Source organism: Arthrobacter sp. PvP023, from assembly GCF_017832975.1.
GTDB lineage: Bacteria > Actinomycetota > Actinomycetes > Actinomycetales > Micrococcaceae > Arthrobacter.
In genome coordinates this window covers 513,197-570,867 of record NZ_JAFIBI010000001.1, presented here as the reverse complement: position 1 = coordinate 570,867, position 57,671 = coordinate 513,197, and the positions used below count along the sequence as shown (strand labels likewise).

Below are 57,671 nucleotides of genomic sequence, written 5' to 3'. Positions count from 1 at the left end.
TACTCCAGCCCCAGGATGCGACGAGCCGACATCGAGGTGCCAAACCATGCCGTCGATATGGACTCTTGGGCAAGATCAGCCTGTTATCCCCGAGGTACCTTTTATCCGTTGAGCGACGGCCATTCCACAATGTACCGCCGGATCACTAGTCCCGACTTTCGTCCCTGCTCGAGATGTCTCTCTCACAGTCAAGCTCCCTTGTGCACTTACACTCGACACCTGATTGCCAACCAGGCTGAGGGAACCTTTGGGCGCCTCCGTTACTTTTTAGGAGGCAACCGCCCCAGTTAAACTACCCATCAGGCACTGTCCCTGACCCGGATTACGGGCCGAAGTTAGATGTCCAAAGTGACCAGAGTGGTATTTCAACGATGACTCCACCCGAACTGGCGTCCGGGCTTCAACGTCTCCCACCTATCCTACACAAGCCACTCCGAACACCAATACCAAACTATAGTAAAGGTCTCGGGGTCTTTCCGTCCTGCTGCGCGTAACGAGCATCTTTACTCGTACTGCAATTTCGCCGAGTTTATGGTTGAGACAGCGGGGAAGTCGTTACTCCATTCGTGCAGGTCGGAACTTACCCGACAAGGAATTTCGCTACCTTAGGATGGTTATAGTTACCACCGCCGTTTACTGGGGCTTAAATTCTCAGCTTCGCCTTGCGGCTAACCGGTCCTCTTAACCTTCCAGCACCGGGCAGGAGTCAGTCCGTATACATCGTCTTGCGACTTCGCACGGACCTGTGTTTTTAGTAAACAGTCGCTTCCCCCTGGTCTCTGCGGCCCCGATCCCCTCCGGACAGCGTGTGTCCATCAAGGTTGGGGCCCCCCTTCTCCCGAAGTTACGGGGGCATTTTGCCGAGTTCCTTAACCATAATTCTCTCGATCGCCTTAGTATTCTCTACCTGATCACCTGTGTCGGTTTGGGGTACGGGCGGCTAAAACCTCGCGTCGATGCTTTTCTAGGCAGCATAGGATCACCGAATCCCCCCTAAAGGGGTCCCGTCAGGTCTCAGGCATCATGAACGGCGGATTTGCCTACCGTTCGCCCTACATCCTTGGACCGGGACAACCATCGCCCGGCTCGGCTACCTTCCTGCGTCACACCTGTTAATACGCTTACCTCCCAGGATCAGGTCCCGCGCTCCACCAAAACCCTCACACCACAAGGGTGATCGGGCAGGTCTCGGGCGGTTAGTATCCCCTGTTCAGCATGGGCGGTTTTTCGCCGGTACGGGAATATCAACCCGTTGTCCATCGACTACGCCTGTCGGCCTCGCCTTAGGTCCCGACTTACCCAGGGCAGATTAGCTTGACCCTGGAACCCTTGATCATTCGGCGGACGGGTTTCTCACCCGTCTTTCGCTACTCATGCCTGCATTCTCACTCGTGTAGGCTCCACCGCTGGTTTACACCGCGACTTCACTGCCCACACGACGCTCCCCTACCCATCCACACTCCTGAACCAACCCCACAAGGAGGCGGCTTGGATAAAATGTGAATGCCACAACTTCGGCGGTGTACTTGAGCCCCGCTACATTGTCGGCGCGGAATCACTTGACCAGTGAGCTATTACGCACTCTTTTAAGGATGGCTGCTTCTAAGCCAACCTCCTGGTTGTCTTCGCAACTCCACATCCTTTCCCACTTAGCACACGCTTAGGGGCCTTAGTTGGTGGTCTGGGCTGTTTCCCTCTCGACTATGAAGCTTATCCCCCACAGTCTCACTGCTGCGCTCTCACTTACCGGCATTCGGAGTTTGGCTGACGTCAGTAACCTTGTAGGGCCCATTAGCCATCCAGTAGCTCTACCTCCGGTAAGAAACACGCAACGCTGCACCTAAATGCATTTCGGGGAGAACCAGCTATCACGAAGTTTGATTGGCCTTTCACCCCTACCCACAGCTCATCCCCTCCATTTTCAACTGAAGTGGGTTCGGTCCTCCACGACGTCTTACCGTCGCTTCAACCTGGCCATGGGTAGATCACTTCGCTTCGGGTCTAGATCACGCCACTGCAACGCCCTATTCAGACTCGCTTTCGCTACGGCTGCCCCACACGGGTTAACCTCGCGACGTAACACTAACTCGCAGGCTCATTCTTCAAAAGGCACGCCGTCACCAGAATCAGACTGGCTCCGACGGATTGTAAGCACACGGTTTCAGGTACTGTTTCACTCCCCTCCCGGGGTACTTTTCACCTTTCCCTCACGGTACTGGTCCGCTATCGGTCATTAGGGAGTATTTAGGCTTATCAGGTGGTCCTGACAGATTCGCACGGGATTTCTCGGGCCCCGTGCTACTTGGGATACTTCCCAGGCGGTACACAACATTACGGTTACGGGGCTCACACCCTCTCTGGCCGGCCTTTCAAGACCGTTCACCTATGCCTGCACATCACACCTCGCTGTCCCGGCAGAGACAGCACGGAAAGTCCCGCAACCCCGACCATGCAACGCCCGCCGGCTATCACACATGGAACGGTTTAGCCTGATCCGCGTTCGCTCGCCACTACTAACGGAATCACTATTGTTTTCTCTTCCTGCGGGTACTGAGATGTTTCACTTCCCCGCGTTCCCTCCACGCACCCTATGTGTTCAGATGCGGGTCACCAGGCAACTCGCGTCCCTGGCGGGGTTTCCCCATTCGGACACCCTGGGATCACAGTCCGGTTATCGACTCCCCCAGGCTTATCGCAGATTCCTACGTCCTTCTTCGGCTCCTAATGCCAAGGCATCCACCGTGTGCTCTTAAAAACTTGACCACAAAAGATCAAAAACGCTAATTTTCGAGAGAACCACAGAAACCAATCCCCCACCCCGAAAGGCGAAGAACCAGATCCAGGTTCATATTCTTGGAAATTGCTTCTTATAAAAGATGCTCGCGTCCACTATGTAGTTCTCAAACAACAACCCCGTACCACACACCCCACACACGCACCCCCGCAAAGGGACAACAACCGTGTGATCGGTGCAGCCAGGAAACCAGAAACAAACAAAACCCGGGAAGAAACCCTCCCGGTCCTGTTGCCTCAGGACCCAACAGTGTGCCAAACACTAAACCGCCTGCGCCCCGCCCCCGCCGTTCCAGGACACTCAAGAGCATCCGTACTGGGCAAGGACAAAACCATGCGGCCGCTATTTGCTGATATTCCACCCGTGAGCACCCGCCGCAGAACTATCGTCTGCGCAACGGGCGTACTCCTGACAACACCACCACACCCGCATACACGGGGCAGGGTTGCTGTAGGTGCTCCTTAGAAAGGAGGTGATCCAGCCGCACCTTCCGGTACGGCTACCTTGTTACGACTTAGTCCCAATCGCCAGTCCCACCTTCGACAGCTCCCTCCCACAAGGGGTTAGGCCACCGGCTTCGGGTGTTACCAACTTTCGTGACTTGACGGGCGGTGTGTACAAGGCCCGGGAACGTATTCACCGCAGCGTTGCTGATCTGCGATTACTAGCGACTCCGACTTCATGGGGTCGAGTTGCAGACCCCAATCCGAACTGAGACCGGCTTTTTGGGATTAGCTCCACCTCACAGTATCGCAACCCTTTGTACCGGCCATTGTAGCATGCGTGAAGCCCAAGACATAAGGGGCATGATGATTTGACGTCGTCCCCACCTTCCTCCGAGTTGACCCCGGCAGTCTCCCATGAGTCCCCGCCATTACGCGCTGGCAACATGGAACGAGGGTTGCGCTCGTTGCGGGACTTAACCCAACATCTCACGACACGAGCTGACGACAACCATGCACCACCTGTGAACCGGCCCCAAAGGGGAAGGACTGTTTCCAGCCCGGTCCGGCCCATGTCAAGCCTTGGTAAGGTTCTTCGCGTTGCATCGAATTAATCCGCATGCTCCGCCGCTTGTGCGGGCCCCCGTCAATTCCTTTGAGTTTTAGCCTTGCGGCCGTACTCCCCAGGCGGGGCACTTAATGCGTTAGCTACGGCGCGGAAAACGTGGAATGTCCCCCACACCTAGTGCCCAACGTTTACGGCATGGACTACCAGGGTATCTAATCCTGTTCGCTCCCCATGCTTTCGCTCCTCAGCGTCAGTTAATGCCCAGAGACCTGCCTTCGCCATCGGTGTTCCTCCTGATATCTGCGCATTTCACCGCTACACCAGGAATTCCAGTCTCCCCTACATCACTCTAGTCTGCCCGTACCCACCGCAGATCCGGAGTTGAGCCCCGGACTTTCACGGCAGACGCGACAAACCGCCTACGAGCTCTTTACGCCCAATAATTCCGGATAACGCTTGCGCCCTACGTATTACCGCGGCTGCTGGCACGTAGTTAGCCGGCGCTTCTTCTGCAGGTACCGTCACTTTCGCTTCTTCCCTACTGAAAGAGGTTTACAACCCGAAGGCCGTCATCCCTCACGCGGCGTCGCTGCATCAGGCTTTCGCCCATTGTGCAATATTCCCCACTGCTGCCTCCCGTAGGAGTCTGGGCCGTGTCTCAGTCCCAGTGTGGCCGGTCACCCTCTCAGGCCGGCTACCCGTCGTCGCCTTGGTGAGCCATTACCTCACCAACAAGCTGATAGGCCGCGAGTCCATCCAAAACCACAAAAAGCTTTCCACCCCCCACCATGCGATGAGGAGTCATATCCGGTATTAGACCCAGTTTCCCAGGCTTATCCCAGAGTTAAGGGCAGGTTACTCACGTGTTACTCACCCGTTCGCCACTAATCCCCCCACAAGTGAGGTTCATCGTTCGACTTGCATGTGTTAAGCACGCCGCCAGCGTTCATCCTGAGCCAGGATCAAACTCTCCGTTGAAGTAAAACAAAAACAGACACAACCAGGAACCACGGGAAAACGCGGAACCAGACTGCACAAAATTTGAAACCAGCTGTAAAAACCAGACCACACCACGGGGTGGCGGATCCAGTCAATTCAACCAATCCATAAAATAAATTGGTATCAACAAACTTGGCACACTATTGAGTTCTCAAACAACAGACACACCCGGCACCACCACAACATCCCAGCCGTGGATCGCTCCGGAGCAACTTCCCAAACTTACCCGATCCCGCCACACTATGCAAACCGGCGTTCCGCCAGCCACAAGCACCACAGGAAGGGTCCCCACCCGGTTACCGCACGCCATAACAGCGCCGTTTTCCAGGCCATTCAGAAGGGGGTCGGTCGCAATCTCTCCGCATCAGCGGCGGCGACTCAAATTACTTTACACGCCCACCGCACCCCACACAAATCCACCCCCAAACACGCAGACAAGACCGAAAATCCCCGGAATCCCGCGAATTTCCGGCCTCTTCCGCCGCTTATTGGCGCTCCCCGGCGCCTGACAACTTTATGTGGACTGAGTCACACCAAAGATGAAGGAGAACTCGGCCTCCCGCGGCGCGAGCCGATAGCCTTCCAGCACCCCCGGACCGCAGGCCGCAGTGCCGACTCCGTGTACCGCGTGATCGAGGTACACGTAGCTGCGGCCATCCGGAACAAGATCGGGCCGATGGGTGGCAGCTTCCAGTGCCGCCAGGCTGTAGGGGCGCACGGTGAGTGCGAACGGTTCACCGCCGATGGTGAGCCGGCTGGCGTCGAGCTCCAACGCTGCCGAGTACACGCCGGAACGGGCACCCGATTCCTGGGGCCGGACGTACTCCACGTCCAGGTCCTTCAAGGGCAGGCCGTACCAGCCAAGCTTGGTGCCTTGACCTGTGTCCGGGTAGCTGTGGTGCGGTCCCTGGCCGAACCACTCCACGGACGTGGTCGCCGAACCCATCACGAGTTCCACTCCTAGGCGCGCCCACGGCACTGGCCAGCCTGCGTTGACCCACGCGCCGTCCGGCGTGACCGTTGTCCGCACGCTGACGCTGGAGCCGTCACTGGTCCAGGCGTATTCGGCCAGCACACCGAACTGCTTGCCGGCGGCGGCAACCCGCGTCCGCACCACCAGTTCATCCCCGCCGCCTGCCGCGGGCCGGGAGGAAATGCCGACAAGCCGGCCGTGCATCCGGTTGAGTCCCGCGTCCAGCCACTGTGTGGCGACGGGGCGGGGATCCGGGCTTCCCCACTCCGCACCGAGATCGTTGTCTGTGGGTGCACGCCACAGCAGGAGCCGGAGCCCCTCGATGGCGGTGTCGCCCAGCCGGACAAGCGAACCCGTCGCGCGATCGAAGACGGCCGGCCCCAGGCGAAGAAGATCACCGTCCACCTGTACAGCGGAAGTGGCCGCCGGCATCGGGACCACGTGCACATTGGCAGACTCCTGGCCCCACGCAACTTCGTGGCCTGCCTCCGCCCATGCGGCGTCTTCCGTGAGGACTGCCCTGACCGTCAGCACAGCAGGAGCCAGCCCCGCGCGTTCCAGCAGCCCGGCCGGCAACCGGACGTCGGCCGATCCCTGCGGCGCCACAGGCGCGACGTCAACCGAACCGCCGTCGACCGTCACGCCGTCGGCCTCCACCGAGTAGCGGAACTCCAGCCCCGATGTGTCAGCGAAATCGAATCGGTTGGTGAGCGAGAAACCGGACCAGTCCGCTGCCACGTCAATGGTTAGCGGTTCGATGACCTTCTTGAAATCCAGCAGGCCCGGGCGCGGCACGCGGTTGGCGTCCACCAGGCCGTCAGTGACGAAGTTTCCGTCGTGGACCTCCTCACCGAAGTCACCGCCGTAGACGAAGTATTCCTGCCCGTCAGGAGCCGTTCGGGTAATGCCGTGCTCCAGCCACTCCCACACAAAGCCGCCCATCAGCCGCGGGTGGCGGTGGAATAATTCCTGGTATTCGGACATGCCCCCCGGGCCGTTGCCCATGGCGTGGACATACTCGCACAGGACGAACGGCATGGCACGCCGCCGGGCGTCAAGGTCCGCATCATCCAGCGGAGGTTCCACGCCACGGCCGATCAGCTCCGTTTCCGCCTGGCTTGCGTACATCCGGGAGTACACGTCCACGTAGGCGGAGCTCCAGTCACCCTCGTAGTGGATGGGCCTGGAGGGGTCGCGGAGTTTGGTCCAGCGGGACATCGCCGCAAGGTTTTCGCCCGTGCCGGCCTCGTTGCCCAGGGACCACATGACCACCGACGCGTGATTTTTGTCGCGCTCCACAGTCCGGGACATCCGGTCCACGAGGGCCTGCTGCCACTGCGGGTCGGCACTGGGATTCTGCTGCCAGCCGCCCTGTTCGAAACCGTGCGTCTCAAGGTCGCATTCAAGGACCACGTAGAAGCCAAGCTGGTCCGCCAGTGCCAGGAAGTCCGGGTGCGGCGGATAGTGCGAGGTCCGGATGGCGTTGATGTTGTGCTGCTTCATCAGCCGCAGCTCACTCTCCATGACCTCCCTGGGCACCACGCGGCCGAGCTTGGGATGGTGTTCGTGGCGGTTGACGCCTCGGAGCAGGATCCGCTGGCCGTTCACCTTGAACTGGGCATCCTCGATCGTGATGGTGCGGAAGCCGAATTGCACCGAGGCTATCTCCCCCGGGGTGCTGATCGTGGCGTCGTACAGCCGCGGCAACTCTGCCGACCACGGTTCGATGCCCGGGAGCCGATACTCGTCCCCGGCGGGCACTTCCAGCCCCAGCTCAGGGATGCGTACGACGGCGACAGCCGGCTGCCCTGCCCGGCTCGCCTCTACGCGGAGGATGCCTTCGCCGCTGCGATGGTCATAGTCCGCGTGGACGAAGACGTCGTCGAGTCCCTCCGACGGCCGCGCCTGCAGCGTCACATCCCGGAAGATGCCGGGCAGCCACCACATGTCCTGGTCTTCCACATAGCTGGCTGCCGAGAACTGCGCCACCTGGACTGCAAGCACGTTCCGTCCCGGTACCAGCACACCCGTGGCATCGAATTCGTGGGCGAGCCGGCTGCCGCGCGTGGTGCCAAGCAAGGTGCCGTTCAGCCACACAGTTCCCGCCGACTCTATGCCGTCGAAGCGGACCACGGCTGACGGGAAGTACTCCGGGCCGGCCTCAAACTCGACGAAGAGATCACCGACGGGATTGGCGTCCGGAACATGCGGCGGTTCCACGGCAAAGGGGAACTGAACGTTCGTATACCAGGGTGTTCCGTAGCCGTGCATGGGCCAGCTGGACGGTACCGGAAGGTCGCCGAAATCCGGACGATCCCCGCCCGACTGCCAGCCGTCCTGTGGCGCCTGCCTGATTCCGGCGTGAAGCCTAAACTTCCACACACCGTTCAGCGGCAAGCGCGGGGCATCGCTGACAAGGTAGGCACGTGCCGGCATCGTGCCCAGCGGCGGGGCTACGGAAGCGAGTGCGGCCACCTGCTCGGCGGCGACGTCGAGGACCCGCTCCGGGCCGTGTACCGCCTGCCTGACCGCTGTCCCGGAGCCGGGTCCAGCGCCGCTGCCTGCTGCGGAGGAGAGGCAGGATGTTGTGGGCTCAACGGGCATGATGGTCCTCGGGTCTGGGTTGGCTGCGGAAATCGCACAGGGTGTACGACTACGACCGGCTGGCATTCGTGAACGTTCACGGTCTTATCGATCGTACGCGAATGCAGCGTGGTTGAAAAGGGTCCACAGGCCCCGGGCCGGCGTGGTCAGCCCGGGGAGCCTCCGGCGTCCTCGGGCGCCACGGTCCCGGCGGTTTCACCGCCGTCGATCACAAACTCCGAACCTGTCACAAAGGAGGACTCCTCGGAAGCCAGGTACACAACCAGGTCGGCCACCTCCCGCGGTTGGCCGATCCGATGCAACGGAACGTGGACGGTGTCGAACGTCATGCCCGCTGTCATGGGGGTTTCAATGACACCCGGATGCACTGAGTTCACCCGCGTTCCGGTTCCTCCCAGGTCGAGGGCCGCGCTCTTTGTCAGCCCGCGGACACCCCATTTGGACGCTGTATAGCCCGCGAGGCTTTCGTATCCGCGGACGCCCGCAATTGACGAGATGTTGATGATGGACGCGGCACCGTTCAACGCGAGGGACGGGGCCGCAGCCTTGATGCCGTTGAACACGCCGGTGAGGTTGACGTCGATGATCCTGCTCCATTCCTCAAGGGGATACTCATCGATCCGGCCAAAATTCACAATGCCGGCGTTGTTGACCAGCACGCTGAGACTGCCAAATTCGGCGACGGCGGCGTGTACCGCCTGCTGCCAGTCGGCTGGGCTCGTCACATCGAGGTGTACGAAACGCGCATCGTCTCCCAGCTCCGCTGCCAGGGCGGCGCCTTCCTGGTCCAGGACATCACCGACGACCACCTTTGCGCCTTCTTCAACCATCCGGCGGGCTATCGCAGCACCGATCCCGCGCGATCCGCCGCTGATGAGGCCTACTTTGCTTTCCAGCCGTCCCATCCCTGCTCCTGTCCAAGAGTTGGCCTCGAGCCGCCGGGGTGCGACTCGCGCGGCAGGGCTGCGGCAGCCCGGGCAGCTGTGCCTAAGTCCCGTTCCAGCTTGACGGTTGCGACGGGCAGCCGGAAGGGCACTTTGGCACATAGTGGCGGGCGCATTCCCGCCACTGCGGCGGCAGTAGTGTGCCGTCAGGTGGTTTCCCGGACGACCAGCCGATGTTTCAAGGTCTTCCGGGATGATTGTGATCCTGGGTTGACTGCCCCCGAGAGCAACCCATCAAGAAGTTCGACGGCGGTCCTTCCGACCTCGCGGAGGTCCAGCGCCATTGTGCTGAGCTGAGGACTTAGAAGCTCGCCGAGCGGGATACCGTCCATGCCGATAACCGCACAGTCCGCGGGCACCCTGCGCCCTGAAGCGGAAAGTGCCTTCAAGACCCCGGCGGCCATCAGATCATTGAATGCCAGAAATCCGTCGGTCTCCGGATGGTCCTGAAGAAATTCAGCTGCTGCCTTCCTGGCGGCCTCTGCTGTCTCTTCGGCAACGATGAGTGACCATGACGCACCAAGTTCGTCCAGGCGACCAGCCACAGCTTTCCCGCGGACAGTGCACGGGGCAGGTTCGCCACTTTCAGAGGCTGACCGCGCCTCAAGGTAGGCGATGTGCTGACGCTTGGAATCCGTCAGTTGATCCACAGCCACCCTCGCCGCATGCTGGTAGTCGAAGTTGATGCTACCGGCCGCGCCTCCGGGCGTTTCGTCCAGGACAATCAGCGGACGACGGCCCAGAACGGACTGCGCCTGGTTGGCGTAACCGCCAAGGTAGCCGATCACCGCGTCCACTTGTGGCGCCAGATGCTCGACGGCGTCCAGACCGCTGCGACCGCCGTGACCGTAGTCGTCCACCACCACGTGCCATCCTCGGAGCGTGGCCAATTCCACGACGCTTGAGGCAAACGCCGGGAAATAGGGGTTGGTGAGATCAGGGATTGCCAGGCCGACTGAGGTCCTTGCTCCCTGGACGAGTCCCTTAGCAAAACGGCTTGGGGTGTAACCGAGCTCCTGCGCCAACTTCTGCACCCGCTGGCGGGTGGCTTCCTTGATCCCGGGCATGTCATTCATCGCCCGGGTAACTGTCTGGCGCGAAACCCCGGCAGCCGCGGCCACGTCAAGGATTGTGGCCGGCTTGGCCGGGTATCCGGACGGTGTGTGGCTCATGAACTGTAAGTCTAGGGCGGCAGTGCGAGAGCGGCCCACAAAGCACGGCGACGCTCTCTCAGTTCTGGCCGGTTATTTCCGGACGCTCTCTCAGTTCTGGCCGGTTGTTTCCGGATGCTCTCTCGGTTGTGGCGGGTTGTTTCCGGATGCTCTCGCGGTGGTGGCGGGGGTTCGAGGGCGGTGCCTGGTTCGGGTGCCCGGGCGGGCGGCCGCCGGATGTGGGAGAGGGGCCGGCAGAAGGGGTGCCGGATCTGAGAGAGGGTGTGTCGGGAGGGGTGCCGGATCTGAGAGAGGGTCCGGTAGGAGGGGTGCCGGATGTGAGAGAGGGTCCGGTAGGAGGGGTGCCGGATCTGAGAGAGGGTGTGGGTGTGGGTGTGGGGTGTGGGTTTTGGTGGTTAACGTGGGAGAGCCCCAACCAGTTGCCTGGTTGGGGCTCTCGACCTGAATGATGTTCCGGCGGTGACCTACTCTCCCACACCCTCCCGGGTGCAGTACCATCGGCGCTGTGGGTCTTAGCTTCCGGGTTCGGAATGGGACCGGGCGTTTCCCCCACGCTATGACCGCCGTAACCCTTCTACCCGTCACACGCCCCGGGGGGTGTGTGTGGGAAATCTGTGGTTACAACATGCTCCTGCCGGTCAGGGCAGGTGTGGTGTTGTTATTTTGTTGTGGTTTTGTTCCTGCAACGCAACGGGTTTGTTGGTTGGGAACCACATAGTGGACGCAAGCAGTCTTGTTTTCTTTTACCCCTTTCATGGTGTGAACGTCTTTTGAATCCGTTCACGAAAGGGGTGTGTGGTGTAAGTTATCGGCCTATTAGTACCGGTCAGCTTCACGAGTCGTTAGTCCTCGCTTCCACATCCGGCCTATCAACCCAGTGGTCTGGCTGGGGGCCTCTCACACACAAGGTGTATGGAAATCTCATCTCGAAGCGAGCTTCCCGCTTAGATGCTTTCAGCGGTTATCCCATCCGAACGTAGCTAATCAGCGGTGCACTTGGCAGTACAACTGACACACCAGAGGTTCGTCCGTCCCGGTCCTCTCGTACTAAGGACAGCCCTTCTCAAATTTCCTGCGCGCGCAGCGGATAGGGACCGAACTGTCTCACGACGTTCTAAACCCAGCTCGCGTACCGCTTTAATGGGCGAACAGCCCAACCCTTGGGACCTACTCCAGCCCCAGGATGCGACGAGCCGACATCGAGGTGCCAAACCATGCCGTCGATATGGACTCTTGGGCAAGATCAGCCTGTTATCCCCGAGGTACCTTTTATCCGTTGAGCGACGGCCATTCCACAATGTACCGCCGGATCACTAGTCCCGACTTTCGTCCCTGCTCGAGATGTCTCTCTCACAGTCAAGCTCCCTTGTGCACTTACACTCGACACCTGATTGCCAACCAGGCTGAGGGAACCTTTGGGCGCCTCCGTTACTTTTTAGGAGGCAACCGCCCCAGTTAAACTACCCATCAGGCACTGTCCCTGACCCGGATTACGGGCCGAAGTTAGATGTCCAAAGTGACCAGAGTGGTATTTCAACGATGACTCCACCCGAACTGGCGTCCGGGCTTCAACGTCTCCCACCTATCCTACACAAGCCACTCCGAACACCAATACCAAACTATAGTAAAGGTCTCGGGGTCTTTCCGTCCTGCTGCGCGTAACGAGCATCTTTACTCGTACTGCAATTTCGCCGAGTTTATGGTTGAGACAGCGGGGAAGTCGTTACTCCATTCGTGCAGGTCGGAACTTACCCGACAAGGAATTTCGCTACCTTAGGATGGTTATAGTTACCACCGCCGTTTACTGGGGCTTAAATTCTCAGCTTCGCCTTGCGGCTAACCGGTCCTCTTAACCTTCCAGCACCGGGCAGGAGTCAGTCCGTATACATCGTCTTGCGACTTCGCACGGACCTGTGTTTTTAGTAAACAGTCGCTTCCCCCTGGTCTCTGCGGCCCCGATCCCCTCCGGACAGCGTGTGTCCATCAAGGTTGGGGCCCCCCTTCTCCCGAAGTTACGGGGGCATTTTGCCGAGTTCCTTAACCATAATTCTCTCGATCGCCTTAGTATTCTCTACCTGATCACCTGTGTCGGTTTGGGGTACGGGCGGCTAAAACCTCGCGTCGATGCTTTTCTAGGCAGCATAGGATCACCGAATCCCCCCCTAAAGGGGTCCCGTCAGGTCTCAGGCATCATGAACGGCGGATTTGCCTACCGTTCGCCCTACATCCTTGGACCGGGACAACCATCGCCCGGCTCGGCTACCTTCCTGCGTCACACCTGTTAATACGCTTACCTCCCAGGATCAGGTCCCGCGCTCCACCAAAACCCTCACACCACAAGGGTGATCGGGCAGGTCTCGGGCGGTTAGTATCCCCTGTTCAGCATGGGCGGTTTTTCGCCGGTACGGGAATATCAACCCGTTGTCCATCGACTACGCCTGTCGGCCTCGCCTTAGGTCCCGACTTACCCAGGGCAGATTAGCTTGACCCTGGAACCCTTGATCATTCGGCGGACGGGTTTCTCACCCGTCTTTCGCTACTCATGCCTGCATTCTCACTCGTGTAGGCTCCACCGCTGGTTTACACCGCGACTTCACTGCCCACACGACGCTCCCCTACCCATCCACACTCCTGAACCAACCCCACAAAGGAGGCGGCTTGGATAAAATGTGAATGCCACAACTTCGGCGGTGTACTTGAGCCCCGCTACATTGTCGGCGCGGAATCACTTGACCAGTGAGCTATTACGCACTCTTTTAAGGATGGCTGCTTCTAAGCCAACCTCCTGGTTGTCTTCGCAACTCCACATCCTTTCCCACTTAGCACACGCTTAGGGGCCTTAGTTGGTGGTCTGGGCTGTTTCCCTCTCGACTATGAAGCTTATCCCCCACAGTCTCACTGCTGCGCTCTCACTTACCGGCATTCGGAGTTTGGCTGACGTCAGTAACCTTGTAGGGCCCATTAGCCATCCAGTAGCTCTACCTCCGGTAAGAAACACGCAACGCTGCACCTAAATGCATTTCGGGGAGAACCAGCTATCACGAAGTTTGATTGGCCTTTCACCCCTACCCACAGCTCATCCCCTCCATTTTCAACTGAAGTGGGTTCGGTCCTCCACGACGTCTTACCGTCGCTTCAACCTGGCCATGGGTAGATCACTTCGCTTCGGGTCTAGATCACGCCACTGCAACGCCCTATTCAGACTCGCTTTCGCTACGGCTGCCCCACACGGGTTAACCTCGCGACGTAACACTAACTCGCAGGCTCATTCTTCAAAAGGCACGCCGTCACCAGAATCAGACTGGCTCCGACGGATTGTAAGCACACGGTTTCAGGTACTGTTTCACTCCCCTCCCGGGGTACTTTTCACCTTTCCCTCACGGTACTGGTCCGCTATCGGTCATTAGGGAGTATTTAGGCTTATCAGGTGGTCCTGACAGATTCGCACGGGATTTCTCGGGCCCCGTGCTACTTGGGATACTTCCCAGGCGGTACACAACATTACGGTTACGGGGCTCACACCCTCTCTGGCCGGCCTTTCAAGACCGTTCACCTATGCCTGCACATCACACCTCGCTGTCCCGGCAGAGACAGCACGGAAAGTCCCGCAACCCCGACCATGCAACGCCCGCCGGCTATCACACATGGAACGGTTTAGCCTGATCCGCGTTCGCTCGCCACTACTAACGGAATCACTATTGTTTTCTCTTCCTGCGGGTACTGAGATGTTTCACTTCCCCGCGTTCCCTCCACGCACCCTATGTGTTCAGATGCGGGTCACCAGGCAACTCGCGTCCCTGGCGGGGTTTCCCCATTCGGACACCCTGGGATCACAGTCCGGTTATCGACTCCCCCAGGCTTATCGCAGATTCCTACGTCCTTCTTCGGCTCCTAATGCCAAGGCATCCACCGTGTGCTCTTAAAAACTTGACCACAAAAGATCAAAAACGCTAATTTTCGAGAGAACCACAGAAACCAATCCCCCACCCCGAAAGGCGAAGAACCAGATCCAGGTTCATATTCTTGGAAATTGCTTCTTATAAAAGATGCTCGCGTCCACTATGTAGTTCTCAAACAACAACCCCGTACCACACACCCCACACACGCACCCCCGCAAAGGGACAACAACCGTGTGATCGGTGCAGCCAGGAAACCAGAAACAAACAAAACCCGGGAAGAAACCCTCCCGGTCCTGTTGCCTCAGGACCCAACAGTGTGCCAAACACTAAACCGCCTGCGCCCCGCCCCCGCCGTTCCAGGACACTCAAGAGCATCCGTACTGGGCAAGGACAAAACCATGCGGCCGCTATTTGCTGATATTCCACCCGTGAGCACCCGCCGCAGAACTAGCGTCTGCGCAACGGGCGTACTCCTGACAACACCACCACACCCGCATACACGGGGTGAGGTTGCTGTAGGTGCTCCTTAGAAAGGAGGTGATCCAGCCGCACCTTCCGGTACGGCTACCTTGTTACGACTTAGTCCCAATCGCCAGTCCCACCTTCGACAGCTCCCTCCCACAAGGGGTTAGGCCACCGGCTTCGGGTGTTACCAACTTTCGTGACTTGACGGGCGGTGTGTACAAGGCCCGGGAACGTATTCACCGCAGCGTTGCTGATCTGCGATTACTAGCGACTCCGACTTCATGGGGTCGAGTTGCAGACCCCAATCCGAACTGAGACCGGCTTTTTGGGATTAGCTCCACCTCACAGTATCGCAACCCTTTGTACCGGCCATTGTAGCATGCGTGAAGCCCAAGACATAAGGGGCATGATGATTTGACGTCGTCCCCACCTTCCTCCGAGTTGACCCCGGCAGTCTCCCATGAGTCCCCGCCATTACGCGCTGGCAACATGGAACGAGGGTTGCGCTCGTTGCGGGACTTAACCCAACATCTCACGACACGAGCTGACGACAACCATGCACCACCTGTGAACCGGCCCCAAAGGGGAAGGACTGTTTCCAGCCCGGTCCGGCCCATGTCAAGCCTTGGTAAGGTTCTTCGCGTTGCATCGAATTAATCCGCATGCTCCGCCGCTTGTGCGGGCCCCCGTCAATTCCTTTGAGTTTTAGCCTTGCGGCCGTACTCCCCAGGCGGGGCACTTAATGCGTTAGCTACGGCGCGGAAAACGTGGAATGTCCCCCACACCTAGTGCCCAACGTTTACGGCATGGACTACCAGGGTATCTAATCCTGTTCGCTCCCCATGCTTTCGCTCCTCAGCGTCAGTTAATGCCCAGAGACCTGCCTTCGCCATCGGTGTTCCTCCTGATATCTGCGCATTTCACCGCTACACCAGGAATTCCAGTCTCCCCTACATCACTCTAGTCTGCCCGTACCCACCGCAGATCCGGAGTTGAGCCCCGGACTTTCACGGCAGACGCGACAAACCGCCTACGAGCTCTTTACGCCCAATAATTCCGGATAACGCTTGCGCCCTACGTATTACCGCGGCTGCTGGCACGTAGTTAGCCGGCGCTTCTTCTGCAGGTACCGTCACTTTCGCTTCTTCCCTACTGAAAGAGGTTTACAACCCGAAGGCCGTCATCCCTCACGCGGCGTCGCTGCATCAGGCTTTCGCCCATTGTGCAATATTCCCCACTGCTGCCTCCCGTAGGAGTCTGGGCCGTGTCTCAGTCCCAGTGTGGCCGGTCACCCTCTCAGGCCGGCTACCCGTCGTCGCCTTGGTGAGCCATTACCTCACCAACAAGCTGATAGGCCGCGAGTCCATCCAAAACCACAAAAAGCTTTCCACCCCCCACCATGCGATGAGGAGTCATATCCGGTATTAGACCCAGTTTCCCAGGCTTATCCCAGAGTTAAGGGCAGGTTACTCACGTGTTACTCACCCGTTCGCCACTAATCCCCCCACAAGTGAGGTTCATCGTTCGACTTGCATGTGTTAAGCACGCCGCCAGCGTTCATCCTGAGCCAGGATCAAACTCTCCGTTGAAGTAAAACAAAAACAGACACAACCAGGAACCACGGGAAAACGCGGAACCAGACTGCACAAAATTTGAAACCAGCTGTAAAAACCAGACCACACCACGGGGTGGCGGATCCAGTCAATTCAACCAATCCATAAAATAAATTGGTATCAACAAACTTGGCACACTATTGAGTTCTCAAACAACAGACACACCCGGCACCACCACAACATCCCAGCCGTGGATCGCTCCGGAGCAACTTCCCAAACTTACCTGAACTCAAGACTCAAAGCAAATCAGCGTTTCCGCGATCTGCCGGTCATCGAGACCATCCCCGCCTTCGAACCGCACGCCAAGTGGCGAACCGTTTTTCGGCTGTTTAGAAGGGGTTTTGGCCGCCTTCGGTAACCAGCTTCTCGCCGGCCCCCTCTCGGCGACTTAGAAAACAATACACCTACTTTGGTCCCACCGCAAACGCTCCCCTCACGGGGTGCCAAACCGCGCCAGTCCGGGCCCAAACGGGCCGCGGGGGTGCTTCCAGGGGCGCCGGCGTCGTCCCCGGATTCTGTGTGCTGCATCACCGCGTCTGGTCCAGGTCGAACGAGCGAGCAGTTAAGCGCAAGAAGGGCCGGCAACCGTGAGGTTGCCGGCCCTTCTTAGACCACTGGAATCAGCAGTGCTGGTTTAGCAGCAGTGTTGGATTACCAGGAAGACTTGGTGATGCCCGGGAGCTCACCGCGGTGAGCCATGTCGCGGAAGCGAACACGGGAGATACCGAACTTCTGGAAGGTACCGCGCGGGCGGCCATCGATGATGTCGCGGTTACGCAGACGTACCGGGGAGGCGTTGCGGGGCAGCTTCTGCAGGCCGAGGCGTGCAGCTTCGCGTGCTTCGTCGGTTGACGCGGGGTCAACCAGGGCCTTCTTCAGTTCGAGGCGCTTTGCAGCATAGCGCTCGACGATGACTTTACGCTGTTCGTTCTTAGCGATCATTGACTTCTTAGCCATAGTGCTTAGCGCTCCTCTCGGAATTCGACGTGCTTACGGATGCGGGGGTCGTACTTCTTCAGAACCATGCGGTCCGGGTCGTTACGACGGTTCTTGCGCGTGACATAGGTGTAACCCGTGCCAGCGGTCGACTTGAGCTTGATGATCGGACGTACGTCCTTGTCCTTAGCCACTAGAGCTTCACTCCTCGTGCCAGGATGGCGGCTACGACAACGTCGATGCCACGCACGTCGATGGTCTTGATGCCACGTGCAGAGACCTGCAGGGTGACATTACGGCGCAGGGACGGAACCCAGTAGCGCTTCTTCTGGATATTCGGGTCGAACCGGCGCTTGTTGCGGCGGTGCGAGTGCGAAATGCTGTGTCCAAAGCCCGGCTCGGCTCCGGTCACCTGGCAGTGTGCTGCCATGACGACTCTCCTCATGAAAATAAATGAAACGGTCCGCAGCGTTCCGCGTCCCGTGCGACAGGTGGCGTCCGCATCCAGCTTTCACACGTTCGGCGGTCCGCAGGCGTGGACAGTCGGCGAAAGCCGGCTGTTTCCGCACTACGGGCGAACATGATTGGCCACGAGTACCGGGCAGCGGAAACCACTGCGAAGTATCGGGATGCTGGGCGAATACAGGAGTGCACGCAACTTGAGCCCCTAACTACCGGCCTTGAGGACTGTCGATATTGAGGACAGATCCCGCCAACCGGAGCAATTGCACACGCTCCGCGCCACCTAGCGCCTACCAAGTCTACGAGCTTGACTAATTAAAGGCCAATCGGGTAGCCATCGATGCCCGCCCGCGGGTGTATAAGGCCGCCAGCCTCACCGTACTCGAGTCACATCGGCGCCGCAGTCTTTTCACAGCAGAATGAAAGGATCCCGCCGCAAAGTTGAAGCATGAACACACAACTCCTGCCGGCTTTGCCCGCCGGTTCCAACGGCTCCCGCAAGGGGCGGGGAACTTTCACGGCCGCGCACCGCCGTCGCCTGTTCCGCGCCGATCTGCTGACAACGGCTGCCTGGGCATCCGTTGCAGCCGCCGTGGCACTGTGGCTGGCCGACGGCGGCGCAACGGGATTCTCGACACTCGCCGGAGCTTTCACCGCCCTGGGCATTGTGGCCGGGCTGGCCGGCATGGACCTGGTCCTCCTGATGCTGCTGCTGGCGGCACGGATTCCCCTCATTGACCAGTCCGTTGGCCACGACCGCGCCCTGGAATTCCACCGGAAGCTCGGGAAGCCGTCGCTCTACCTTCTGCTGGCGCACGGGATCCTGATCGCCATCGGCTACGGGATGGCCGAAGGGCTGGATCCCGTCAGCGAAGCCGTGTCCCTCTGGGTGCTGGTGCCGGACATGTGGCTGGCCTATGTCTCCATGGCGCTGTTCATCGCCGTTGTGGTGACGTCCCTGGTGGCCGTCCGCAGGCGCTTTCCCTACGAGTTCTGGTACGCGGTGCACCTGCTGACCTATGCCGCCGTCGCAACGTCGCTGCCCCACCAGTTCAGCGTAGGCGGGCTGTTCGCCGAGGGCACCTGGCAGCGCTGGTACTGGCTAGCCGTATGCATCGCAACCGGCGCCGCGCTCCTGCACTACCGCGTTCTTGAGCCCGTCGTTGCCACGTTCCGGCATCAGCTCACCGTCAGCCGCGTGGTGCAGGTGGCACCCGGAGTGGTCAGCATTGAGATGCACGGGCTGCACCTTGACGAACTGGCCGGAACCGGAGGCAGGTTCTTCATCTGGAGGTTCCTGGCCCCGGGTCTGTGGTGGCACCCTCATCCGTTCAGCCTCTCCGCCGAGCCGTTGCAGTTCGATGCCTCAGGGCGCGGCTTGCTGCGGATCACCGTCCGCAATCTTGGACGCGGATCTGCCCAGCTCGCCGGCGTGAAACCGGGGACGAAGGTCGCCGTGGAGGGACCGTACGGAATCTTCAGCACCGCGGCCCGCAGCCGCGACAGGGTGGTGATGATCGGCGCCGGGATCGGGATCACGCCCCTTCGGGCCCTCTTGGAATCGACGCCTTTCGCGCCAGGGCAGGCGACCGTGATCCTTCGGGGCCGCAGCGAGCAGGAACTGTACCTCGGCGACGAGATCCTGGAACTTGCCCGGAACCGGGGAGCCACCCTGTTCCATCTGACCGGCGCCCGCTCGGTCCGTCACACGGGAAGCTGGCTCCCGGACAGCGCCACACGGGCCGGCCATCGGCTGGCCGACTATGCCCCCGACGTCGCAAACGCGGACGTCTATGTCTGCGGGCCGGCGGCGTGGGCCCGAAACGTAATTGCCGACGCCCGCGCCGCGGGCGTCAAGGAAGACCAACTCCACTACGAAAGGTTTGACTGGTGAGAATACGCGCAGCAGTATCAGCAGCACTTGCCTCCGCGGGCATCCTTCTTGCGGGGTGGCAATCAGGCATCCACGTGGCGGAGGCACCGAGCGCCGCGGCCAGCACGTCGGCAGGAACCAACGGCACTGCCGGCACTGCCGGCGCAACGGGTTCCTCCGGCTCAAGCTCGGGCTCCTCAAGCTCCTCCGGCTCCACCGGAACCGGCTCCTCCGCCGGTACCACCGGGACAGGTTCGGGCACTGCCGCGGAGCCCACAACCGGGGCCGCCGCAAAGGCCGGGGGAACCTACGCCGGCAGTGTGGTGCAGACGCGCTTCGGCGCCGTCCAGGTCCAGATCACGGTCAAGTCAGGTGCCATCACGGACGTCGTGGCGCTGCAGCTGACAGACGACGACCGCAAGTCCATCCAGATCAGCAACCGCGCCGCACCCCTCCTCAAAGCCGAAGTCCTCGCTGCGCAGTCAGCGGACGTGCAGACCATTGGAGGCGCCACTGTGACCAGCGACGCCTACCTGAGCTCACTCCAGGCGGCCATCGATGCAGCGAACCTCTGATCACCAGACCGGGGCTGGACTCCGGCGGCCCTTACCGGAGCCGGCCGCCGGCAGGGAACAGCCGCTGGGGCGGCCCGCATTGCGGGCCAGGACCTTCAGCTGCATGGGAACGGTGGTGAGCCTCACTGTGCCCGCAGCCTCGGGCGCGGACGAGCTGGTAGCGGCCACCGCCGTCGTCGAACGGGTTTTCGCGGGTCTGGACGAGACGTTCAGCCTCTACCGCCCGGACTCGGAGGCCAGCCGGCTGGCGCGCGCCGAGATCACACTCCCGGACGCGTCCGAGGAGATGCGCCGCCTCTACGCCGACGCCGTCGGCTGGCGGCTGCTGACCGAAGGGGCCTTCACCCCTGAACGGCCCGACGGCGTCCTCGACCTGTCCGGGATCGTCAAGGGATATGCCATCCAGGAGGCGGGCACATCCCTGCTGGCGCTAGGCCTTCGAGACTGGTGCCTGAACGCCGGCGGCGACGTGCTGGTCAGCGGATCCCCCGCCCCGGGGGCCACGGAATCCGGGAACCGCGAGCCGTGGAGGGCCGGGATTGTTGATCCGGAGGACCGCCGCACCCTTATTGCCGGCCACCCGTTGGGCGGCTTTGCCGGGGCGAAACTGGCGTTGGCAACTTCCGGTTCCGCGGAGCGGGGAGACCACATCTGGGCTGCCGGCGGAGCAGGCCGTGGCGCCCGTCCAGCCCCGGCTGCCCCGGTGTTCCGCCAGGTTTCCGTTGCGGCAGCGGACATCGTCACTGCTGACGTGCTGGCGACGGCGATCGTGGCCGGCGGCCTGCCGATGCTGGACCGCGCAACGGACGGGTGGGACATCGAAGTACTGGCGGTGCGGGCCGGCGGCGAACTGCTCGCGACGCCCGGCTTCCGGCGGTAGCTTCCGGCGCTAAAGCCGGGTGAGCTGGCTGTACCGCGGCTGGAGGCCGTCACCCGAGGACTTCCCCGTGACCCGGCGGACCACCCAAGGTCCCGCAAACTCCCGCACCCAGCGCGCGTTCGCCCTGATGGCATCGGCCCGGCTCAGCTCAGGAACGGGCGTCATGGGCGGCACATCGATGGAGTGATCGTGTTCGAGGACAGTCAGCACCCTCTTGGCCATGTTCGCGTGACCGGCCGCGGACATGTGCATCCGGTCCTTGGCCCACATGCCCCAGTCGTAGTATTCGCTGAAGCGCCAGTAATCCACCAGCAGGGCGCCGTGGTCGCCCGCAATGCCGCGCACCAGCTCGTTGTAGATGGCGGTGCGGCCGCGCATGGTGCCGAAAACCTTGGAACCGCGGGCGTCGAAACCCGTGAACATCACCACGGTGGCACCCGTGGCACTCAACTTGCGGATGCCGGCGTCGTACTCCGCCAAAAGGTCGTCGATGTCGATCTTGGGACGGAGGATATCGTTGGCCCCGGCGTAAACGGTCACCAGCGTGGGCTTAAGTTCGACGGCGGCGTCCACCTGCTCCGCCATGATCTGGCGGAGTTTCCGGCCCCTGATGGCGAGGTTGGCGTAACCGAAGGCCGGGTCCGCCGCGCCGAGCTGCTCGGCCACGCGGTCCGCCCAGCCCCGTACGCCGTTCGGGCGGGCCGGATCGTCGTCGCCGACACCTTCCGTGAACGAATCTCCCAAGGCAACATAGCGGGCGGCAAAGTCCATATCGATAGTCTGCCATCCGTTGCCGTGAGCAACCAAGCGGCGGCTACTCGCGGATCCGGACGGCCGATTCACGCAGGTACTGTTCCACCCGCGTGTACGCATCCCGGGTCAGGGCTTTCCACAGGGCGATGGCAAGCCTCGGATCTGTGGACTCCAGGTCGGAGATTGCCTCGGCACTGAGCACCATCACCTCCACGGGGCCGTCCGCCCTGACCGTCGTTTCCTGCCGGTTGCCGCTGCCCAGCGCCAGCTCGCCGAACGTCATGCCGGCGCTGAGGGTGTTGAGTTTGACCCGGTCGGAGGTGGGCCCGGGCGACGTACTGCTGACCTTGCCGGAAGTAATGAAGTAGACGCCGCCGAACCGCAGGCCAATGCGGCGGATGACGTCGCCGTCGTCGTACTTCCTTGCTGTCATGAGGCCCTGCAGGGCCAGCGCGTCCGCCTCATCGAGCGGCGCCAGCGCGGGCGAGTCGGTAACAGGAACGTGGTCCCGGAGCAGCAGCCCGTCCCCGTACTTTGCCAGCAGCCGGTTTTCACAGAATTCGACGGCGGCACTCCGGGTCGAAAACGACGGTACCGCCCCGTCCGGGTGCCCCTTCCGTTCGCCGAGTGAGTCCGCCACCGCGCCGTCCGCTTCGATCAGCACCAGCTCGCGGCCCCCGCCGGACAGGCCCTGACGCGCCGCCTCGAGAAGGCGCAGCGCCACCTCGCTCACCTGATCGGTTCGGCGGAAGTCCAGAACCACCAGCTCGACGTCGTCATCCAGGCTGCTGAGCTCGCGCGCCATGGATTCGCTCCCGGCGAAGAGCAGGTCACCGTTGAGTTCGATCACCCGGGCCCGGTGTCCGTGGGCGCGGAGGACGTCGGACGCTTCGGCATTGCGCCGGATGCCCGACGGCGTTTCGGTGACGTCGTACGCGGCAAGGATGGCAGAACGCCCGGTGCGCGCCGCCCTGACGAAGTGCAGCTCCATGTCCCGGGACAGCCGCTGGGCAGTCGCCAGGCCCCGGACGCTGCCGCCGTGTTCATCGAGCGGCGGGGAGTACACAGCCAGCCCAACCTGGCCCGGCAGGACGGCGATAATCCCGCCGGCAACGCCGCTCTTTCCGGGCATGCCCACGCTGCTGATCCAGGCACCGGCGTCGTCGTACATGCCGGACGTCATCATTACCGACAACACCCGCTCCACCGGACCGATCTCCAGCACCTGCCTGTGGGTGAGCGGATTCTTTCCGCCATTCGCGAGGGTGGCGGCCATGATGGCGAGGTCGAAGGTGTTCACCATGACCGAGCACTGGCGGAAGTAGTCCTCCAGGACGGGCGCGGGGTCGTCCTCGATGATGTTGAAGGACCGCAGCAGGTGCGCCAGAGCCGTGTTGCGGTGGCCGTGCTTCAACTCGGACTCGAAGACCTTCTCGTTGACCGAAAGCTGACGGCCCGCGAACGCCGAGTATGTGCTGAGGATCCGTTTGAAGCTCGACTGGCCGCCGGATCCCCTGATGAGTGACGTGGCGGTGAGGGCGCCGGCGTTGATCATGGCGTTCGCCGGACGGCCCGTCCCTTCGGCCAATGAGATCTCGTTGAAGGAGTCCCCGGAAGGTTCAACGTCCACCTTGGCGTCCACGGCGTCGCTGCCGAGGTCTTCCAAGGCCAGCCCGTAAGTGAAAGGCTTCGAGATGGACTGGATGGTGAATTCCTCGCGGGAGTCCCCCACCTCATAAACCTGCCCGTCCACAGTGGCCAGGGCAATGCCGAAGTTGTCCGGGTCCACGTTGGCCATGGCCGGAATGGTGCTGTAAGGCTTGCCGTCCCTGAGCTGGGCGATCTCGGCGTGGATCTGGCGCAGGTAGCTCTGGATAGGCGATTCCATGGAACCAACACTACGGGCGTGGCCGGCGTTGGGTCCTGTCGCTCGTCAGGACTCGCGCAGGATCCAGTGATCGGCGTCCAGGCGGCCCACGACCTTCTCGCCGATGCGGGCCAGGTCGGCGACGTCGCGCTCGGTCAGGGCATCAAGGAACAGCGTCCGGACCGCTTCCACGTGGCCGGGTGCCAGCTCAACAATGGTGGCCATGCCGGCGTCGGTCAGGTGGGCTGTGGTCACGCGCGCGTCGCGCGGATGCGGACGGCGTTCCACCCACCCCCGGTTCTGAAGCTTGGTGACCACATGCGACAAGCGGGACAGCGAGGCGCTGGTCCGCGCGGCGAGTTCGCTCATGGGAAGGAACCGGCCTTCCGCTTCGGAGAGCATGGCGAGTACGTTGTAGTCGAAGAGCGAAAGCTTGCCCGCCGCGTGCAATTTCGTATCCAGTGCCGCGGGCAGCAAGGTGTTGATGCTCAGCTGGGCCAGCCATGCACGGCGTTCGTCGGCGTTGAGCCAGCGCGGTTCGGTCATGGATACATCCTAGGAGAAAAATTGATTGACAGTTCAAGCCCGGACTGCCCCGATCAACCGCCGTCCAGATCGAAGGAAGCACCATGACTGACATCACGATCATCGGTACGGGGAACATGGCGGCAGGAATCGCCGCCCGAGCGGCCAGTGCCGGCCGCAGCATCCAGATCCTTAGCCGCGATGCAGTGGCCGCGTCCGCCCTGGCTGCCGAAACGAACGCGACCCCCGGGACCACCGGACAGGACATTGAAGGCAGCATCGTTGTCCTCGCGACCCATTTTGACGTGTCCAAGGAAATCGCCGGCCGTTACGGCGAGGCACTCAACGGCAAGACGATCGTGGACATTTCCAATCCCGTCAACGACGAAACCCTCGATTCCCTCACCGTGCCTGCCGGGAGCTCCGCGGCCGAGGAGATCCAGGCGCTGGTTCCGGGCGCGAACGTGGTGAAAGGCTTCAACACGGTTTTCGCCTCCACACTGGCCGCCGGAGAGGTGGCCGGGCAGACCCTCGATGTCCTGCTGGCCGGGGATTCAGCCGAAGCCAAGGCCGCGGTGGCAGGCTTCATCAATGATTCCGGGTTGCGCGCCGTCGACGTGGGTCCGTTGCGCCGGGCGCGGCAACTGGAAGCCTTCCAGTTGCTCATCATTGGGCTCCAAGCCAGCGACGCCCACCCCGAGTACAACTGGAACAGCGCATTGAAACTGCTTCCTTAGCAGGAACCGGTAGGCTGACCGCATGTACGTAGTCTCCCTGACCTACAAGGTTCCCGAAGAGATCGTCGATTTCCACCTCAAAGCACACGTTGAGTGGCTGCAGGACGCTTTCGACCAGGGCATTTTCATTGTGGCCGGCCGGAAGATCCCCCGCACCGGTGCGCTGTTGCTGTCCAATACGGACCGGGCAAACCTTGACGCCGCACTGGTCAAAGACCCGTTCTACACGAACGGCGTGGCGGAGTTCGACGTCGAGGAATTCCACGCCGGCAGGGTAGCTCCGGGTTACGAAAACCTCCTGGACAGCTAGCTCTCCGGGGCAGCGGCCTCCGGCGCTTTCTCAAGGAGTTTCTTCAGTCCGCCCTTCCGGGGAACCTTCACGGGCTCCGGCCAGCGCGGCCTGAGGCTGTCCCCGAGGGTCACACCGCGAAGCTTGCGGCCGAAGAGCGGCAACACCCAGTCGTGCACCCAGCGCCGCTGCCGCTGTTCCCACTCCCGCAGGCTCAGTTTGTCCGGCGGCTCCCACTCCAGCGGGCTGATCTTGTGCGGAACACCCAAATGGTCCAGGACCTGGGCGGCGAGGTATTTATGGCCGGCCTTGGACATGTGTAACCGGTCCGAATCCCACATCCGCCGGTCGTGGAAGGCCTCGAAGCACCAATAGTCCACCAGCACGGCGTTGTACTTGGCAGCGATTTCCCGGACATGACGGTTGTAAGCGGTGTTGCGTTTCCTCAACGGCTCAAGGACAGCCGAAACCTTGACGTCAAAACCGGTGAACAGCACCACAGTGGCACCCGTGGCAGCCAGCCTGGCCACGAGGGACTCGTACTCGGCCATGAGCGCCTCCACATCGGTGCCGAAGTCGAGGATGTCGTTTCCGCCGGCATACAGGGTGACCAGCGTCGGCTCCATTGCGAGCGCCGGTTCCAACTGTTCGTCGATGATGTGGCGGAGCCTCTTGCTGCGGATGGCCAGGTTTGCGTATTCCCACCCCGGTTCGGCCTTAGCCAGCTTCTCAGCCACCCGGTCTGCCCAGCCGCGCACACCGTTTGGCAGCCGCTTGCTCCGGTCCCCCACGCCTTCGGTGAACGAATCCCCCATGGCAACAAACCGCCGTCGCCCTCCCCGGTCCGGAAGCAAAGGAAATGAACCCATCCCGGCAGCCTAACCAACCAAAGAAACGGCAGGGTTAACGGCGAACGACAGGATCTGCGAGAGGGTTTGCGATGAGGCGACAGGATCTGCGAGAGGGATCAGAAAAAACCTGCAGGAAGTGAGAGAGCGTCTGGACTAGTGCCGGCGCTGGAGGCGAGACTTTAGAGCTCGGCTTTCCCCTGCCGCCAGTAACCCATGAACGCCACCTGCTTACGGTCGATCCCGACGTCGCGCACCAGGTAGCGCCGCATCTCCTTGATGACCCCCGCTTCGCCGGCAATCCAGGCGTAGAACGGCATGGCGCCGGCGGGCATCCCGGGGTTCTTCGTTGCCGCGATGGCCGCGGTTTCCATCCTTGCGGGCGTTTCCCAGAGGATCTCCTGGTCCACGTCCACGTCCTCCGGTTCCGGGCCGGCCCCGCCGGAGGCGGCCTTGATGCCCACCCAGCCCGGTTCGGGAACGGCGGCGCGGACTGCTTGCTGCAGGAGTTCGCCGTGCGGGCGTGAGCGGCCGATCGAGGCGCCCCGCGCCAGCCAGGTGATTTCGACGTCGGCGGCGGACTTCAGGTCCAGGAAGTCGCCGGCTTCGGGGACTTCAAGGAAGGCGTGCCCGCTCATGTAGGGCGGGAGGCTTTCCAGGATGGCGCTGATGGCGGGAACAGCGGTTTCGTCGCCCGCGAGGAGCACCCGCTGGGCCAGTCCGGGGCGCCATTCGATGCCGGAGTAGATCTCCGCTGTGACGCAGTGCGCGGCGCGGTTGTTGGGGCCGATGATGGTGAGCGCATCCCCTGGTTTGGCGTTCAGGGCCCAGTTTGCGGCGGGGCCGCCGTTGCCCGCCGAGTCGAAGTGCATCACGAAGTCCACGTCGATCTCGGGGTAGACAGCGTCGAGCCGTTCCTGCCGGACGGTGTAGGTGCGCATGGAGCCGCGGGTAGCCGGGTCCATGGCCAGCCATTCCCGGTACCAGCCGGACTGTTCCATCTGGAACACGGGCAGCGGCAGCCGGGTGCCGTCCTCGGCAAGGGAAGGGATCATCAGCTTCACGCGAAGGTCCAGGGTTCCGCCGTGGACGCCGAAGTCACGCAGCGAATACCCGCCGAAAGTGATGCGGCGGAAGTTGGGGCTGAGTTCCTGCACGGCGGTGACGGTCACGTCGAACGCCAGGGTCATGGGTTCGGTGCTGGCAATGTCACGAGTCTTCATGGAACGAACTCCAGTTCAGTTGCAGTGGTGTGGTGCCGGCCGAGCGGAATGATCAGCGGCGTGCCGGAAACGGGGTCGGGAAGCACACGCGAGTCCAGGCCGAAGACGTCCCGGACCAGGTCCTCGGTGACCACGTCGGTGGAGGCGCCCTCGGCCACGATACGGCCGCCCTTCATGGCGATCACGTGGTCCGCGTACCGCGCCGCGAGGTTCAGGTCATGCAGAACGATGGCCACGGTGGTGCCGCGCTTGCGGTTCAGGTCCGTAATCAGGTCCAGCACCTCCACCTGGTGGGCAAGGTCAAGGTAGGTGGTGGGTTCGTCCAGGAGCAGCACATCGGTCTCCTGGGCAAGCGCCATCGCAATCCAGACGCGCTGGCGCTGGCCGCCGGACAGCTCATCCACGTTGCGTCCGGCGAGTTCCAGCGTTTCGGTGGCGTCGAGCGCGCGCTGCACCGCGGCGTCGTCGTCCGCACTCCAGCTGCGGAAGAAGCCCTGGTGCGGGTACCGCCCGCGCCCCACGAGGTCGCGGACCGTGATCCCGTCCGGTGCAGCGGGATGCTGGGGCAGGAGGCCCAGGGTCCGTGCGACGTCCCGGGCGGAGCGGGTGTGGATGTCCTTGCCGTCCAGCGTCACGGTGCCGGCCGCGGGCTTCAGCAGCCGGGACAGTCCCCGGAGCAGGGTGGACTTGCCGCAGGCGTTGGCGCCCACGATCATGGTCACTCTGCCCTCGGGGATCTCCGCCTGCAGCCCTTCCAGAACTGTGCGCTGGGCGTATTTGAGGGTGAGGTCCGTGGCGCGCAGAACAGCCATCTCAGGCATCCTTTCGGTTGGAAGTGACCAGCAGCCACAGCAGGAACGGGGCGCCCAGGGCGCCGGTGACCACGCCGACCGGCAGGACGGTGCCGTCCAGCAGCAGGGGCGCAATGTTCGCGGCGAAGTAGTCCGCGGCCAGCACGATCAGCGCTCCGACGAAGGCCGACGCCGGGAGGCTGGCTTTTGCGGTGAAGCGGCGGGCGATGGGTCCGGCCAGGAAGGCGACGAACGCGACCGGGCCGGCTGCCGCCGTCGCCACGGCCGCGAGAGCCACGGCGACGACCACCACGGCCAGCCGGGTAAAGCCGACCCGGATGCCAAGCCCGGCGGCAGCGTCATCGCCGAGTTCCAGGATGCGCAAGGGGCCGGAGAGTGCGGCTGCGGCAGGGATGAGGACCAGCAGCGCAAGGGCGAGGATACCGGCACGGTCCCAGGAGGCTGAATTGAGGGAGCCGTTGAGCCACACCAGGGCGTCGGCCGCCGTGCGGATGTCCGCCCGGGTCATAAGGAAGCTGACCACGGCGTGGAGCGCGGCGGCGATGCCCACGCCCGCCAGGATCAGCCGGCTGCCGGCCGCATTGCCGCCGGTTCCGCCGCCGGACCCCAGGGACCCGCCACGCGAGATGGCATAGATGAGCGCGGCGACACCCAGGGCGCCGGCGAGGGCGGCGCCGGAGACCACGGCACCGGACGCACCGAAAACAACGATTGCCGTGACGGCGGCCGCGCTGGCCCCGTAACTGATGCCGATGACGTCCGGGCTGGCCAGCGGATTGCGGAGCATGGTCTGGAAGAGGCCGCCGGCAAGTCCGAACGCGGCACCGATCATGGTGCCGATGACCGCGCGGGGAAGCTTGTTTTCCATCACGATGAAGCTTGCGCCGGGAATCTTCTGGCCGCCGGTGAGGTGGGCGAGCAGGATTTTGAAGAAGTCAGGGACCGTCACGGTGTAGCTCCCCAGCAGAACGCTGACGGCGAAGAGGACCACGACGGCGAACGCCAGGATGGCAGTCCGGCTCAGGACGGTTCGGCTCAGCATGCCGGCGCGAACTGGCAGGTAATGCCCTGTTTCCGCGGTTTTGAGGGCATTATCTGCCCGTTCGCGCTCCGTACCGGGGGCGTTGTCCCCGAGCTCACGCCCGACGTGGGCGAGGTCTGCCTTGCTCACAGTCCGGCCCCCTTCCCGCGCCGGACCAGCCATACGAAGACGGGCGCGCCCACGAGGGCCGTCATGATTCCCGCCGGGACTTCGCCTGGCAGAAGGACCACCCGGCCCAGGATGTCCGCGGAAAGCAGGAGCACCGGGGCCAGGACGAGGGAAAACGGCAGGATCCAGCGGTAGTCGGGCCCGGTCAGGAAGCGGACGGCGTGCGGAATGACGAGCCCCACAAAGCCGATGGGCCCGGCGAGGGCGGTGGCGGACCCGCACAGCAGCACGATGCCCAAGGCAGTCATACCGCGGACCAGCCCCACGCGCTGGCCGAGCCCGCGCGCAATGTCATCGCCCAGCGCCAGGCTGTTGAGGATGCGGCCGGTAGCCAGCACGATGCCCGCACCGAGAATAAGGAACGGCACGCCGGGCAGAACGACCGACCAGTCGCGTCCGGCGATTCCGCCCACCTGCCAGAACCGGAACCGGTCCAGGGTGTCCTGGCTCGAGACCAGGATGACGTTCATGAGGGAATACAGGCCGGCGCTCAGTGCGGCGCCCGCGAGGGCCAGCTTCACCGGCGTCGCACCGTCCCGGCCGAGGGAGGCGACCAGGTAGACGACGGCGGCAGCGGCCGCGGCGCCGATGAACGCGAACCAGATGTAGCCGGTCAGGGAGGAGATCCCGAAAACATAAATGCCGGTGACAACGGCCAGGGCGGCGCCGGCGTTGACCCCCATAATGCCGGGGTCGGCCAGCGGGTTGCGGGCCACGCCCTGCATGGCGGCGCCGGCCAGGCCGAGGGACCCGCCGGCGAGCAGGCCAAGGACGGTGCGCGGGATGCGTGCATGGACCACCGCGTGGTCACCGTTGCCGGGATCGAATTGCATGAGGGCCTCCCACACGGTGCCGAGGGGAAGACCGCGGGCGCCGACGGCCAGCGATACCGCGGAAACAAGGACGAGTACGACGACGGCGGCCAGCAGCCACGTGGCCTGCTTGCCTGCAGCGGGGCGGCCGGAAGGCGGGCTGAACGCGCCGTCGCGGCGCGCCGTCGTCGTACTTGGTGTCATAGTGGGGTGCCTACTTCACTGCATCCGCTGCGTTGGCCAGCTGGGGCAGGAACGTGTCCAGCGACCACGGCAGGCTCAGGGGCGACGACGCCGAAATGGACAGCGTGAGTGTGTTGTCCGAGTCGGCAACCAGGGCGCCGTCCTTGATGGCCGGGATCTGGCCCAGCAGGGGATCGGCCTTGATGGAATCGGTGGTGGCGGAATCAGGAACCCAGGTCACGAAGATGTCGGATTCGAGCTCGTTGGCCTTTTCAGCGGACCACGGGATGAAGAACTCCTTGGAGCCCTTCGAGTTTTCCTCCACAACCGGGGCGAGCTTCATCCCGATCTCCGAGAGGAAGCGCGGACGGTTGTCGTTCGCGGTGTAGACGTTGACGCCGTCGCTCTTGGCTGGCTCCAGGTTGCCGTAGATGAAGCTCTTGCCGGCCAGCTGAGGATACTTGGAGACCTTGTCCTTGATGGTGGCTTCGGTGTCCGAGATCAGCTTGGTGGCCTCGGTTTCCTTACCCAGGGCCTTGCCGATGATGCTGGTGGAATCCTGCCAGGACGTGCCGTAGGCGATCTCGGGGTGGGCGACCACCGGCGCGATCTCGCTGAGCTTCTTGTAGTCCTCTTCCGTCAGGCCGGAGTAGGCGCCCAGGATGACGTCCGGGTTGAGCTTGGCGATCTCGGTGAAGTTGATGCCGTCCGCCTCGGAGAACTGGACCGGTGCCTTTTCAGTGCCGAAGCCGGCACCCAGCTCTTCCAGCTTGGCGTCTTTCCACGGCGTGGAGCCCTTGTCGTTGCCGCCCCATTCGTTCTTGGGGACGCCCACGGGAACAACACCCAGGGCGAGTGCGACGTCGTCGTTGACCCAGGAAACCGTGACCACGCGCTGCGGCTGGGACTCAATGATGGTCTCGCCGAAGACGTGCTGGATGGTGACCGGGAACTGCGAGCTGGCGGACTGGCCGGCCGCTGCAGTGCCGGTACCGGATGCCGCCGGACCGGTGGAGCAGGCGGTCAGCGAGAGTGCGGCTGCTGCCAGCACGGCAGTTGCCTTGCCGGCGGTCTTGAGCAGCACGCGGCGGGACGGACCGGCGGCAAAGCCGCTGCGGCCGGCGCCCGGGCCGGAGAAGAGGGGGGAAGTCACGGAACTCCTTAGGTCAATGATGCGAACCCAAGTAAGGCTAGCCTATCCTTCTGTGAATTACGGAACGTTTGCGTAACGTAATTGTCTCAATCGGGCCGCCTTGCCCGTTTAGCCCAGGGCCGCGGACCAAAACGTGAGGCTTCACACGCCAAAATTCCTTGAGGGCGCGGGGTGAACAATGGTTCACTTGAAAGACAGTAAACGTGCGTTCACCCCTTGTGGCCGCCTCATGCCCAGAAGGTTCCGCCCTGATGCCCCCATCCCGCAATAGATCCATGTCCCCCGGCGCCATCACGGCCGTCCTTGCGCTGAGCGGCACGGTGGTGGCGCTGATGCAGACCCTCGTGGTGCCGCTCCTTCCGGACTTCCCCGGGATCCTCGGCGTGACGGCCGACGACGCCTCCTGGCTGGTCACCGCCACGCTGCTCTCAAGCGCCGTGGCCACCCCGATCGTGTCCCGCAGCGCGGACATGTACGGCAAACGGAAAATGATGGTGATCTGCCTCGCCATCATGGTTGCCGGCTCCATCGTGGCCGCCGTGGGGGGAAGCTTCCTCTGGCTCATCGTGGGCCGGGCACTGCAGGGGTTCTCCTCGGCCTTGATTCCCGTGGGCATCAGCATCATGCGCGACGAACTGCCCAAGGAAAAGATGGGGTCCGCCGTGGCCCTGATGAGCGCCACGCTGGGCATCGGCAGCGCCCTGGGCCTGCCGCTGGCCGGGCTGCTATACGAAAGCCTGGGCTGGGAGTCCATCTTCTGGGTTTCCGGTGGTGCCGGCACGCTGCTGCTCGCCGCCGTCGTTCTGGTGGTTCCCGAATCCAAGGTGCGCACGCCGGGCCGGTTCGACTATCTCGGCGCGGTGATTCTTTCCGCGGCACTGGCAGCGCTGCTCCTGGGCATCTCCAAGGGCGGATCGTGGGGCTGGAGTTCCGAACCGGTGCTGCTTCTGTTCCTCGCCGCCGCCATCCTCCTGGCCGCGTGGCTGCCCTACGAGCTGAAGGTCAGCCAGCCGATGGTGGACCTCCGCACCTCCGGCCGGCGCCCTGTCCTCCTGACCAACCTGGCATCCCTGCTGGTGGGCTTCGCCATGTTCGCCAACATGCTGCTGACCACCCAGCAGCTCCAACTGCCCACCTCCACCGGTTACGGTTTCCAGCTGAGCGTGATCACCGCCGGCCTCTGCATGGTTCCCTCTGGCCTGGCCATGGTGGTCTTCGCTCCCGTTTCCGGCGGCATCATCCGGCGGTTCGGCGGGAAGTCGGCGCTGATCGCGGGCGCGGCGGTCATGGTGGTGGGGTACGTGGGCCGCGTTTTCTTCTTCGATTCCATTACCTCGGTGATCATCGGCTCCACGGTGGTCAGCATCGGAACCGCCATCGCCTACGCCGCGATGCCCACCCTGATCATGGGGGCCGTGCCCATTACGGAAACCGCGTCGGCTAACGGCCTCAACAGCCTGGTGCGGTCCATTGGAACCTCGACGTCGAGTGCAGCCGTCGCCGCCGTCCTCACCTCAGTGACCATCACCGTGGGATCGGCCCGGCTGCCGTCCTTCGAGGCATTCAAGGACGTCTTCTGGATGGCGGCACTGGCGTCCGCGGCCTCCATGGTGGCTGCCGTGTTCATCCCGCGCGCCGCGGCCGCAGCCAAGGCGGCGGTCCCTGCGCCGGCCGCCATCGAGCTGGTGGTGCAGGGGCGCGTCCTGACGGCCGAACGCCGCCCGGTCACTCCCGCCGTCGTCACCGTCCTGCAGACAAGCGGCGAACCGGTGGACTGGAGCCGGGTGGACAGCGACGGCAACTATTCCGTGGCGCTCCCCGGAGCAGGCACATACCTGATGGTGGCCAACGCCGCCGGCTGGGCGCCAATGGCGGAGGTGTTCGACTTCGACGGCCGCACGCTCCAGCAGAATTTCCACCTGGAAGACCGCCTGGAACTGGCCGGAACCGCCACCGTGGGAGGCGCGGCCCTCACGGACGCGGTAGTAACCCTGCTGCAGGCCTCCGGCGAGCACGTGGCCACGGTCCGCACCGATTCCAACGGTCGCTATTCACTGCCGCTACCCTTGGCCGGGCGCTACATCGTGACCTTGCTGAACCCGGCGACCCACCAGGCGATGGCCCGGAAGCTGGCAGTGGACAACCGCTCGGTAACCGCGGACCTGGCGATGGACGCGCCCGCCGTACAGCTGGTGGACGCGTGAGCGCGGCCGTGGTGTCCAGCCGCGACGCCATCCTGGATTCGGCAGGCAGGCTGTTCGGCGAGCGGGGCTACCGCGGCGTGACGGTCCGCGACATCGCCTCCGACGCCGGTGTTTCAGCAGCCCTCGTAATGAAGCTTTTCGGCTCCAAGGAAAAACTGTTTGCCGCCGCCAAACCGGACGAGTCGCTGCTGTCCGATCTCGATGTCCCGGCATCCGAGCTGGGTGCGACGCTGGTGTTCCGCGTACTGATGCGCCGGGAGCGCGGGCTGAAAGAGCCGTGGGCCATGCTTCCGTTCACCATCCAGGACTCCCCGACGCCCGACGCCGCCCGCGCAGAAACGCGCGAACGGTACCTTGCGGCCATGGCCAGTCTGCTGAAGGATGCGACGCCGGACCGGCGTTACGCCTCCACCGTCGTCGCGCTCATGACCGGCTTTGGCGAGGCGGTGAGGACGCTCGGCATGTTCGACGGCTGGGACTTCGACGACCTGGTGGCCCACTACGGGGCGATTGTGCAGGCGCAGGTCGACGCCTGCGGCGAGATCCGAACGTAACGCTCTCCCACCGCCCGCCTTTTCCCCAACGCTCTCCCACTTCCGGCCGCCTTTTCCCCATCGCTCTCCCACTTCCGGCCGGCTTTTCCCCAACGCTCTCCCACTTCCGGCCGCCTTTTCCCCATCGCTCTCTCACTTCCGGCCGCCTTTTCCCCATCGCTCTCCCACTTCCGGCCGGCTTTTCCCCATCGCTCTCCCACTTCCGGCCGCAGTCCGCGGTTGCCGACGCGTTGCGCATTTGGGAGGATGGCGGGGCGGGCCTCTGGTGCCCGGCAATGAGGAGGTCCGAATCGGACCGCCTGCACAACGAGGGGAATGAGCATGCCGAAGACCGTCGAGGTCATCGCAGCCGCGGGAAGCGGGGCGGCCGGAATGGCCTGCTTTGCGGCCACAGCGACGTCAGCTTTCCCGCGCCGGACCTGCATCTAGCCGTCCGCCAGGCACTTTCCTTCATTGGGCCCTGGTGCGCCCGGATTCAGCTGACAAGAGACCGCTATTCCCCCCGGGGACCCTACGCTTTCGAAAGCTCATTGTCATGCAAAAAATCACTGCCCAGCAGATCCGTTCATCGTTCATCAATGCCAGCCGTTCCGAGGCCGCCAAACTCACCCTGCCCCGGGATTTTGACTCCTTGGACTGGGACAGCCTGGACTTTTTGGGGTGGCGGGACGCCAAGATGCCGCTCCGCGGCTACCTCGTAGTCCCGGGACGCTTGGGGTTAACAGGGATCATGCTCCGCGCTCCGGAGGGCGGAGCCAAGAAGAGCCGGTCCGTACTGTGCGAACTATGCCGCGACGTTTTCTCCAGGGACGACGTCCTGTTGTGGGTTGCCAAACGTGCCGGTCAGTCAGGCCGGAACGGCAACACGATAGGGACGCTGATCTGCGCCGACTTCCTGTGCAGCGGGAACGTCCGCGTGGAACCGCCGGTCAATGAGATCAACCCCGACCCGGCCGCCGTCGTTCTCCGGCAGGTCGACGGACTGATAGCGCGGACGGAACTGTTCATCAACCGGGTTCAAGGACGCTAGGCCGGTCGGGGGCGGGGGCGGGGCAGGCCCTTTCCCGCCCGGCCTCCGGCGCGGGGGGCGGCCGGAGAAGTCAGCTGTACGAAATGCTCAACAACAGCGCTTCAGGAGTAGTTGGCGGCAGGAGCAGTCTGCCGGCTAAGGCCCGGGACAGGTTCGGACTCGAATACGGACCTGCTCACCCGGTGGCTCACGGCATCAGCCACCTGCCCGGAATACACAGTGACCTGCTCCGTTCCGCCCGCGTCGAACACGGTCGCGGTGCGGGACAGTGACGGCTGCCCCGCCCCGGTGAACAGTTCAACCCTCCAGTCGGCCGGGTACTTGAACGACAGGCGCCCGTCCGGGAACGTATACGTCGCGACGCCGGCGGAAACGGGAGCGGACGACGGCGGCCGGGCACCGCTCGTCGTCGGGCCCGCCGTGGCGGGGGCGGACGTTGCGCCTGCCGGCTCCGAGGGTGTGCCGGTACCCGACGGCGATGCCCCTCCGGAGGAAGCCTCCGGGACGGCAGCCCCGCAGCCGCCCAGGCCGAGGGCGGCGGCTATCGCGAGGGCGGCGATAAAGGGGACTCGGCGTGCACAAATCATGACGGTGCCTTCCACGAGGAATCTGTGGCGATGCACTACAGAATCGCACGCAGGGACAGCGCGGCTCCATACCGTCGCCAATAAGCCCATCCACTTGTTATCAATGCCGTGAACTGGCCACGACAGGCGACAAGTGCGAGAGCGTCCGCAAAAAACCTGCAGGAAGTGAGAGAGCGTCCTGATGGGCGGCCGGAGTTAGCGCAGGACGATGTCCACCGGGTTCGCCTCGGACCTCCACTGGCCCTCGGCGCCGGCCCGCGGCCCGATTACCGGAGCTGTGAGCACGCCGGAGCGGTTGGTGCGCTTGTCCCGCAGGATCTCCGTGACGGAGCCCAGGTGCCTGGACAGGTCGATCACGTTCTCCGGAGCGGCCAGGAGCAGCTGGAAGCCGAATTCGTGCAGGGCCTTGATCCCCGCGCCGGCGAATTCCTCCGAGGCGAGGACAAAGGCCTCATCCATCATCACTGTGCCGTAGGTGGTGAAGCCCTGCTCGGCGATGCCAAGCTGGTAGCTCAACGCCGCGGCCATGATGAACGCCGTGAACCGCTGCCGCTCGCCGCCGGACATGGAGCCCGTGTCCGCGTGCATGAACACATCGGTCCGCTTGCCTCGCTTCTTGCCCGAGGCGGGGTCAACCACTTCGCGGTGCTCCTTGCACTGGATGAACAGGTGCCCGCGCACATCCAGCACCTCGGCCCGCCAGCGCCGGTCCTCGGGCGTCTGCGAACCCAGCCGCTTCACGAGCGTTTCCAGCGACTTGTAGCGGGTGGTGAGCTCGGCGTCGTCGTCCGTTTCAGGGCCGGCAGCTGACGCTCCCGCAGCGCGAGAGGGCCGCGTGTGCCGCGTCCTGAGCGCATTCTGGATGGCGTCCTTGAACTGTTTCGCGGTGGGCGGCAGGGTCTGTTTGATGTCGAGTTCCAGGAAGCTGCCCTCGTGGAAGTTGACCTCGGACAGGATGCCGTTCAGGGGCAGGATGCGGCTGGTGATGGACCGGCGTTCCTCATCCAGCAGGTGCAGCAGCGTGCTGAACGACTCGTGCGTGCGCTGGTTGAAGAACTGCCGGAACTCGGCCTCCTGCGTGGGCAGGCCGTCACTGACGATCGCGTGGTACCGGGCTTCGAACTCCCCGGCGGCGCCGATCGAGGTGCCGTGGTCCGCGGAGATCGCCGTGCCCCATTCGCGGACGAATCCTTCGAAAATTCGGGTGAGGCGCTCCGAGGTGGCCTGGCCGCGGGACTCGGCGGTGTGCAGCTCGGCAAGGAGCCGGGTCCGGACCTCGTTGGCCAGGTTGTCCAGCTCATGCATCTCGGCGACGTCGCCGAACGCGGAGAAGTACGGTTCCAGCGCGGCGACGGTGGCGTCCGACGGCGGTGACTGGCGCAGGCGGTTGCGCGCCGCTTCCAGCAGCGAATCCGCGGCGGTGAGTTGCTGGTCAAGTGCCTTGTATTCGCTCTGCAGGACCGCCGCGGCCTCGGTGCTGGACTGGTGCTTCTGCCGGGCCGCCTCGATGTTGGCCCGCAGCGGCTCCAGGTCGGCCTGGGCGGCAAGGGCATCCTTGAGGCGCTGCTCGATCTTGCCGAGCTCGTCCTCCGCCACAGCCGCGGAAACCTGCTCCCAGGGCCGGTGGTCCTCGGCGATGCGGCGAAGGGCCTCCAGCTGGCGGGTCATCCCCTGGTGCAACTCTTCGCGGCTTTGCGCGAGTTCGGCGGCCTTCGCCAGTTCCTGCTGCAGGTCCGCCACCTGCGCGGCCACCAGCTCCAGCTTCGAGGCGTTGTCGAAGCCGAGGACGTAGTCCTGCCTGCTGGCGAAGCGGTCGTCCTTCTCCACCGTGTGGCGGTTACGCTTGACCACACCGCCCAGGCTCAGGCCCTTGTCCAGCGCAGCGAGTTCGTCCGGATCCTCGACGCACGGGTACGCGAAGTCGACCGCGATCCGCTCGCGGATCCACTGCCCGGCGTCGGCCGCGGGCCCGGTGGTGAGGATGTCCAGCTTGCCCAGCAGATCGCCGTCGGCCGCGTCCTCCACGGCCAGGGCACCGCCGGCGAGCGGCTTGGACACGTCCACCGCCCGGAGCGCTCCGCGGACGGAGTGATCGTTCAGGTACCGGGTGACGGCGGCGAAGTGCTCGCCGGGAACCAGCAGCGTGGTGGCCAGGTTCCGCAGCGCGCGTTCGGCGGCGGGCCGCCATTGTTCCTGCCCTTCGGCGACGTCGATCAGTTCGCCGCCGAACGGCATCTGCTCCTCCGGCACACCGGTTGCCGCCGCGATTGCGGTCCGGTTTTCAATGCTCGACGGCGGGAGCAGGGACTTGCGCGTCTTCAGTGAGACGAGTTCCTGCTGGGCCGCCGCAAGCTCACGCTTCTTCGTGGCGTGGCCGTCGAACGCCTCGAAGCGCAGCTCTTTGAGCGCCTCGGAGTCATCCTGCAGTTCAGCCGAGCGGTCGGCGGCGTGGGCGTGCGCCTGCTCCCAGCCCTCGGCCGTCCACTCGAGCTCCAGGCCGGCATCAGCCAACGCCTGCCGTGCTGCTTCCTCCACCTGCTGGCGGAGCTTGAGTCCCACCCGGGCATTCTCCAGCGACTGCTCGATCGCCGAGATCGCGTTGCCGCCCTGGTTGTTGTAGTCCGCCTCGAGCTGGCGAAGGTCTTTGGCCAGGCCGTCCCGGACCGCGCGCTCCGCGGCAAGGTCCTTGGCCTTGGCCTGGGCGAGGTCCTTGTAGCGGAGCAGGGTCTTTTCGTGGACCGTCACCGCGAGCTGCTGCTTGTAGGCATCGAATTCTTCACCGGCGAGTTCCCGCAGGCGGTTCGCATCCAGCAGGGACTGCGCGTAGTCCTTGTTGAGGCCCGGCACCGGGGCCAGCTGGTCGCGCTGCTGCCGCACGTCCTCCAGCCGCTGCCGGATGGACATCAGGTTGCTAAATTCCTCGACGACGTCGTCCGCCGCGGCAAGCGTGGCGGGCGCATCGAGCACCTGGTCCCGGAAGAAGGTGTTGACGCTGCCGCCGAGGCCCTTGCCGGCCTGGATCACGCGGAGTAGCGGCAGGGCCTGGTCCGAGTTGATGCCCAGCAGGCGGCGGAAGCGCTCGGCGAACGCCTTGTGCACGTCGAAGACCTGCGCGTCCGGAAAGATCGTGTCCAGCGCAGCCTTGGTGAAGCGCTTCTCGGCGATGCCCTCGATCGCCGCAAGGTCCAGCGGCTTGTTGTCGATCAGGTAGTACCGGCCGACACTCGACTCCGTGCCGTTTTTCGGCAGGTCGAACAGCGCCGACACCGTCACCTTCGTGCCCGCTGCGTTATCGAACGTCAGGGCGACGGCGGACCACGTGGCACCGGGGCGCTGGAAGGCGCTGGCCGAGCCCTCGCCCACGGCCTTGTCGCCCACCTTGCCGCGCATGTACGTGAACGTGGTCCTCTTGTCCTCCACGGCACCGGAGCGCTGCGCCGCGGCCTCGTTGGAACGCGGCCGGGCATCGAACACGCGCAGCATGGCGTCAAACAGCGTGGACTTGCCCACGCCGGAGTTGCCGGTCAGCAGGGTTCCGTTGCGGTCCACGTGCATCGTGTGGGCGCCATGGAACGTTCCCCAGTTGACCACCTGGACCAGCGCGAGCCGCATCTGGCCGGGGTTGGTGAGCTCGCCCATCGGCAGCATGGTCGCGATGCTCACTTGGTGTCCTCCGCTTCGTCAGTGTCCTCGTTATCGGTTTCGACAGGCTCAGCCACCGGGTCGCCGTCGAGTTCCAGCAGCGCTTCCGTGCCTGTGGGGTCGGCGGTGGCCGCCACCAGCGCCTCTATGTGGGCGGGGATGTCGCCGATGTTTTCGAAGGGGAGGGCCAGTGGGAGGGCGTTGGAGATGGTGTAGACGTCTTCGAGGCCGGTGGTGATGAGGAGTTGGCGGGCCAGGAGCTTGGTGATGGCGCGGTTGACGACGTCGGAATCCCGCAGGGCGTCCTGCTGGCCTGCCGGCTGGTAGTGGGCCACCAGCTCGGCGATTTCTTCCTTCGTGATCGTGGGGTCCGTCTGGGCCGTGACGTGGCGGTCCAGCAGGAGCCGCAGGCGCAGCAGCACGATGGTTTCCACCCGGCTGAGCGCACGCTGCTGGCGCAGGATGCTGGAGCGGGTGCTGCCGCCGATGGCTTCGGGATCCACCGGACGCAGCACTGCCACTTTTCGTTCGTGGTCAAGCTGCAGCGTCAGGAACAGCTCGGACAGGCGGCTGCGCAGGATCAGCTGGTTGTCCAGCAGCGTGGTCCAGAGTTTCTCGTCCCGGCCGCCGTCGACGTAGGGGCCCTTCAGCAGCTTCACCAGGGCCTGGCGGACCTTCATCGGCAATACGCCGGTGTCCCCCGGGAACAGCGCTGCGCCGTCGACGAAGGTGTCCTTGGGCGTGACCGCGAAGGGGACGCCGTGGATGTGTTCGGGAGCGGGGTGGGCTTCCGGAGTGTCACCGACGACGGCGGCATCCGCCGTCGTCGTAATCTCTTCAGTCATGCGAATCCTTCTTGAGGGTGACCACCGGCAGGAATGCCTTGCGGGTGGTTCCGTCTATCTGTTCGAAGTCGATGGCGTCCCAGCCGGCGCGGTCGAAGCCGGCGCCGTCGTGCAGGGCGTGGGACAGCAGCGCGCGGATGGAGTTGATGTGGCGTTCCTCCGGCGGAAGCTGCTCCCATGCCTCCGGCAGGGTGGCGGCCCCGGCGAGCGCGGCGCGGATGGCTGCCGGCTTGGCCTTCCCGGTGCGCGGCGAGCGCACGCGGTCCGAGTCGCTGAAGGCGATGGGGTCGGCGAGCTTGGGGGGCGCCGCGAACTCGTCGGGGTCGAAGAGCTTGACCATCGACAAGGATTCGAAACCCGCGTTAAAGAGCACAGGTCCGGGCACCAGGCCGGGGCGTTCCCGTTCATAGGGCAGCGAGCGGATGGCCTGTTCAGCCTCCCGGAGCACCCTCCGCAGCCGCACGGACTGGCGGAAATCATCGCTCTGGACGTAGGTGTTGAGGCTTTCGCTGAGCTTGCCGTAGATCCGCTGGATCTGGCTGTGCTGGGTCCGCAGCTCAGCGACCAGGTTCTTCAGTGTTTCGCGGTCCTCATGGCTGAGGTCGTCCGCGAACTGGCGGCTGAGCACCTCGCCGATCGCGGAACGGAACCGCAGCTGCTGCTGGGGGTCCTCCAGGAATGCCGTGAATGAGCGGAACGTCCTGCCTTCGGGGCTTTGCCGGAGGCGTTTGTCCGCTTCCAGCACCTGCGCCATGGTGGCGCCCTTGCTGAGCGACTCCTCGATGATCTGGTTGCGGAGCTCGCCCACCAGTTCTTCGATCCGGTCACGCATCTTCTTGTAGTCCGCCGGCAGGCTGGCGGCGAGGTCCAGGATGTTTCCTGCGGCCTCCACCGCTTCGTCATCGTCCAGCAGTCCGTCGAAGTCCCCGGAGCTGATGTCCTGGATGAGCTGCTGCCGCTCCTCGATCTCGTCCTCGAGCGACTCCAGCCGGGCACTCTGGTCGGGGTTGGTCTCATTGGCGAGCTTCTCGACGTCGCCCAGCAGCGTCCCGAGCCGGGAACCGTTCAGCGTGGAGCGTTCGCTGGAGAGGCTGTCCAGGAAGGCGAGGACGCGGGCCGCGGGCTCGGTGACTTCGTAGACGATCTGCCCCGACTGGTTGCGGCGGGTCAGGAAGTTCTTACGGGTCCATTCGTCGCCGAAGGATTTCCCGTTGGCCGTTCCGCCCAGTCCGGGGTCCTGGCGGCGGAGCTGCTCAAGAAAAGCATCGACGTCGGCATGGAACTCTTCCAGCGGAAGCTGGGGACGGGTTCGGGTGAAGGACGCCTGCAGCACAGCGATGACCCACGGCGCGGACCGGGTGAGCGCCCAGGCAGGCCCTTTGGTGAGGAGTTCGAGGTCCCGGAGCCGGGCGCTGATAGCGTCCGCAGTGGACGGGGCGGATCGGGACACGCACTCTCCTTCAGCTGCCACAGGACTGGTCGGGCAGCGGAAAACCCGAAAACTGCCAACTACAAGGTTAACGCAGTGCCCCGGGCGGCAGGTCCGGCTCAGTTCCTGGCCACCCCTCGCCCCCACCCTCCTGTTACGCGTGTTACTGGTGGGGTTTCAGTGACCGCGCCGTGACCTACGCACCGGTAGCATTTCGATCCCGTATCAACCCCTCCGCCACGGCGCGCTGAGTCTGGCTGACGGCGCCGCCCGCACCCTACGCTCGTGCTACTCGATCCATCCAATTGATCCATCCAGGCAATGACGCAGGGGGAACCATGCAGTTCGATCTCAGTGCAGTTGAAACAGGCACGTTCGTGTTCATCGGAACGCTGGTGTTTGGAATGCTGATCGTGGGCTTCATGATGACGGCCGGATTCCTGGCCATGGTGCTCGTGGGCGTGGGCCGGTTGGCCTGGTTCATCGTTGCCGGCACCCTGGTGGGATTGGTCCACGGCATCAACCACCTGTGGGACCGGATGGTGCACCACGCCTCCACCGTGGAACTCCCCGGGGACTTTCAGGGGCAGCCTGCCCCTAGCACGGGAACTTACCCGCGGGTAGCATTGAGGGACAGCTGAAGGGTTCCCCACCCGAGGCGGACCCAGGGCTCGAGCCGGCCACCCCGGTTAGAGGAGATGCCCCGTGAGCTCTGCCACTGACAGTCCAGCCGCCGATGTTCCCGTAGCGCCCGACAAGATCGGGCCGGAAGCCACGGAGGCCGACGCCCGCGCCATCACCGAGGCCGCCCGCGAAACCTCCTGGGACCGGCCCAGCTTCGCCAAGGGTTTGTACCTTGGCAGTTTCGATCTTTCACTCATCCATCCCTGGCCCGAAGCCAGGGCCGAGGACGTGGAACGCGGCGAAGAGTTCATGGCCCGCCTCACCGCCTACTCCAGGACCATGTCCGGCCGGGTGATCGAGCGGAACGCAAAAATCCCGGACGAATACATCGCGGGCCTGGCAGGGCTGGGCGTCTTCGGCATGAAGATCCCCCGCGAGTATGGCGGCCTGGGCCTCTCCCTCGTGTACTACGGCCGCGCTCTTGCCCTGCTGGGTTCGGTACACCCGAGCCTCGGGGCGCTGCTCTCCGCGCACCAGTCCATCGGCGTCCCTGAGCCTGTCAAGGTGTTCGGCACTGCGGAACAGAAGCGGGAGTACCTTCCACGCTGTGCCGCCGGCGCCATCACGGCATTCCTGCTGACGGAGCCCGACGTCGGGAGCGACCCCGCCCGGATGGGCAGCACCGCAGTTCCCACGGACGACGGCGATTCCTACGTTCTGGACGGCGTCAAACTGTGGACCACCAACGGCGTGATCGCCGAACTGGTGGTGGTCATGGCCCTGGTCCCGGAGCACAGGGATTCCGACGGCACCGTCCACAAGGGCGGCATCAGCGCCTTCGTGGTGGAAATGGATTCCCCCGGCATCACGGTGGAAAACCGCAATGCCTTTATGGGGCTGCGCGGCATCGAGAACGGGGTGACGCGCTTCCACCAGGTGCGGGTCCCCGCGGCCAACCGGCTGGGGCGGGAAGGCCAGGGCCTGAAGATCGCCCTCACCACCCTGAACACGGGAAGGCTTTCCATTCCGGCCCTCTGTGTGGCGTCCGGCCGGTGGAGCCTGAAGATCGCCCGCGAATGGTCCAACGCACGAACCCAGTGGGGCCGGCCGGTGGGCAAGCACGAAGCAGTGGGCAAGAAAATCGCCTTCATCGCCGCGAGTGCCTTCGCCCTGGACGCCGTGTTCGAGCTGTCGGCCGAAATGGCCGACGCCGGCCAGAAGGACGTCCGGATCGAGGCCGCCCTCGCTAAGCTCTGGTCCACGGAGATCAGCTGCCGGATAGCTGACGAGCTGGTGCAGATCCGCGGCGGCCGCGGCTTCGAGACGGCGGATTCGCTGGAGGCGCGCGGCGAGCGCGCCGTGCCGGCCGAACAGCAGCTCCGTGACCTCCGGATCAACCGCATCTTCGAGGGGTCCTCGGAAATCATGCGGCTCCTCATTGCCCGCGAGGCGGTGGATGCACACCTCGCCGCCGCCGGGGACCTTGCCTCCGCGGATGCCAGCCTGTCCGACAAGGCCAGGGCCGCCGTCGGCGCTTCAGGTTTCTACGCGAAGTGGCTGCCCAAGCTGGTGGCGGGCGCCGGAATGGACCCGCGGTCCTACACGGAGTTCGGCCGGCTCGCCAAGCAGCTGCGCTTCGTGGAGCGGTCCTCGCGGCGGCTGGCCCGGCAGACGTTTTACGGGATGGGCCGGTGGCAGGCGAAGCTGGAGCACAAACAGGCGTTCCTTGGGCGGATCGTGGACATCGGCGCCGAGCTGTTCGCCATGGCGGCCTGCTGTTCGCGGGCTGAAGGCATGCTCCACACTGCGCCCGAGCAGGCCGCCACCGCATACGAACTCGCCGAAGCCTACTGCGAACAGGCGCGGGTCCGCGTCGACGAGTACTTCGACCAGCTCTGGCGGAATACTGACGACGCCGACCGCGCGCTCACGGAGAGGGTTCTCGCCGGCGACTACACCTGGCTGGAGGCAGGGGTCCTGGACCAGTCCGAAGGCACCGGGCCATGGATCGCCGACGCGTCTCCCCGGGCATCCGTGAAGGAGAACCTGCACCGCAAATACCGCTGATTCACGCTGGTTTTTGCGCCGCTCCAGATGCTAAGCATCCTTGCTACCACCGGTGTGCCGTGGTTAGGTGGTGGGAAGAGCACCATGCACGTCTCCGCAAAGCGGTGGCCGGCCCAAACAAATGGTCCCGGTCCGATCGATGAAAGCGAGAACGCCTGATGAGCACAGTAGGGCCCGAAGACAGACAGTCCCGACGCGCCCGCGGCGAGGCCACCGACGGCCTCGCCGCCAGCCGGGCGGACCGTAACGGCGTGGAAGACAGGCTGGAGGGCCGGCGGAGTTACGCTGACGCTGTGCGTCCCGCCCGCAATGACGGCGCGGTCACGGATTACGACGACGACACCCGCGCCTACCCGGTGCCTGTCACAGCCGAACCCGCTGTTGTTGCCGACCCGAATGCCGCCACCCGCGAAACCGTGGTTGCCCGCGAGAAGGAGCAGTTCGGCGGGATCAAGATCGGCTCCGCTTTCTTTGGCTGGCTGGCAGCGACGGGAACGGCCGTCTTGCTGACGGCCCTGGTCGCAGCAGCCGGGACAGCAGTGGGGCTCGCCACCAGCACGGACGTCAACGAAGCCGTGAACCAGGCGTCCGCAGACCAGACAGTGGGACTGGTAGGAATTATCGTGCTGCTGGCCATCCTCTTTGTGGCCTACTACTGCGGCGGCTACGTGGCCGGACGCATGGCCCGCTTCAACGGCGCCAAACAAGGATTCATGGTGTGGGTCTGGGCCGTGATCTTCGCGATCCTTGTTGCGCTGCTGGCCATGATCGCCGGCGAGCGCTTCAACATCCTGGCGAACCTCAACAGCTTCCCGCGGATTCCGGTCAATGAAGGACAGCTAACCACCACTGGAATTACCGCCGCCATCGTGGTGGCCGTGGTTGCGCTGATTGGTGCGGTGGTGGGCGGCATGGCCGGCATGCGGTTCCACCGCAAGGTGGACCGGGCCGGTTTCACTCCGGTTGAAGCTGACGCAGACCGCTAAGGCGTAGCCTCGTCGACGTAGTACCAGCGGCGGTCCACCCGCAGGAACCGGCTGGTTTCGTGGTGGACTCCCCGCTCGCCGCCGTGCCGGAAGTGGGCCTTGAACTCAACGGTCCCTTCCGAATCCAGCGGCCCGCCGCGGACGGTCGAGACAATGTCCAGCCGGCGCCACTCCATGGCCGGATCCAGGTCGAGTTCCCAGGCCTGGTATCCGGATGCCAGGTGCGGAGCAGGTAGGCGGCGTCCTGCACCGCGAAGGCGCTGTATCGGGAGCGCATGAGCTGTTCCGCGGTGGGGGCTTCGGCGTCGCCGCTGTGGAACCGGCCGCAGCAGTCCGCATACTGTTCACCGGACAGGCACGGGCAGTTTCCGGGGTAGGGCACGGATAGTCCTTTCGGGATGGCCGGGGGCGTCCATTGGCTGCCTCCGACTATATTCCGGACAGGGCCGGGACCGGCTGTGTCATATCCGATAACAGCTTCGACACAACCCCGTTGCGGGACTCGATGCGGGCGTGTTGCCCGGCAAAAGTCCGTATTGTTAAGGGGTGCTTATCGGCGGGTGGCTACGGCCCGTACACAGGCGCTGCAGGCCGTGAGGAGAGGTAAATGGAAGATCCCACCACCATTGCCCTGAACCTGACCTTTTTTGGCACGCTCGGTGTGGCCTTCGTCATGTTCATCGGACTCTTCCTCGTCTTCGTGGCCACCCTGCTGATTGCGGGGCTGGGCCGGCTGGTAGCCGTCACCGTCATGGCGTTGTTCGGCCGCCGCCCCGCCCGGTCCCCCCGACCCGCCCGGTCGCCTGCGGAAAACGCCGGCCGCGTGCCGCGCCGGACATTCAGCCCGAAGAAGGGCCTTGGGTCCGTCGCACGCAAAACGAAGCTGCGCGGCGCAAAGGAACACCCGGCGGGCACCAGCACTCCCCGCCGGGAAACTCCCGCCCTTGCCGGTGACTGGGCGGCGGCCGTCGCGCGGGCAGACGCCCGTGCTGCCGCCCGGGCCCAGGCCGCGGCACCGCCCGAGGTGAAAGTCACCGTGCGTGATCTCCCCAGCCCGGATGCCCCGGTGGAAGACGTCAGCGCGGTCGCGCCCCTTGTGGAGTCCGCCACGGACCAGTACGCCACCGTCAAGGCCATCCCGCGCTCCTTCGAGAAGCCGCCCGCACCGGGACGGATGGCCATGCTGGACACCGGCTCACTGGTTTCCCTTGCCGGCCATCCAGGCGCGCTGAAAGGCATCCCGCCGGCTGAGCACCGCCGCGCCGGCTGATTCACAATTCGTCATTGACGGCCCCTGCGTTACCCCGGACTACGCAGGACTAAGAAGTGCTTCGCCAGCGGCCTTGGCCCGGCCGATTTTGTGTAGCCTCGTGACGATCCACAGCAATCGGCCGTGGGAGTCAAACGTGAGGAAACCGGGAATGAGCCTCAACCAGCTACGGGTGTTCGGGCGCAGCGGGACATTGATCAGCCCGCTCACTTTGGGGACCATGAACTTCGGCGAAGGCGCACCGGCGGACCCGGCGGCCGCCGGCGGAACCGCCCAGGGGTACGCGCCAACCGGCGCCGGCGAAAGCATCCGCATCATCAACGCTGCCCTGGACGCCGGCATCACCGCTGTGGACACGGCGGATGTCTACTCCCAGGGGCAGAGCGAGCAGGTGGTGGGCCGCGCCCTGAAGGGCCGCCGCGACGATGTCTTCATTGCCACCAAATTCCACGGCCAGATGAGCGCCAACCCGGCCCACTCCGGCAATTCGAGGCGCTGGATCATGCAGGCAGTGGAGGGCAGCCTCCGCCGCCTGCAGACGGACCGGATCGACCTGTACCAGGCGCACCGTCCTGACTACAACACCGACGTCCTGGAAACCATTACGGCACTGAACGACCTCATCCGCCAAGGCAAGATCCTCTACTACGGAACGTCCGTGTTCACCCCGGCGCAGCTGGTGGAGGCCCAGTGGCTGGCAACCACCAACCACCTCATCCCGCCCGTCGCCAACCAAGTCCCCTATTCCATGCTGGTCCGGGGCACCGAGCGCGATGTCCTGCCGATCGCCCAGCAGTACGGGCTCGGAGTGCTGGCCTACGGTCCGCTGGCCGGCGGCTGGCTTTCCGGGAGCTTTGTCCTGGATGCCGGGAAGCCGCCCACGCGTGTCCACTCGCTTCCCGGGCGGTACGACATTTCCGGCCCGGCGAGCGAGCGCAAGCTGCACGCCGCGGATTCCCTGGCCAGGCTGGCGGACAAGCTGGAACTTCCGCTGGTGGATCTGGCCGTCGGCTTCGCACTGAACCATCCGGCTGTCAGCAGCGTGATCATTGGCCCGCGGAGCGAGGAACACCTGCACGCCTACCTGAAGGCCGCGGACACGGTGCTGGACGAATCCGTACTGGACGCCATCGACGAGTTGGTGCCCCCGGGCACCAACTTCGTGGAGCGGGACGCCGGCGCCGTGGTCCCCTCCCTGGAGTACGCGGAGCTCCGGCGAAGGTAGCTTGAGGAAAGCCCTTACCCTGAGCAACCAAGTGGGCTACGGTGAAAACCATGGAATTCAGATACCTCGGCAACAGCGGCTTCAAGATCTCCGAAATCACGTTCGGCAACTGGCTCACGCACGGCTCCCAGGTGGAGAACGATGTGGCCACCCAGTGCGTGCGCGCGGCACTGGACGCGGGAATCAGCACATTCGACACCGCGGACGTCTACGCCAACACGGCGGCGGAGAAGGTCCTGGGCGAGGCCTTGAAGGACGAGCGCCGTGAGTCCCTGGAGATTTTTACCAAGGTGTTCGGCCCCACCGGACCCAAGGGCCACAATGATGTGGGACTGTCCCGCAAGCACATCATGGAGTCCATCAACGGTTCCCTGACGCGCCTCCAGACCGACTACGTGGACCTTTACCAGGCCCACCGCTATGACTACGAGACGCCGCTGGAAGAGACTATGCAGGCGTTCGCCGACATTGTCCGGCAGGGCAAGGCACTGTACATCGGCGTCAGCGAATGGACGGCCGATCAGATCAGGGACGGCCACGCCCTCGCCAAGGACCTGGGGTTCCAGCTGATCTCCAACCAGCCGCAGTACTCCATGCTGTGGCGGGTCATTGAAGCCGAGGTGGTCCCGACATCCGAAGAGCTGGGCCTGTCCCAGATCGTCTGGTCCCCCATGGCCCAGGGCGTGCTGAGCGGCAAGTACCGGCCGGGGAAACCGGCCCCGGAAGGAAGCCGCGCCACGGACACCAAGGGCGGCGCCCGGATGATCGAACGCTGGATGTCCGACGAGGTCCTGAGCGGAGTGCAGCAGCTCAAGCCGATCGCGGAGGAGGCCGGGCTGACCATGGCCCAGTTGAGCATCGCGTGGGTGCTGCAGAACAAGAACGTGGCCTCGGCGATCATGGGGGCGTCCCGTCCCGAGCAGATTGCCGGCAACGTGGCGGCCGCCGGCGTCAAGCTGGACCAGGCCATCATGGACAAGATCGACGACGCCATCGGGTCCCTGGCCGAACGGGACCCGGCCCAGACCAAGTCGCCCGCGTCCCGGGAGGCCTAGCCGTGGCAGCCGGGGAAGGCTCCGCGGGCACGGGGACGGCTCCGCCGCCGGACGGGGATCTGCCCGATCTGGCCGTCACGGGATCCACCGGGCAGCTCGGCGGACTCGTCGCCAGGATCCTCGCCGACTCCGGGCTGCCGCAGCGGCTGCTGGTGCGCGACGCCTTACGGGCGCCTGACCTTCAGGGCGGGGTGCCGGTGCTCTCCACGTATGCCGATCCGGTGCTGGCGAAGGCCTCCCTTGCGGGCGTGAAAACGCTGTTCATGGTGTCCGCCGCGGAGGCGGAGGACAGGCTCCAGACGCACTTCGCGTTTGTTGACGCGGCTGCCGCGGCCGGGGTTGAGCATGTGGTGTACACGTCCTTTTTCGGCGCGGCCGCAGACTGCACGTTCACGCTGGGCAGGGATCATTACGCCACCGAGGAGCGGATCAAGGCCTCCGGGATGAAGTACACGCTGCTGCGGGACAACTTCTACCTCGACTTCCTGCCGTTGCTCACCGGAGAAGACGGCGTCATCCGCGGCCCGGCGGGCGACGGCGTCATGGCTGCCGTGACTCGTGCGGACATCGCCCGGTGCGCCGCGGCGGTGCTGGGTGACCCGGCGGTGCACGTGGGCCGGACCTACAACCTGACCGGGCCGGAGGACATTTCCCTGCAGCGGGCCGCGGAGCTCCTTACTGCGGGCACCGGGCGGACTGTCACGTACCACAATGAAACCGTGCAGGAGGCCTATGCCTCCCGCGCGTCCTACGGTGCACCGGCCTGGCAGGTGGACGCCTGGGTGAGCACGTACACGGCCATAGCCAACGGCGAACTGGCCGGCCCGACGTCGGACGTTCACGGCCTCACAGGAAGGGAACCCCTGGGTCTCGCGGACTTCCTCGAGGAGGCACATCACCTCTAGCGCTCACGCTTGACGCACCGGCGGCAGCGGCGTAGACCTGTGCCATGACGAAGCAGATTTCCCGGCGCCGTCAGTCCTTGAAGCCCGCGGCGCACGCAGGAGAACCCACCCACGGCCCGCTCACCGCAGAGGAACTGCAGCTGGCCGTCCGGAACCATTCGATGCCGCTGGAGGCCTTGCGGGAGGCCACCACACCGCCGGGGCTGCACTACGTGCTGACGCACTTCGACATCCCGTTCATTGACGCCGACTCCTGGCACCTGCGGATTGGCGGTGCCGTGCAGCGGGCCGTCGAAATCAGCCTCCGGGCGCTCCGCCGCGACCCGACCATCAGCATTCCGGTCACGCTGGAGTGCGCCGGCAACGGCCGCTCGCTGCTGCATCCGCGGCCGCTGAGCCAGCCCTGGCGGCTCGAGGGCGTGGGAACCGCGGAGTGGACCGGAGTCCCGCTCGCGTACCTGCTGGCCCAGGCCGGCGTTGACGAGGACGCGGTCGAAGTGGTGTTCACCGGCGCCGATGCCGGCATCCAGGGCGGAGTCCGGCAGACGTATGCGCGCAGCCTGCCCATCAAGGAGGCGATGCGCCCCGACGTCGTCCTGGCGTACGAGATGAACGGGCGCGAGCTGCCGCCGCAACACGGCTACCCGCTGCGGCTTGTGGTCCCTGGCTGGTACGGCATGGCCAGCGTGAAGTGGCTCGAGTCCATCCAGGTGCTGACCCACCCGTTCGAGGGTTTCCAGCAGTCGGTGGCGTACCGCTACCAGAAGGACGCGGACGACGCCGGCACTCCGGTCTCCCGGATCAAGGTGCGGTCGCTGATGATTCCGCCGGGTATCCCGGACTTCTTCACGCGCAGCAGGGTACTGTCCGCCGGCCCGGTGATGCTCACAGGCAGGGCCTGGTCCGGTGAAGGCTCCGTGGTCCGCGTGGAGGTGGGGATTGACGGGAAATGGGTGACCGCGCATCTCGGACATCCAGCGGGGCCGTTTGCCTGGTGCGATTGGACGCTGCCCTGGGTGGCGGACCGGGGCGAGCATGAGCTCGCCTGCCGGGCCACCGACGCCACGGGATCAACGCAGCCGCTGGAGCAGGTCTGGAACTACCAGGGCATGGGCAACAACGTGGTGCAGCGCGTGAAGGTGAATGTCGAGTAGTCCTGTCCCGCGTTAGCAGCCTTCGAAATCGGTCAGGACTTTGACCTTGCCCGCCGAGGCGGACGCGGGATCGAATGTGTAGCCCAGCCACTCCCGGGCCAGCCTGCGGGCAAGTTCCACCCCCACCACGCGCTGGCCCATGGTGAGCACCTGGCAGTCGTTGGACAGCACCGAGCGTTCCACCGAGAAGGAGTCATGGGCAGTGGCTGCCCGGATTCCTTCCACCTTGTTCGCGGCGATGGCTACGCCGATGCCCGTGCCGCAAAACAGGATTGCCCGGTCCGCCAGGCCGTCCCTGATCATTTCCCCGGCGGCAATCCCCACATATGGGTACGGCGTGGTGAACTGCTCGGGGGCATCACTGCGGTTGACGCCGATGTCGATGATTTCGGTGACCCGGGGATCCTTCTGCAGGTCCTCCATGATCCGGTCCTTGTAATCCACGCCGGCTTCGTCGGCGCCCAGGATGAGTCGGATACCCACGGCCTGTCCTTCCATGGTCATGACGGTGTCCCAGCGGGCTGGCGGGATGGAACCGGCGCTGCGAGGTGCACTCCCATGACGGTGAAGATCATGGCCAGTGACGTGGCGCCGGGGTCCGCCGTGCCAACGCTCTTTTCGGCGAGCGGCCGGGCACGGCCTTTGAGCGGACGCAGGGAGGCGGTGGCTTCCGCCGCCGCGGTGGACACCACGGCGGCTTCGGCCCATGCCGCTTCGGTCGACGCCGCCGCGGGGCTGCCGCCAGCGGCCACCAGCCGGCTGAACGTCTCGGCGAAGGGCACCAGGGCGTCCACCATGGTCTTGTCCCCGATGTCCGCCTTGCCGAGGCCGGTGATCCGTGCCGAGAACGCCGCGACAGCCGCGGCCAGTTCCGAAGGTCCCGGAGCCATTTGGTTGCCGAGGGCTTCGCCGAAGGACCGCAGCCCGGCGCCCCACAGCACGCCGGAGGTTCCGCCGGCCTTGTCGGCCCAGGCATCACCGGCGGCCGCAAGAACCGCGCCCGCTCCGGCACCGCGGGCCATGGCGTCCCCGGCTGCGGCGACGGCCGCGTCGATGCCGCGGACCATCCCGCGCCCGTGATCCCCGTCGCCCGCGACAGCGTCCATGTCCCCCAGCCTCGCTTCAGCCGCGTGCAGGGAGTCCCGGGCCGCAGCGAGCGCCGCCAGGCAGCTCGCCGCGTAGCCGCGCGACTCTTCGGTGGCTTCGAAGGCATCGGGTGCGGCGGCGCCGTCGGACTCTTTCTCCGCCATCCGGTCACCGGACTGCAGCGCCGCATTGCCTCGCCGGTAGGCCGGCGTTTCAGCCGGGGCGGTCCACAGCGGCTCAAGTTCCTCGTCCAGCCAGGTGATGGTGAGGGAGACTCCGGACATGTCCAGGCTGGTGACCAGTTCGCCCACCTCCGGCATGACCAGCGTGTAGCCGGCGGCACGGAGCAGCGGGGCAACGGTGAGCCAGAGGACAAAGAGTTCCTCGTGCTTGGTGGAGCCGAGGCCGTTGAGAATGACGGCGATGCGGTCGCCCGCACCGTGCGGCGCCTCCGCCAGCAGCCGGGAGACGAATTCCTGGCCCAGATCCTTGGCGGGCGGCAGCTCGGTGTCGAACAGTCCCGGCTCGCCGTGGATGCCCAGGCCGAGCCCCATCTGGCGGTCCTTGAGGGTGAACAGCGGAGCCTCGGCACCGGGAAAGGTGCAGCCATGGAAGGCGCTGCCGATGGTTCGGGTCAAGCTATTGGCCTTCCGGCCAAGACGCACGACGTCGGCCAGGTCCGCACCTGCCTCGGCCGCCGCACCCATGATCTTGAAGACGGTGAAGTCGCCCGCAATGCCGCGGCGTTTCTCCGCTTCCGACGGCGGTGCGCTGGCGACGTCATCCGTCACCAGGACGTTTTCCACCTGGATCCCCTCTGCAGCGAGCCGTTCGCTGGCCATCCCGAAGTTCAGGACGTCCCCGGCGTAGTTCCCGTAGGTGAACACCACACCGGCGCCGGAGTCCGCCGCCTTCGCCACGGCGTAGGCCTGCTGCGCGGACGGCGAGGTGAAGATGTTGCCCACCACGGCGCCGTCGGCCAGTCCGGTGCCGATCAGGCCGGCGAACGCCGGATAGTGGCCGGAACCGCCGCCGGCGAGGACGGCCACCTTGGGCTTGGCGGGGCGCTGGCGGCGCACGGCCCCGCCGGGAACCGGGCGGACCAGGTCGGCGTGGACGTCGCAGAAACCGGCAAGGGCTTCCTCGGCGAAGTCGGACGGATCGTTGAAAATTCGGGTCATGATGGGCTCTCCAGGCTGCGCTCGGTCTTCTGAATGGCGAGACTGCTAGTGGATGTGGCTTCCGCCGTTGATGTCGATGGTGGTTCCCGTGAGGTACGCCGATTCCTCGGAGGACAGGAAGGTGATGACGGCGGCGATTTCCTCGGTGGTGGCGTTGCGGCCCAGCGGGATGCCGGCGTTGATGGCGGCCTCCTGCTCCTCGGTGCTGCCCACGCGGATGTTGGTGTCCACGGCGCCCGGGGTGATGGCGTTGACAGTAACGCCGGTGGCGCCGATTTCGCGGGCGAGCGCCTTGGTGAAGCCCAGGATGGCAGCCTTGGCGGCGGAGTAGGGGACCTTGCCAAAGACGCCGCCGCCGCGCTGCGCGGAGACGGAGGACATGTTCACGATCCGGCCCCAGCCGCTGGCGATCATGTCCGGCAGGAAGGCCTTGGTGACCAGGTAGGTTCCGGTGGCGTTGACGTCCATGACCTTGTGCCAGAGTTCCAGGGTGGTCTCCAGGAACGGCACCGGCGAGGTGATGCCGGCGATGTTGGCCAGGGCGCCAACCGGGGGCAGGTTTCCGGCGGTGACTTCTGCTTTGACGGCTGCATAGGCGGCCTTGACGGAGCCCTCATTGGCGACGTCGATCTCGTGGCCGAAGGCGGGGACGTTGAACTCGTTGCCAATTTCGGCGGCGACCTTGGCGGACTTCTCGCCGTCGAGGTCCAGGATCACCACCGCCCAGCCCTGGTTCGCGTAGCGGCGTGCGGTGGTGATGCCGATGCCGCGGTCCGAGGTGGCCCCGGTGAGGACGGCAGTGCGCTGGATGGTGGTGGTCATGGTGTGCTCCTTGGGTTGCTTGGTGGTGGTGCGGGTGAAGCTGTGCTCTAGATAAGGTCTGTGATGAAGCTGGCTGCCTTGGCGGCGGCCGCGGGACGTTCGTCGTGGGTGACGTCCCGGGTTTCCAGTTCCAGCGAGAAGTGGCCGGTGTAGCCGCGCGCTGCGAGCGAGCGCAGCCCGGCGGCAAAGTCCGCCCGGCCGTTTCCGACGCTGAGGTTGATGTTGCCCGGTACGGCGTCCCTGATATGGACGTGGGTAATCCGGCCGTCATGCCGTTCGAGGTATTCCAGCGGGTCCTCGCCGGCGGCAACGATGTGGCTGAAGTCCATGACAATTCCCACGCGCGAGCCCGCCAACCGGTGCGCCAGCAGTTCGGCGCGCTCCAGGTTCCAGCAGAACCTCAGGAAGTGCAGGGATTCGGTCCAGAGTTCGACGCCGAATTCAGCGGCACGCTGCCCGGCATGGATGAGCTGGGCCGCGATGGTGTCCAGGTCCTCGTCGACGCTCCGGACCGGATGGTGGCCCAGGGCACCGCACGGAAGCACCAGCGCCTTCGCACCGGTATTGGCCGCGAGGGTGAGCAGCGCCTCCAGGTGCCGTTCGCGGGCGCCCTGCCCGCCGGCGTCGAGCACTGCATTGAGGTCCCCAATGTCCCCGTTGACCGAGCGGACCCGCAGCCCGGAAGCGGCAACCTCCGCGGTGACAGCCGTGACGGCGTTCGCATCCAGTTCATACGGAACGTGGTCGCAGACGCCGGGCAGGGCGCCCAGGTCGATTTCTTCGAAGCCAAGGCCGCCGATGGTCCTCAGGGCCGCGCTCAGGTCCTGGTGGCGGAAGCTGATGGACGAGCAGCCGAGTCGGGAGTTGAACATCTTCATTGATCCTCTGAACGGGCGGGGTGATGTGAATCACTGTAGGCGTTTCATTGTTGACAGTCAACCTCAAACATTGACTGTTGACATTGGCGCATGACCCGGGTCACACTGGCATATCATTTGTTAACAGTCGACAGCGGCGGTGCGGAAGCGTTGCCCGCTCTTCGAAAGGGATTCAGCAATGAGCAATGAGGCTCTGAAAATGCGCGGCCACGTGCACGGCACAAAGGACGCTAAGCGCGTCGCCATCGGGTCCGGTGTCGGCGCCGTCATCGAGACTTATGACTTCATCGGCTTCGGCACTGCCGCCGCCCTGTACTTCGGAACGGCGTTCTTCCCCACCGGCGACCCGGTCACCGGCACCCTGGCCGCTTTCGCCACGCTCGGCGTCGGCTTCGCTGCCCGCCCCATCGGCGGCATCATCGGCGGACACCTCGGCGACAAGGTAGGCCGCAAGCCCGTCCTGGTGGCCTCCCTGATCCTCATGGGTGTGGCTACGTTCCTCATCGGCCTCCTGCCCACCTACGAACAGGTCGGCCTGCTGGCGCCGGCGCTGCTGGTGTTCGTCCGCGTCGTCCAGGGCCTCGCCTTCGGCGCTGAATGGGGCGGCGCCATCCTGATGAGTTACGAGCACGCGCCCTGGAAGTCCAAGGGGAAGTACACCGGCATTGTGCAGGCCGGCTTCCCGGTCGGCCTCCTCCTGGCCAACCTCGTCTTCCTGGTCAGCGTGAACCTGGGCGGCGAACTCGCCTGGCGCGTTCCATTCCTGGCCAGCATCGTGCTCGTCGCCGTCGGACTGATTATCCGCTCCAAGGTGCCGGAATCGCCGGTCTTCGACGAGGTCAAGGAGAGCGGTTCCATCGTCAAGTCCCCGATCATCGAGGTCATCAAGACGGACTGGCGCAGCATCGTCCGGGGCATCGGCCTCCGCATTGCCGAGACCGCGGGCTACGCCGTATCGATCACCTACATGATTTCCTACCTGCACACCCAGCATCTGGCTGATAAGACCCAGACGCTCGTCGCCCTCTGCATCGCCTCCGCAATCGGCATCTTCGCCACCATGGCCTGGGCAAGGCTCACCGACAGGATCGGCCGCCGGCCGCTGTACATCTGGTCCACAGCCTTCGCGCTCCTGTTCGGCATCCCCATGTTCCTGCTGGTCAACACCGGAATGTTCATCTTCATCATCGCCACCATCGTCATCTCCTACGCTGTCTGCCAGAACTCCCTGGCCGGGGCCCAGGGCCCGTGGTTCCCCGAACTGTTCCAGGCAAAGACCCGCTCCTCCGGAGCCTCACTGGCCTACCAGATCTCCGCCATGGTCTCCGGTTTCACCCCGTTCGTCACCACGCTCCTCTTCGTCAGCCTGGGCTGGATGGGCCCCGCCCTCCTCTTCAGCTTCTACGCAGCCATCGGACTCTGGGCCGCCATCGTCACCCGGGAAACCTGGGGCAAGCGCGAACGCCAGCTGGCCGATGAGGCCACCAAAAGCACCCCGCAGACAGTAAACGCCTGATGACCACCGCCACAGAAGAAGCCCACATGACTGCCACCCAGGAAACCATGGCTCCCACGACCGAACGCGTCGCCGGCGTCAGCGCCGCCGCCTACCGCATCCGCCACCACGCCCTGAACATGGGCGAGGTGCAAGGCCAGGGCTACGTGGGCCAGGCGCTCGGCGCGGCGGACATGTTGGCCGCCGTCTACGCCGACCAGCTCCGCTTCCGGCCCGAGGATCCGGAATGGGAGGCGCGGGACCGCTTCCTGCTCTCCACCGGGCACTACGCGATCGGACACTACGCCGCACTGGCCGAGGCAGGCATCGTTCCGGTCGAAGAACTTGAGACGTACGGCTCGGACGATTCCCGGTTGCCGATGTCCGGGATGTCCACCTACACCCCCGGAATGGAGATCTCCGGCGGCTCGCTGGGCCACGGCCTCACCATCGCGGTGGGCATGGCACTGGGCCTCCGGTACCAGGGCTCCGGGGCGAGGGTCTACAACTTCCTCTCCGACGGCGAACTGGACGAGGGCTCCACCTGGGAGGCCGCCATGGGCGCGCACCACCACCAGCTGGGCAACCTGACCGCCATGGTGGACATCAACGCCCTGCAGGCGGACGGAAAGACGGACACCGTGCTGCGCACCGAGCCCGTCACGGAGAAGTGGGAATCCTTCGGTTGGTACACCCAGCGGGTGGACGGGAACGACGTCGGCGCGCTGCTGGCGGCATTCGACAACGCAGCCGCCCAGGCGGCCGCCGTCGGACGTCCTTCCGTGATCCTGTGCGACACGAAGGTGGGACGCGGAGTACCACTGCTGGAGGAGCGCGAAAAGGCGCACTTCATGCGCATCGAAGAACACGAATGGCAGCAATGCCGCGAACAACTGACCGCAGGATTTGAAGGGACCACCGGACGATGAGCACAGCAGCCGCTGTAAAGGGCACCGCCCCCAAGCTGAAGACATCGGCCATGATCGCGTCCTTCGCCGATCCCGGCCAGAAAACGGCCTC

The 57,671-nt window shown here is 64.5% G+C and carries 42 protein-coding genes, 5 rRNA genes and 1 pseudogene (2 of these 48 running past the window's edge); 19 read left to right on the top strand and 29 right to left on the bottom strand.

The features are described from left to right. The 11 genes from JOE31_RS02680 to rpmB form a co-directional block, all read right to left on the bottom strand. Positions 1-2,763, bottom strand: a 23S ribosomal RNA gene (locus JOE31_RS02680); it reaches 373 nt to the left of the window's first position. A gap of 496 nt (positions 2,764-3,259) precedes the next feature. Continuing rightward, positions 3,260-4,783, bottom strand: a 16S ribosomal RNA gene (locus JOE31_RS02675). The 16S and 23S rRNA genes sit together here, the layout of an rRNA operon. A gap of 535 nt (positions 4,784-5,318) precedes the next feature. After that, entirely contained in the window at positions 5,319-8,381 is a 3,063-nt protein-coding gene (locus JOE31_RS02670; RefSeq protein WP_209742010.1) for a glycoside hydrolase family 2 TIM barrel-domain containing protein, read from the bottom strand. A gap of 146 nt (positions 8,382-8,527) precedes the next feature. Continuing rightward, positions 8,528-9,286, bottom strand: a complete 759-nt coding sequence (locus JOE31_RS02665; RefSeq protein ID WP_209742009.1) for an SDR family oxidoreductase — start codon at positions 9,284-9,286, stop codon at positions 8,528-8,530. Between the two features lie 185 nt (positions 9,287-9,471). Next, complete coding sequence (locus JOE31_RS02660) at positions 9,472-10,497, bottom strand: LacI family DNA-binding transcriptional regulator (protein WP_209742008.1); 1,026 nt, start codon at positions 10,495-10,497, stop codon at positions 9,472-9,474. Between the two features lie 451 nt (positions 10,498-10,948). Further along, positions 10,949-11,065: ribosomal RNA gene (rrf, locus tag JOE31_RS02655) — 5S ribosomal RNA — on the bottom strand. A gap of 227 nt (positions 11,066-11,292) precedes the next feature. Next, a 23S ribosomal RNA gene (locus JOE31_RS02650) occupies positions 11,293-14,430 on the bottom strand. Positions 14,431-14,926: 496 nt separating this feature from the next. After that, positions 14,927-16,450: ribosomal RNA gene (locus JOE31_RS02645) — 16S ribosomal RNA — on the bottom strand. 675 nt (positions 16,451-17,125) lie between these two features. Further along, entirely contained in the window at positions 17,126-17,431 is a 306-nt protein-coding gene (gene rpsN, locus JOE31_RS02640; protein WP_011693742.1) for a 30S ribosomal protein S14, read from the bottom strand. Positions 17,432-17,436: 5 nt separating this feature from the next. Beyond that, the gene (rpmG, locus tag JOE31_RS02635; protein WP_011693743.1) at positions 17,437-17,604 is read right to left on the bottom strand and encodes a 50S ribosomal protein L33; all 168 of its coding nucleotides are present in this window, start codon (positions 17,602-17,604) and stop codon (positions 17,437-17,439) included. Continuing rightward, on the bottom strand, positions 17,604-17,840 hold the full coding sequence (rpmB, locus tag JOE31_RS02630) for a 50S ribosomal protein L28 (protein ID WP_011693744.1): 237 nt from the start codon (positions 17,838-17,840) through the stop codon (positions 17,604-17,606). Before rpmB ends, rpmG begins: the two co-directional genes overlap by 1 nt. 480 nt (positions 17,841-18,320) lie before the next feature. Between rpmB and JOE31_RS02625 the strand changes: the two genes are divergently transcribed. From JOE31_RS02625 to JOE31_RS02615, 3 genes are all read left to right on the top strand, one after another. Next, complete coding sequence (locus JOE31_RS02625) at positions 18,321-19,766, top strand: ferric reductase-like transmembrane domain-containing protein (RefSeq protein WP_209742007.1); 1,446 nt, start codon at positions 18,321-18,323, stop codon at positions 19,764-19,766. Beyond that, a complete protein-coding gene (locus JOE31_RS02620) occupies positions 19,763-20,320 on the top strand; it encodes an FMN-binding protein (RefSeq protein WP_209742006.1) in 558 nt (185 codons plus the stop codon). The genes JOE31_RS02625 and JOE31_RS02620 overlap by 4 nt, the downstream gene beginning before the upstream one ends. A gap of 103 nt (positions 20,321-20,423) precedes the next feature. Continuing rightward, entirely contained in the window at positions 20,424-21,200 is a 777-nt protein-coding gene (locus JOE31_RS02615; protein ID WP_209742005.1) for an FAD:protein FMN transferase, read from the top strand. 9 nt (positions 21,201-21,209) lie between these two features. Here the strand turns inward: JOE31_RS02615 and JOE31_RS02610 are convergent, their stop codons facing one another. Genes JOE31_RS02610 through JOE31_RS02600 form a run of 3 tightly spaced genes read right to left on the bottom strand, consistent with a single transcriptional unit; the run spans position 21,210 to position 24,366 of the window. Further along, entirely contained in the window at positions 21,210-21,971 is a 762-nt protein-coding gene (locus tag JOE31_RS02610; protein ID WP_209742004.1) for an SGNH/GDSL hydrolase family protein, read from the bottom strand. 43 nt (positions 21,972-22,014) lie between these two features. Next, a complete protein-coding gene (gene glsA, locus JOE31_RS02605; RefSeq protein WP_209742003.1) occupies positions 22,015-23,841 on the bottom strand; it encodes a glutaminase A in 1,827 nt (608 codons plus the stop codon). Between the two features lie 45 nt (positions 23,842-23,886). After that, positions 23,887-24,366: a MarR family winged helix-turn-helix transcriptional regulator gene (locus tag JOE31_RS02600; protein ID WP_209742002.1), complete on the bottom strand. Its 480-nt coding sequence runs from the start codon at positions 24,364-24,366 to the stop codon at positions 23,887-23,889. 83 nt (positions 24,367-24,449) lie between these two features. Here JOE31_RS02600 and JOE31_RS02595 point away from each other — a divergent pair, with 83 nt between their 5' ends. Together JOE31_RS02595 and JOE31_RS02590 are read left to right on the top strand one after the other, a co-directional pair. Then, positions 24,450-25,082: an NADPH-dependent F420 reductase gene (locus tag JOE31_RS02595; protein ID WP_209742001.1), complete on the top strand. Its 633-nt coding sequence runs from the start codon at positions 24,450-24,452 to the stop codon at positions 25,080-25,082. Positions 25,083-25,104: 22 nt separating this feature from the next. After that, a complete protein-coding gene (locus JOE31_RS02590) occupies positions 25,105-25,392 on the top strand; it encodes a YciI family protein (RefSeq protein WP_209742000.1) in 288 nt (95 codons plus the stop codon). Here JOE31_RS02590 and JOE31_RS02585 read toward each other — a convergent pair. The 6 genes from JOE31_RS02585 to JOE31_RS02560 all read right to left on the bottom strand — a co-directional run bounded on the left by JOE31_RS02585 (position 25,389) and on the right by JOE31_RS02560 (position 31,612). Continuing rightward, positions 25,389-26,240 (bottom strand): SGNH/GDSL hydrolase family protein, encoded by an 852-nt coding sequence (locus JOE31_RS02585; RefSeq protein WP_209741999.1) that lies wholly within the window; start codon positions 26,238-26,240, stop codon positions 25,389-25,391. The two genes, JOE31_RS02590 and JOE31_RS02585, sit on opposite strands and share 4 nt — an antisense overlap. A gap of 161 nt (positions 26,241-26,401) precedes the next feature. Continuing rightward, a complete protein-coding gene (locus JOE31_RS02580) occupies positions 26,402-27,442 on the bottom strand; it encodes a siderophore-interacting protein (RefSeq protein WP_209741998.1) in 1,041 nt (346 codons plus the stop codon). Then, the gene (locus JOE31_RS02575; RefSeq protein ID WP_209741997.1) at positions 27,439-28,254 is read right to left on the bottom strand and encodes an ABC transporter ATP-binding protein; all 816 of its coding nucleotides are present in this window, start codon (positions 28,252-28,254) and stop codon (positions 27,439-27,441) included. The genes JOE31_RS02580 and JOE31_RS02575 overlap by 4 nt, the downstream gene beginning before the upstream one ends. A 1-nt stretch (position 28,255) precedes the next feature. Next, a complete protein-coding gene (locus tag JOE31_RS02570; protein ID WP_209748089.1) occupies positions 28,256-29,296 on the bottom strand; it encodes an iron chelate uptake ABC transporter family permease subunit in 1,041 nt (346 codons plus the stop codon). A 125-nt stretch (positions 29,297-29,421) separates the two neighbouring features. Next, positions 29,422-30,480, bottom strand: a complete 1,059-nt coding sequence (locus tag JOE31_RS02565; protein WP_209741996.1) for an iron ABC transporter permease — start codon at positions 30,478-30,480, stop codon at positions 29,422-29,424. Between the two features lie 10 nt (positions 30,481-30,490). Further along, on the bottom strand, positions 30,491-31,612 hold the full coding sequence (locus JOE31_RS02560; RefSeq protein WP_209741995.1) for an iron-siderophore ABC transporter substrate-binding protein: 1,122 nt from the start codon (positions 31,610-31,612) through the stop codon (positions 30,491-30,493). A 251-nt stretch (positions 31,613-31,863) separates the two neighbouring features. Here JOE31_RS02560 and JOE31_RS02555 point away from each other — a divergent pair, with 251 nt between their 5' ends. The 3 genes from JOE31_RS02555 (at position 31,864) to JOE31_RS02545 (ending at position 35,400) form a co-directional block, all read left to right on the top strand. Then, positions 31,864-33,816, top strand: coding sequence for an MFS transporter (locus tag JOE31_RS02555; RefSeq protein ID WP_209741994.1), 1,953 nt, complete (start codon positions 31,864-31,866; stop codon positions 33,814-33,816). Then, complete coding sequence (locus JOE31_RS02550) at positions 33,813-34,370, top strand: TetR/AcrR family transcriptional regulator (protein WP_209741993.1); 558 nt, start codon at positions 33,813-33,815, stop codon at positions 34,368-34,370. Before JOE31_RS02555 ends, JOE31_RS02550 begins: the two co-directional genes overlap by 4 nt. Positions 34,371-34,905: 535 nt before the next feature. After that, positions 34,906-35,400: an FBP domain-containing protein gene (locus tag JOE31_RS02545; RefSeq protein ID WP_209741992.1), complete on the top strand. Its 495-nt coding sequence runs from the start codon at positions 34,906-34,908 to the stop codon at positions 35,398-35,400. Positions 35,401-35,501: 101 nt separating this feature from the next. Here the strand turns inward: JOE31_RS02545 and JOE31_RS02540 are convergent, their stop codons facing one another. The 4 genes from JOE31_RS02540 to JOE31_RS02525 form a co-directional block, all read right to left on the bottom strand. Continuing rightward, positions 35,502-36,002, bottom strand: coding sequence for a hypothetical protein (locus JOE31_RS02540; protein WP_209741991.1), 501 nt, complete (start codon positions 36,000-36,002; stop codon positions 35,502-35,504). 180 nt (positions 36,003-36,182) lie between these two features. Beyond that, the gene (locus JOE31_RS02535) at positions 36,183-39,650 is read right to left on the bottom strand and encodes an ATP-binding protein (RefSeq protein ID WP_209741990.1); all 3,468 of its coding nucleotides are present in this window, start codon (positions 39,648-39,650) and stop codon (positions 36,183-36,185) included. After that, positions 39,647-40,474, bottom strand: coding sequence for a DUF4194 domain-containing protein (locus JOE31_RS02530; RefSeq protein ID WP_209741989.1), 828 nt, complete (start codon positions 40,472-40,474; stop codon positions 39,647-39,649). Before JOE31_RS02530 ends, JOE31_RS02535 begins: the two co-directional genes overlap by 4 nt. Further along, complete coding sequence (locus tag JOE31_RS02525; protein WP_209741988.1) at positions 40,467-41,924, bottom strand: DUF3375 family protein; 1,458 nt, start codon at positions 41,922-41,924, stop codon at positions 40,467-40,469. Before JOE31_RS02525 ends, JOE31_RS02530 begins: the two co-directional genes overlap by 8 nt. A 317-nt stretch (positions 41,925-42,241) precedes the next feature. On the opposite strand from JOE31_RS02525, the gene JOE31_RS02520 reads away from it, so the two are divergent. From JOE31_RS02520 to JOE31_RS02510, 3 genes are all read left to right on the top strand, one after another. Continuing rightward, entirely contained in the window at positions 42,242-42,544 is a 303-nt protein-coding gene (locus JOE31_RS02520) for a hypothetical protein (RefSeq protein WP_209741987.1), read from the top strand. 64 nt (positions 42,545-42,608) lie between these two features. Continuing rightward, the gene (locus JOE31_RS02515) at positions 42,609-44,594 is read left to right on the top strand and encodes an acyl-CoA dehydrogenase family protein (RefSeq protein ID WP_209741986.1); all 1,986 of its coding nucleotides are present in this window, start codon (positions 42,609-42,611) and stop codon (positions 44,592-44,594) included. Positions 44,595-44,749: 155 nt separating this feature from the next. Then, positions 44,750-45,580 (top strand): hypothetical protein, encoded by an 831-nt coding sequence (locus JOE31_RS02510; protein ID WP_209748087.1) that lies wholly within the window; start codon positions 44,750-44,752, stop codon positions 45,578-45,580. Here JOE31_RS02510 and JOE31_RS02505 read toward each other — a convergent pair. Further along, positions 45,577-45,962: pseudogene (locus tag JOE31_RS02505) on the bottom strand (YchJ family protein). The gene JOE31_RS02510 and the pseudogene JOE31_RS02505 sit on opposite strands and share 4 nt — an antisense overlap. A gap of 225 nt (positions 45,963-46,187) precedes the next feature. Between JOE31_RS02505 and JOE31_RS02500 the strand changes: the two are divergent. The 5 genes from JOE31_RS02500 (at position 46,188) to JOE31_RS02480 (ending at position 51,189) form a co-directional block, all read left to right on the top strand. Further along, positions 46,188-46,850: a hypothetical protein gene (locus JOE31_RS02500; RefSeq protein ID WP_209741985.1), complete on the top strand. Its 663-nt coding sequence runs from the start codon at positions 46,188-46,190 to the stop codon at positions 46,848-46,850. A 151-nt stretch (positions 46,851-47,001) separates the two neighbouring features. Beyond that, positions 47,002-48,075, top strand: coding sequence for an aldo/keto reductase (locus tag JOE31_RS02495; protein ID WP_209741984.1), 1,074 nt, complete (start codon positions 47,002-47,004; stop codon positions 48,073-48,075). A 50-nt stretch (positions 48,076-48,125) separates the two neighbouring features. Then, positions 48,126-49,130, top strand: coding sequence for an aldo/keto reductase family protein (locus JOE31_RS02490; RefSeq protein ID WP_209741983.1), 1,005 nt, complete (start codon positions 48,126-48,128; stop codon positions 49,128-49,130). Positions 49,131-49,132: 2 nt separating this feature from the next. Beyond that, positions 49,133-50,035: an SDR family oxidoreductase gene (locus JOE31_RS02485; protein WP_209741982.1), complete on the top strand. Its 903-nt coding sequence runs from the start codon at positions 49,133-49,135 to the stop codon at positions 50,033-50,035. A gap of 44 nt (positions 50,036-50,079) precedes the next feature. Further along, positions 50,080-51,189, top strand: a complete 1,110-nt coding sequence (locus JOE31_RS02480) for a sulfite oxidase (protein ID WP_209741981.1) — start codon at positions 50,080-50,082, stop codon at positions 51,187-51,189. A 12-nt stretch (positions 51,190-51,201) separates the two neighbouring features. Here JOE31_RS02480 and JOE31_RS02475 read toward each other — a convergent pair whose 3' ends face one another. Genes JOE31_RS02475 through JOE31_RS02460 form a run of 4 tightly spaced genes read right to left on the bottom strand, consistent with a single transcriptional unit; the run spans position 51,202 to position 55,150 of the window. Further along, a complete protein-coding gene (locus JOE31_RS02475; RefSeq protein WP_245198927.1) occupies positions 51,202-51,693 on the bottom strand; it encodes a ribose-5-phosphate isomerase in 492 nt (163 codons plus the stop codon). Further along, entirely contained in the window at positions 51,690-53,456 is a 1,767-nt protein-coding gene (locus JOE31_RS02470) for a dihydroxyacetone kinase family protein (protein WP_209741980.1), read from the bottom strand. Before JOE31_RS02470 ends, JOE31_RS02475 begins: the two co-directional genes overlap by 4 nt. A gap of 45 nt (positions 53,457-53,501) precedes the next feature. Continuing rightward, the gene (locus tag JOE31_RS02465) at positions 53,502-54,278 is read right to left on the bottom strand and encodes an SDR family NAD(P)-dependent oxidoreductase (RefSeq protein WP_209741979.1); all 777 of its coding nucleotides are present in this window, start codon (positions 54,276-54,278) and stop codon (positions 53,502-53,504) included. Between the two features lie 47 nt (positions 54,279-54,325). Continuing rightward, positions 54,326-55,150, bottom strand: a complete 825-nt coding sequence (locus JOE31_RS02460; RefSeq protein ID WP_209748083.1) for a sugar phosphate isomerase/epimerase — start codon at positions 55,148-55,150, stop codon at positions 54,326-54,328. 184 nt (positions 55,151-55,334) lie between these two features. Here JOE31_RS02460 and JOE31_RS02455 point away from each other — a divergent pair, with 184 nt between their 5' ends. The 3 genes in view from JOE31_RS02455 to JOE31_RS02445 are tightly spaced (each overlapping or abutting the next) and all read left to right on the top strand, a layout consistent with a single transcriptional unit that may run on beyond the window. Next, complete coding sequence (locus JOE31_RS02455; protein ID WP_209741978.1) at positions 55,335-56,672, top strand: MFS transporter; 1,338 nt, start codon at positions 55,335-55,337, stop codon at positions 56,670-56,672. Then, positions 56,672-57,580: a transketolase gene (locus tag JOE31_RS02450; RefSeq protein ID WP_209741977.1), complete on the top strand. Its 909-nt coding sequence runs from the start codon at positions 56,672-56,674 to the stop codon at positions 57,578-57,580. The genes JOE31_RS02455 and JOE31_RS02450 overlap by 1 nt, the downstream gene beginning before the upstream one ends. After that, positions 57,577-57,671, top strand: partial view of a transketolase family protein gene (locus tag JOE31_RS02445; protein ID WP_209741976.1) — the 5' end (the start) only. It continues 913 nt past the right edge of the window; the window shows 95 of its 1,008 coding nt (coding positions 1-95); its start codon is at positions 57,577-57,579; its stop codon lies beyond the right edge, outside the window. The genes JOE31_RS02450 and JOE31_RS02445 overlap by 4 nt, the downstream gene beginning before the upstream one ends.

Coding starts and splice junctions, on each gene's coding strand:
- JOE31_RS02670 (WP_209742010.1), bottom strand. CDS start 8,381: ATGCCCGTTGAGCCCACAACATCCTGCCTCTCCTCCGCAGCAGGCAGC.
- JOE31_RS02665 (WP_209742009.1), bottom strand. CDS start 9,286: ATGGGACGGCTGGAAAGCAAAGTAGGCCTCATCAGCGGCGGATCGCGC.
- JOE31_RS02660 (WP_209742008.1), bottom strand. CDS start 10,497: ATGAGCCACACACCGTCCGGATACCCGGCCAAGCCGGCCACAATCCTT.
- rpsN (WP_011693742.1), bottom strand. CDS start 17,431: ATGGCTAAGAAGTCAATGATCGCTAAGAACGAACAGCGTAAAGTCATC.
- rpmB (WP_011693744.1), bottom strand. CDS start 17,840: ATGGCAGCACACTGCCAGGTGACCGGAGCCGAGCCGGGCTTTGGACAC.
- JOE31_RS02625 (WP_209742007.1), top strand. CDS start 18,321: ATGAACACACAACTCCTGCCGGCTTTGCCCGCCGGTTCCAACGGCTCC.
- JOE31_RS02615 (WP_209742005.1), top strand. CDS start 20,424: ATGGGAACGGTGGTGAGCCTCACTGTGCCCGCAGCCTCGGGCGCGGAC.
- JOE31_RS02610 (WP_209742004.1), bottom strand. CDS start 21,971: ATGGACTTTGCCGCCCGCTATGTTGCCTTGGGAGATTCGTTCACGGAA.
- glsA (WP_209742003.1), bottom strand. CDS start 23,841: ATGGAATCGCCTATCCAGAGCTACCTGCGCCAGATCCACGCCGAGATC.
- JOE31_RS02600 (WP_209742002.1), bottom strand. CDS start 24,366: ATGACCGAACCGCGCTGGCTCAACGCCGACGAACGCCGTGCATGGCTG.
- JOE31_RS02595 (WP_209742001.1), top strand. CDS start 24,450: ATGACTGACATCACGATCATCGGTACGGGGAACATGGCGGCAGGAATC.
- JOE31_RS02590 (WP_209742000.1), top strand. CDS start 25,105: ATGTACGTAGTCTCCCTGACCTACAAGGTTCCCGAAGAGATCGTCGAT.
- JOE31_RS02585 (WP_209741999.1), bottom strand. CDS start 26,240: ATGGGTTCATTTCCTTTGCTTCCGGACCGGGGAGGGCGACGGCGGTTT.
- JOE31_RS02580 (WP_209741998.1), bottom strand. CDS start 27,442: ATGAAGACTCGTGACATTGCCAGCACCGAACCCATGACCCTGGCGTTC.
- JOE31_RS02575 (WP_209741997.1), bottom strand. CDS start 28,254: ATGGCTGTTCTGCGCGCCACGGACCTCACCCTCAAATACGCCCAGCGC.
- JOE31_RS02570 (WP_209748089.1), bottom strand. CDS start 29,296: ATGCTGAGCCGAACCGTCCTGAGCCGGACTGCCATCCTGGCGTTCGCC.
- JOE31_RS02565 (WP_209741996.1), bottom strand. CDS start 30,480: ATGACACCAAGTACGACGACGGCGCGCCGCGACGGCGCGTTCAGCCCG.
- JOE31_RS02555 (WP_209741994.1), top strand. CDS start 31,864: ATGCCCCCATCCCGCAATAGATCCATGTCCCCCGGCGCCATCACGGCC.
- JOE31_RS02545 (WP_209741992.1), top strand. CDS start 34,906: ATGCAAAAAATCACTGCCCAGCAGATCCGTTCATCGTTCATCAATGCC.
- JOE31_RS02530 (WP_209741989.1), bottom strand. CDS start 40,474: ATGACTGAAGAGATTACGACGACGGCGGATGCCGCCGTCGTCGGTGAC.
- JOE31_RS02520 (WP_209741987.1), top strand. CDS start 42,242: ATGCAGTTCGATCTCAGTGCAGTTGAAACAGGCACGTTCGTGTTCATC.
- JOE31_RS02500 (WP_209741985.1), top strand. CDS start 46,188: ATGGAAGATCCCACCACCATTGCCCTGAACCTGACCTTTTTTGGCACG.
- JOE31_RS02495 (WP_209741984.1), top strand. CDS start 47,002: ATGAGCCTCAACCAGCTACGGGTGTTCGGGCGCAGCGGGACATTGATC.
- JOE31_RS02490 (WP_209741983.1), top strand. CDS start 48,126: ATGGAATTCAGATACCTCGGCAACAGCGGCTTCAAGATCTCCGAAATC.
- JOE31_RS02480 (WP_209741981.1), top strand. CDS start 50,080: ATGACGAAGCAGATTTCCCGGCGCCGTCAGTCCTTGAAGCCCGCGGCG.
- JOE31_RS02475 (WP_245198927.1), bottom strand. CDS start 51,693: ATGACCATGGAAGGACAGGCCGTGGGTATCCGACTCATCCTGGGCGCC.
- JOE31_RS02470 (WP_209741980.1), bottom strand. CDS start 53,456: ATGACCCGAATTTTCAACGATCCGTCCGACTTCGCCGAGGAAGCCCTT.
- JOE31_RS02465 (WP_209741979.1), bottom strand. CDS start 54,278: ATGACCACCACCATCCAGCGCACTGCCGTCCTCACCGGGGCCACCTCG.
- JOE31_RS02460 (WP_209748083.1), bottom strand. CDS start 55,150: ATGTTCAACTCCCGACTCGGCTGCTCGTCCATCAGCTTCCGCCACCAG.
- JOE31_RS02455 (WP_209741978.1), top strand. CDS start 55,335: ATGAGCAATGAGGCTCTGAAAATGCGCGGCCACGTGCACGGCACAAAG.
- JOE31_RS02450 (WP_209741977.1), top strand. CDS start 56,672: ATGACCACCGCCACAGAAGAAGCCCACATGACTGCCACCCAGGAAACC.